41 protein-coding genes, 4 pseudogenes and 1 riboswitch are annotated in these 53,439 nt (G+C 41.9%); of the genes and pseudogenes, 42 read left to right on the forward strand and 3 right to left on the reverse strand.

What is annotated here, in order from left to right; translation table 11 throughout:
- The first annotated feature begins 783 nt into the window (after nucleotides 1–783).
- From FU659_RS23095 to FU659_RS23140, 9 genes and pseudogenes are all read left to right on the forward strand, one after another.
- Nucleotides 784–1,116 carry a hypothetical protein gene (locus FU659_RS23095; protein WP_147949711.1) on the forward strand — a complete coding sequence of 111 codons (333 nt, stop codon included), beginning with the start codon at nucleotides 784–786 and terminating at the stop codon, nucleotides 1,114–1,116.
- A gap of 55 nt (nucleotides 1,117–1,171) precedes the next feature.
- Entirely contained in the window at nucleotides 1,172–1,627 is a 456-nt protein-coding gene (locus tag FU659_RS23100) for a DinB family protein (RefSeq protein ID WP_147949712.1), read from the forward strand.
- A 468-nt stretch (nucleotides 1,628–2,095) separates the two neighbouring features.
- Nucleotides 2,096–2,665: an SF0329 family protein gene (locus FU659_RS23105; RefSeq protein ID WP_147949713.1), complete on the forward strand. Its 570-nt coding sequence runs from the start codon at nucleotides 2,096–2,098 to the stop codon at nucleotides 2,663–2,665.
- 177 nt (nucleotides 2,666–2,842) lie between these two features.
- Nucleotides 2,843–4,495, forward strand: a complete 1,653-nt coding sequence (locus tag FU659_RS23110) for a hypothetical protein (protein WP_147949714.1) — start codon at nucleotides 2,843–2,845, stop codon at nucleotides 4,493–4,495.
- Between the two features lie 372 nt (nucleotides 4,496–4,867).
- The gene (locus FU659_RS23115; protein WP_147949715.1) at nucleotides 4,868–6,346 is read left to right on the forward strand and encodes a spore germination protein; all 1,479 of its coding nucleotides are present in this window, start codon (nucleotides 4,868–4,870) and stop codon (nucleotides 6,344–6,346) included.
- Nucleotides 6,347–6,432: 86 nt separating this feature from the next.
- Nucleotides 6,433–7,469 (forward strand): annotated as a pseudogene (locus FU659_RS37475) (GerAB/ArcD/ProY family transporter).
- Complete coding sequence (locus tag FU659_RS23130; RefSeq protein WP_147949718.1) at nucleotides 7,456–8,658, forward strand: Ger(x)C family spore germination protein; 1,203 nt, start codon at nucleotides 7,456–7,458, stop codon at nucleotides 8,656–8,658. Before FU659_RS37475 ends, FU659_RS23130 begins: the two are co-directional and overlap by 14 nt.
- A 272-nt stretch (nucleotides 8,659–8,930) precedes the next feature.
- Nucleotides 8,931–9,104: riboswitch (M-box (ykoK) riboswitch) on the forward strand.
- Between the two features lie 343 nt (nucleotides 9,105–9,447).
- A pseudogene (gene mgtA, locus FU659_RS23135) lies at nucleotides 9,448–12,088 on the forward strand (magnesium-translocating P-type ATPase).
- 34 nt (nucleotides 12,089–12,122) lie between these two features.
- Nucleotides 12,123–12,779 (forward strand): MgtC/SapB family protein, encoded by a 657-nt coding sequence (locus FU659_RS23140; protein WP_147949745.1) that lies wholly within the window; start codon nucleotides 12,123–12,125, stop codon nucleotides 12,777–12,779.
- A 50-nt stretch (nucleotides 12,780–12,829) separates the two neighbouring features.
- Here FU659_RS23140 and FU659_RS23145 read toward each other — a convergent pair whose 3' ends face one another.
- Entirely contained in the window at nucleotides 12,830–13,486 is a 657-nt protein-coding gene (locus FU659_RS23145) for a DUF1232 domain-containing protein (protein ID WP_147949719.1), read from the reverse strand.
- Nucleotides 13,487–13,607: 121 nt separating this feature from the next.
- Between FU659_RS23145 and ytaF the strand changes: the two genes are divergently transcribed.
- The 16 genes from ytaF (at nucleotide 13,608) to FU659_RS23215 (ending at nucleotide 32,607) form a co-directional block, all read left to right on the forward strand.
- Nucleotides 13,608–14,249, forward strand: a complete 642-nt coding sequence (gene ytaF / locus FU659_RS23150) for a sporulation membrane protein YtaF (protein WP_147949720.1) — start codon at nucleotides 13,608–13,610, stop codon at nucleotides 14,247–14,249.
- A 220-nt stretch (nucleotides 14,250–14,469) separates the two neighbouring features.
- Nucleotides 14,470–15,174 (forward strand): response regulator transcription factor, encoded by a 705-nt coding sequence (locus FU659_RS23155; RefSeq protein WP_147949721.1) that lies wholly within the window; start codon nucleotides 14,470–14,472, stop codon nucleotides 15,172–15,174.
- Nucleotides 15,175–15,258: 84 nt separating this feature from the next.
- Nucleotides 15,259–16,578, forward strand: a complete 1,320-nt coding sequence (locus FU659_RS23160) for a sensor histidine kinase (RefSeq protein WP_261807986.1) — start codon at nucleotides 15,259–15,261, stop codon at nucleotides 16,576–16,578.
- Between the two features lie 73 nt (nucleotides 16,579–16,651).
- Nucleotides 16,652–17,203, forward strand: coding sequence for a hypothetical protein (locus FU659_RS23165; RefSeq protein ID WP_147949722.1), 552 nt, complete (start codon nucleotides 16,652–16,654; stop codon nucleotides 17,201–17,203).
- 135 nt (nucleotides 17,204–17,338) lie between these two features.
- A complete protein-coding gene (ftsW, locus tag FU659_RS23170; RefSeq protein ID WP_147949723.1) occupies nucleotides 17,339–18,463 on the forward strand; it encodes a putative lipid II flippase FtsW in 1,125 nt (374 codons plus the stop codon).
- 65 nt (nucleotides 18,464–18,528) lie between these two features.
- Entirely contained in the window at nucleotides 18,529–19,866 is a 1,338-nt protein-coding gene (mgtE, locus tag FU659_RS23175; protein ID WP_147949724.1) for a magnesium transporter, read from the forward strand.
- Nucleotides 19,867–19,880: 14 nt separating this feature from the next.
- Entirely contained in the window at nucleotides 19,881–20,702 is an 822-nt protein-coding gene (locus tag FU659_RS23180; protein WP_147949725.1) for an undecaprenyl-diphosphate phosphatase, read from the forward strand.
- Between the two features lie 220 nt (nucleotides 20,703–20,922).
- Nucleotides 20,923–22,641: a sensor histidine kinase gene (locus FU659_RS23185; protein ID WP_147949726.1), complete on the forward strand. Its 1,719-nt coding sequence runs from the start codon at nucleotides 20,923–20,925 to the stop codon at nucleotides 22,639–22,641.
- Nucleotides 22,638–24,233 carry a response regulator transcription factor gene (locus tag FU659_RS23190; RefSeq protein ID WP_147949727.1) on the forward strand — a complete coding sequence of 532 codons (1,596 nt, stop codon included), beginning with the start codon at nucleotides 22,638–22,640 and terminating at the stop codon, nucleotides 24,231–24,233. The genes FU659_RS23185 and FU659_RS23190 overlap by 4 nt, the downstream gene beginning before the upstream one ends.
- Before the next feature lie 116 nt (nucleotides 24,234–24,349).
- A complete protein-coding gene (locus FU659_RS23195) occupies nucleotides 24,350–25,699 on the forward strand; it encodes an ABC transporter substrate-binding protein (RefSeq protein WP_147949728.1) in 1,350 nt (449 codons plus the stop codon).
- Between the two features lie 282 nt (nucleotides 25,700–25,981).
- Nucleotides 25,982–26,872 (forward strand): carbohydrate ABC transporter permease, encoded by an 891-nt coding sequence (locus FU659_RS23200; protein ID WP_261807987.1) that lies wholly within the window; start codon nucleotides 25,982–25,984, stop codon nucleotides 26,870–26,872.
- A gap of 18 nt (nucleotides 26,873–26,890) precedes the next feature.
- Nucleotides 26,891–27,712: a carbohydrate ABC transporter permease gene (locus tag FU659_RS23205; protein ID WP_261807988.1), complete on the forward strand. Its 822-nt coding sequence runs from the start codon at nucleotides 26,891–26,893 to the stop codon at nucleotides 27,710–27,712.
- A gap of 41 nt (nucleotides 27,713–27,753) precedes the next feature.
- A complete protein-coding gene (locus tag FU659_RS23210) occupies nucleotides 27,754–29,094 on the forward strand; it encodes an FAD-dependent oxidoreductase (protein WP_147949730.1) in 1,341 nt (446 codons plus the stop codon).
- A 348-nt stretch (nucleotides 29,095–29,442) separates the two neighbouring features.
- Nucleotides 29,443–29,574 (forward strand): hypothetical protein, encoded by a 132-nt coding sequence (locus FU659_RS37480; protein ID WP_261807989.1) that lies wholly within the window; start codon nucleotides 29,443–29,445, stop codon nucleotides 29,572–29,574.
- Entirely contained in the window at nucleotides 29,540–31,246 is a 1,707-nt protein-coding gene (locus FU659_RS35740) for a glycoside hydrolase family protein (protein WP_187274334.1), read from the forward strand. Before FU659_RS37480 ends, FU659_RS35740 begins: the two co-directional genes overlap by 35 nt.
- On the forward strand, nucleotides 31,129–32,607 hold the full coding sequence (locus tag FU659_RS23215; protein WP_187274335.1) for an OmpL47-type beta-barrel domain-containing protein: 1,479 nt from the start codon (nucleotides 31,129–31,131) through the stop codon (nucleotides 32,605–32,607). Before FU659_RS35740 ends, FU659_RS23215 begins: the two co-directional genes overlap by 118 nt.
- 176 nt (nucleotides 32,608–32,783) lie before the next feature.
- Here the strand turns inward: FU659_RS23215 and FU659_RS35745 are convergent, their stop codons facing one another.
- Complete coding sequence (locus FU659_RS35745) at nucleotides 32,784–32,999, reverse strand: hypothetical protein (RefSeq protein WP_187274336.1); 216 nt, start codon at nucleotides 32,997–32,999, stop codon at nucleotides 32,784–32,786.
- Nucleotides 33,000–33,048: 49 nt separating this feature from the next.
- On the opposite strand from FU659_RS35745, the gene FU659_RS23220 reads away from it, so the two are divergent.
- The 10 genes and pseudogenes from FU659_RS23220 (at nucleotide 33,049) to FU659_RS23265 (ending at nucleotide 44,821) form a co-directional block, all read left to right on the forward strand.
- Complete coding sequence (locus FU659_RS23220) at nucleotides 33,049–34,524, forward strand: extracellular solute-binding protein (protein ID WP_222708611.1); 1,476 nt, start codon at nucleotides 33,049–33,051, stop codon at nucleotides 34,522–34,524.
- Nucleotides 34,525–34,651: 127 nt separating this feature from the next.
- Nucleotides 34,652–35,535: pseudogene (locus tag FU659_RS23225) on the forward strand (ABC transporter permease).
- An 18-nt stretch (nucleotides 35,536–35,553) separates the two neighbouring features.
- Nucleotides 35,554–36,435, forward strand: a complete 882-nt coding sequence (locus tag FU659_RS23230; RefSeq protein WP_147949733.1) for a carbohydrate ABC transporter permease — start codon at nucleotides 35,554–35,556, stop codon at nucleotides 36,433–36,435.
- A gap of 103 nt (nucleotides 36,436–36,538) precedes the next feature.
- Entirely contained in the window at nucleotides 36,539–37,555 is a 1,017-nt protein-coding gene (locus FU659_RS23235) for a Gfo/Idh/MocA family protein (protein ID WP_187274338.1), read from the forward strand.
- Between the two features lie 38 nt (nucleotides 37,556–37,593).
- A complete protein-coding gene (locus tag FU659_RS23240; protein WP_147949735.1) occupies nucleotides 37,594–38,373 on the forward strand; it encodes a sugar phosphate isomerase/epimerase family protein in 780 nt (259 codons plus the stop codon).
- Nucleotides 38,374–38,396: 23 nt separating this feature from the next.
- Nucleotides 38,397–39,707: an FAD-dependent oxidoreductase gene (locus FU659_RS23245; RefSeq protein WP_222708612.1), complete on the forward strand. Its 1,311-nt coding sequence runs from the start codon at nucleotides 38,397–38,399 to the stop codon at nucleotides 39,705–39,707.
- A gap of 26 nt (nucleotides 39,708–39,733) precedes the next feature.
- Nucleotides 39,734–40,687 carry a hypothetical protein gene (locus FU659_RS23250; protein WP_187274339.1) on the forward strand — a complete coding sequence of 318 codons (954 nt, stop codon included), beginning with the start codon at nucleotides 39,734–39,736 and terminating at the stop codon, nucleotides 40,685–40,687.
- Nucleotides 40,688–40,766: 79 nt separating this feature from the next.
- On the forward strand, nucleotides 40,767–41,579 hold the full coding sequence (locus tag FU659_RS23255) for a sensor histidine kinase (protein ID WP_397356354.1): 813 nt from the start codon (nucleotides 40,767–40,769) through the stop codon (nucleotides 41,577–41,579).
- On the forward strand, nucleotides 41,554–43,218 hold the full coding sequence (locus FU659_RS23260) for a response regulator transcription factor (RefSeq protein ID WP_147949738.1): 1,665 nt from the start codon (nucleotides 41,554–41,556) through the stop codon (nucleotides 43,216–43,218). Before FU659_RS23255 ends, FU659_RS23260 begins: the two co-directional genes overlap by 26 nt.
- A gap of 94 nt (nucleotides 43,219–43,312) precedes the next feature.
- The gene (locus FU659_RS23265; RefSeq protein ID WP_261807990.1) at nucleotides 43,313–44,821 is read left to right on the forward strand and encodes an FAD-dependent oxidoreductase; all 1,509 of its coding nucleotides are present in this window, start codon (nucleotides 43,313–43,315) and stop codon (nucleotides 44,819–44,821) included.
- Here the strand turns inward: FU659_RS23265 and FU659_RS23270 are convergent.
- The gene (locus FU659_RS23270) at nucleotides 44,814–45,674 is read right to left on the reverse strand and encodes a DUF2334 domain-containing protein (protein WP_187274342.1); all 861 of its coding nucleotides are present in this window, start codon (nucleotides 45,672–45,674) and stop codon (nucleotides 44,814–44,816) included. The genes FU659_RS23265 and FU659_RS23270 overlap by 8 nt on opposite strands.
- A 599-nt stretch (nucleotides 45,675–46,273) precedes the next feature.
- Here FU659_RS23270 and thrS point away from each other — a divergent pair.
- The 7 genes and pseudogenes from thrS to FU659_RS23300 all read left to right on the forward strand — a co-directional run bounded on the left by thrS (nucleotide 46,274) and on the right by FU659_RS23300 (nucleotide 53,398).
- On the forward strand, nucleotides 46,274–48,187 hold the full coding sequence (gene thrS, locus FU659_RS23275) for a threonine--tRNA ligase (protein WP_147949741.1): 1,914 nt from the start codon (nucleotides 46,274–46,276) through the stop codon (nucleotides 48,185–48,187).
- Between the two features lie 69 nt (nucleotides 48,188–48,256).
- Nucleotides 48,257–48,856 carry a MerR family transcriptional regulator gene (locus FU659_RS37485; protein ID WP_261807991.1) on the forward strand — a complete coding sequence of 200 codons (600 nt, stop codon included), beginning with the start codon at nucleotides 48,257–48,259 and terminating at the stop codon, nucleotides 48,854–48,856.
- On the forward strand, nucleotides 48,823–49,455 hold the full coding sequence (locus FU659_RS37490; RefSeq protein WP_261807992.1) for a class I SAM-dependent methyltransferase: 633 nt from the start codon (nucleotides 48,823–48,825) through the stop codon (nucleotides 49,453–49,455). Before FU659_RS37485 ends, FU659_RS37490 begins: the two co-directional genes overlap by 34 nt.
- Nucleotides 49,456–49,535: 80 nt before the next feature.
- Complete coding sequence (nudK, locus tag FU659_RS23285) at nucleotides 49,536–50,483, forward strand: GDP-mannose pyrophosphatase NudK (protein WP_147949742.1); 948 nt, start codon at nucleotides 49,536–49,538, stop codon at nucleotides 50,481–50,483.
- Between the two features lie 127 nt (nucleotides 50,484–50,610).
- A pseudogene (locus FU659_RS23290) lies at nucleotides 50,611–50,951 on the forward strand (zinc ribbon domain-containing protein YjdM).
- A 374-nt stretch (nucleotides 50,952–51,325) separates the two neighbouring features.
- Nucleotides 51,326–52,417 (forward strand): MGDG synthase family glycosyltransferase, encoded by a 1,092-nt coding sequence (locus FU659_RS23295; protein WP_147949743.1) that lies wholly within the window; start codon nucleotides 51,326–51,328, stop codon nucleotides 52,415–52,417.
- A 63-nt stretch (nucleotides 52,418–52,480) separates the two neighbouring features.
- Nucleotides 52,481–53,398 (forward strand): polysaccharide deacetylase family protein, encoded by a 918-nt coding sequence (locus tag FU659_RS23300; protein ID WP_147949744.1) that lies wholly within the window; start codon nucleotides 52,481–52,483, stop codon nucleotides 53,396–53,398.
- Nucleotides 53,399–53,439 lie beyond the last annotated feature (41 nt).

A 53,439-nucleotide genomic window follows, 5' to 3' on the forward strand; every position in this document is an offset into this window, starting at 1 on the left:
TGTAGCTCTGCATTTGGTTTTAAGTAGAATCCACTACTCATTCTAACCAAAAGCAACCTACGTTAGGCGAATGAGGGCCGCCTCGTTCATTATGACTAAAGGGGAACTATAGTTCATAAAGACATGAATGCAGCCGTCCAGATGGAGCGGCTGCTTTTTCGTTGACGAACGGGCAGGATAGCTTGGTTATTTAACGAATATTAATTCAAGTAAACGGATAGTTTACGGAGTTCGTTTATAAGAAGTTTAATGAAAGAGCGGCATGAGCAAATAATTTCAAAGAAAGGTGTTCAATGAAAGTATTTTTAAGTATCACTCAAACCATATATTTGATTTCATTACCGTTTTGGTTTTTAGTTTGGGGATTATCATTCATGGCGTTTGATAATGGGATCTCTCTATGGGGAATTATTTGTGTGGTTGTAATAAGTCTGTACCCTGTTGCTGTAATAGTTTGTTCAATTTTATCTTGGATATTTAAATCAAAGAATAAATCGCGATTAGCAGTTATCTTATGCTTGATTCCTTCGTTATGGATTTTTAGTGGTATTCTATTAGTATTGATTTATTGAAATTACCCTAATGGAGTATGGATAGCTGAATCTTGGTTACCAATCTGCACCCGTTTGGGTTCACTCCGCTAACGGTGAACGAGAGTTCAATAGCAACATGAAGAGGCAGCCAGCCCGTGGATTGGTTGCCTTTTCTCAAGTAACGGGCAGGATAGTTCGAAATCAATGTTGAACTATTGAAGAATGAAGTGCATGAATAAGAGGTGTGAATATGAGGTTTGAACTTATTGATTTAAACGGTGTAACCGTTATATCTTTGCCCGCAGGTTCCGATTTGTTAGAAGCTTTTATTGGGACAAATCTTCAAGATAAAGATGAAAATGGTGTCTGGCTAATCGACTCAATAAACGAAGTATTAAATGGGAAAGTAGAAAATTCAACTCTCGGCGATGTAAAATACTTTGTAATCCAGCTTAATAATACATCTGTGAAGATTATCGACTCATATTCTGATAATGAAGCCTATTGCGAGTTGCCAACAATAACATTTAAAAACATCATTGTAAATTGGCTTAAACAAAAGGATAATTACTACATTGATTAAGCTAACGATAACAGTAGGTTCAAGTAATCGATGAGACGAAGAGGGGGAAACCGAAATGAAGACGATCAAGCGCATGATGGACCACCTGTACTGGGCAGACGGACGCATATTGGACGCGCTCGAGGAGAGTGAGACGAAGAACAAGGACCTTCTGAAGCTGGTTCGGCACGTCGCGGTCGCGGAACGAGTCTGGCTGTCCCGATTGCAGGGCAAGGGCAGCGCGCAATATTCGTTGTGGGAGGAAGCGGAAGACCTGACGGCGCTCCGGACGATGTTCGAAGAGAACGCCGAGCAATATCGCGTCTATATCGAAGAGCTCGAGGAATCCGAGTTGGACGAGATGGTCGACTATGCGAACCAGAGCGGGGTTCCGTTCCGAACGTCCGTACGGGACATCCTGTCGCAGGTCCTCTTACATGGGCAATATCACCGAGGACAGATCAACCGGGTACTTCGGATCGAATCGGCAGAGCCCGTCCAAGTCGATTACATCACGTTCGCGAGGCTCTAACGGGGCCTCATAATCACCATCACTCGGAATGGGATTGGCATTGACCTAACGGCGAACGATAGTTCAATAAACAGCGGCAGTCTAGGACTTTATTTTCAGTCCATGGCTGCCGCTGTTTATTTTATTAGGGTCAGTCTAATACTAATGTAATTCGTAAGGACGCGTGTGATCAACTCATCCAGTCAAATACTTTATTTTCTTTCAACACCAACTTAGGCAGTTTCGATGCACCCCATAAAGGGTTTTATGGAATAGACGTGGCAAACCCGCTACTATAGGAGTAGGATGTTGATGGTAAGAGCCCCGACCTCAACTTGTGCTAGCAAGTAAGTGGGGGAGGTTCACTATGATCGAAGTGTTGGTTATTGTATTATGGATAATAGAACGACTTGCCTCAATAGGATATAGAAGCCTTTATGGGATTCAAGGTGTTAGATGGCAAGTTCACTCGTTAAATAGGAGGATTACATGGCCTGGAGCAAATTGAAGCAACTTTTGGAGAGCTTTCTCTGTCCTGCGCTATATGGAAGGTTAGAATACCGCGCAACTAGCTACCGTTATTTACCTGATAAAGCAGGACTTTGTTATATTGCGGTAGATAAAAAGAACATACTCAGTATGAGTGATATAACTACCTTAATCAGATGGTATCATACGGAGCTGGAAATAAAGAATGATCCAGATATCCAAATTCCTATCAACAATGAAGAAATTGAAGCTGTCAGAAAAGATACCAAGGGGATAGTTCCGGAGGATCGTCTCAAAGTAATTGCAAGAAATAGAAAAATATCAGAATATGCAAAGGAGCTTTTATCAGAACAGTCAGCATTAAGTAAATCCAATTTTATTGTTGTAGCAAATAAGTTTTTATCTATTTCTATAGAGGAAAGCCTAGAGAGCAATGATATCTTATTGAATATTTTAGCTTTGGTTGACAGAAGAGTTGGAAAAAAGCGAATTTTAAACATGACCGAGAAGATGAAGTTAAAGCATCCAATTGTGCAGTATTTTTATGAGCTACGGCTTAGCACGTTATGAAAGTTAATAAACCCTTAAAATAGTCCCATACAATAAACTACTGTCCCTACTACATAGAAACGAGTGAATAAAAAAACAAAAAAATCCGGATATGATAAATGAAGATACAGAAAATGGGAAAACAAAGGAACTTTTTGCTCCAGCATATCGTCTAAATGAGCAGAAAGGAGTGGGCAGATGAAAAGAAAATGGAAGCTCGTTTTAACAGGATGCTCTGCAGCAGCAAGTCTAATGATCGCATGTAGCTCTTCTGCAGCTAAGCCAGACCAATCCAATCCTACACTTATAACTGTTGTGAAGGATACCCCATTTTATGCCCATGCGGCGGAAGAAGCACCAACAGGTGTATTGGGTTATTTTCAAACACTAAAGGTCAAGGAAATATTAGTTGATAGTACGACGATTTGGTACAAAGTGGATACATGGTTAGGTGAACAATGGATTCCCAAAATCGCAGGTACAGTCATAGAAGGGGAAATTGATTCTGTAGATGTCACCATGCACACGCTAAGAATTGAAGCGATTCGCGACACTCCTTTGTTGGATGGATGGCAAACGCCGTTTATTTCTCCCCAGGAGATCTATATTACTGGGCGATATCATGATTGGTACCGTATTCAATCCGCAGACGGGATGCCGAAGTGGCTTGATGCGCCTTTATTGCTGGAAGAAATTCACGAGGAACCTGCCGACTTCGATATGCTGTTGACCCGGAAGGAACAGTTGTATGAAACCCCTTATCTTAAAAAAGCGCCGATTGCTCTTGCTCCGCAAACCGTACATGTCCTAGCCACGTGGGATACCGGAAAAGACGGGTATCGCTTCCATGAAATTGTTTGGTACAAAATCCAAACCGATCAAGGACCAAGATGGGTGCTGCCAACGGACGAACGGGTCGACGTCAAGCCAGTCCAAGAATCCATAACGCTCCCTACAGGTGGCTACTCTTCATCCGCGCCAGAGACGGAAAATGATTTGAATTGGCTCGATCCGGGTACGGTTCTGACAGCTTCGGCGCGCTGGAATGACTGGTTTCAAGTGCAGATCGGCTCTACCGGTATGGCTTGGGTCAACCCAGGGCTGTCACTGAAGAAGCGGCCGCTTGGAACTGTGGCTTCAAACGAACTACTGCATCTGACAGAGGATACAGCTGTCTATAGGTATCCAAGTCCTGATGCCATCGCTCATCCGAAAGGCTACTATTCCCCGCAACAGGTAAAGAGCATCGCTATGTGGTCGGGGGACGACATGCTCAATTGGTATTTATTCCACGGCTTTGACGGAGACCTATGGGTTCCGCAGCCTCGGAATGCTTCCAACCGATCGTTAATTGGCAGCTGGAGCCTCTTTCGGTCAGACCCTCCCGCGAAGGGGACCCATGGAGTGTCCTTTGATGTAAATCTGTCGAAATATTCCCAGCGTCATGGTTACGAGCCCGAGGAAGGAGTGTTGTTCAATTTGCGTGTCCGAAGCACCTCGGTAACTCTCACGCATCCGTTTGAGTTTGATATGCAAATCTTTAGGCTCAAGGATGATTCGGAAGAAGCCTTGAAGCATCCGGAACAGAAAGAGATCATGTGGACTCGAAAGCTGCCGTCTCTCTCAGTCGCGTCTCTTGAACGTACGAATCTCCAGTCCTTATTTATTGAATGGGATCAGAAAGACGCTGAGGGGAAGCCCGCTCCTTCGGGTGAGTATGCCGCGCGAATCATTCCGACTCCCGTTCATTACATACTAGGTGGAGAGAGCGAAGAAAGAACCATGACAAAAGAAGAAATGCAGGCAGCAGTCAGCGATCCAGAGATTTTTGCAATTTTGCCGAAGGAATGATGTACACAACGCACATCGTCCCATCTTTCCGGTCGAGAACCTTGTCGAAGCAACAACAGCTATCCGAGATACGATAGACGCAGTAATTATATAAAAGGTTGTGGTGCCTCAATGGGTGCCATAACCTTTTTATATTTAGCAGATATTCTGCAGATCGGAAATCTTGGTTAATAACTTTTGGCTATTTTGGAATAATAATCATTAGAACATCTTGTTAGGCTGAAAGGAATTTGGATGTGTGGCACAAAGTAATGATTTATTTTCCGAGATTAGATATATGGATTGGAGCCTTATGTTCCTTTGCAATTCCTTTTGGTATTTCTAAGATTAATAATTGGCTGCAGGGTAGTGGGAGGAGGGGGAAGTAAAGCGATGGCGGCTAATTGGAGTGAAAATCTGGAAGATAATCTGCAATTGATGCGAGAGATGTTAGGGCACAGTCCCGATGTTATTTTCCGAACTTTCAGAATAACTAGCTATCAGTGGAAGGTAGCCGTTGTGTGTTTGGATGGTTTAGTCGATAAAGCGGCTCTTAACGAACAAGTGATTAAACCACTCATGTTGGCCAAAGACTTTCCCGATCCGAATTCGGAGGTTACAGAGGAACAAATAAAAAATGCCATCGCAGATTCGGTTATTTGGATTGCCGAAATAAATGAGGTTCCATGCTTGAATGATTGCGTTCTTCAGATCATGGAGGGGAATACCGCATTATTTATAGATGGCGTTACGGATGTCATCATCCTTGGTACGGCTGAATGGAATGGCCGCGCAATCGAAGAGCCTCTATCCGAAGCTACGGTACGGGGATCTAGGGAAGGGTTTGTCGAGAACATCCGCAACAATACGGCACTTATTCGCCGCCGCATCAAAGACCCGAATTTTTCGATGATCAATTATAAGATCGGTCGACGATCAAAAACAAATGTATCCCTTATGTACATTAAGGGACTGACTAACGAAGAATTGCTACTGAAGGTGAAAAGCAGAATCGAGCGGATCGATATCGATGAGATTCCTGAATCAGGATATATCGAACAATTGATCGAAGATAGTTATCTATCGCCATTTCCGCAGATGCAAAATACAGAGCGTCCTGACCGGGTAGCAAGCGCTCTGCTGGAAGGACGAGTAGCTTTATTAATCGACGGTACTCCTTTTGCATTGATTATTCCCGTTACGTTTTCTATGCTGTTGACTTCGTCGGAGGATTACTATGAAAGATGGCTGCCCTCTTCATTAATTCGGATTTTGCGGTATGGGGCGGCGTTTATCGCGTTATTTCTTCCCGCTCTTTATATTGCTTTAATTTCCTACAATCATGGATTAATTCCGACGAAATTCGTGATATCCATCGCAGCAGGACGAGAGGGAGTTCCCTTTCCATCTATTATTGAAGCGTTGATTATGGAAATTACACTTGAAATTCTAAGGGAAGCTGGACTTCGTCTCCCGAAACCTATTGGACAAACCGTTGGTATAGTTGGTGGTTTGGTCATTGGGCAGGCTGCCGTTCAAGCAGCAATCGTAAGCCCGATCATGGTCATTGTAGTCGCTCTAACGGCGATATCCTCCTTTGCTCTTCCACAATATGCAGGAGGGATTGCGATAAGGATGCTCCGATTTGCGATGATGTTAGCGGCAGCTGTACTTGGACTCTACGGAATGATGCTGCTGCTTATTGTCATGACGGTCCATTTAGTAAAGTTGAAAAGCTTTGGGGTTGATTACATGGAACCTATAGTTCCTATAAAAATAAATAATTGGAAAGATTTACTCATGAGAATGCCGCTCAACATGATGAAACGACGCCCTGAGATGAACAAACCCCAAGACCGTACACGACAGTAGAGAGCAAATGGGAGAAAAGCATCATGAAGATAAATCCTAGAGACAAACTTACATCCACACAAACATTCATGATTGTATCCAAAAGTATGATAGGATCAGGAATCCTCATTCTTCCGCAAGGGGTAGCCAAAGACGTTGGAACTCCTGATGGCTGGATCTCCGTTATCATTAGCGGCGTTATCGCCTTACTCATCGGGTATGTAATCATTAAATTAAGTCAACGCTTTCCCAAATTGACCTTTTTTCAATTTAGTCAATTAATAGCAGGGAAATATGTAGGTATTCTCCATGGAATCATCTTTGTGCTTTATGTCACGCTCTCTTCCGGGTACCTTCTGCGTGTGATGGGAGAAGTTATCCGTATGTATTTGTTGGATAGCACCCCTATAGAAGTGATCATGATTGCTTTCCTGAGTGTTGCAGCCTATCTGACATTGGCAGGAATAAACCCTATAGCTCGTCTGAATGAACTTTTTTTTCCTGTTTTCATTATATCTTGGTAGCGCTTATTGTGCTCAGTTTAAAAGACTTTGAATTTGATAATATAAGACCGGTGCTGGGAGATGGCGTTGTACCGGTACTGAAAGGGATCAAGACCTCTTTTATAGCGTATAGTGGTTTTGAAATCATGCTCATTTTTACGGCCTTTATGAAAGAACCGCAGAAGGCTGTAAAATCGATGATGTTAGGAATCAGTGTGGTCATTATTTTATATACGTTGGTCGTCCTGATTTCATTTGGCACGCTGACCGTTGAAGAAGTGAAGACGGTGACATGGCCGACGATGACAGTAGCCAAAAACATAGAATTACCTGGAGAGTTTTTCGAACGGTTCGAGTCCCTGTTTTCTGTTCTGTGGGTATTGTCGATGTATACGGCTTTTGTGCCTTTTCAATATGTGGCCAGTTTCGGGCTAGGTCAAGTGTTGAAAAAGGATTATCGAATCTTTGTTTATGCGACGCTTCCCGTTATTTATATAGTTGCCATCTATCCGAGAGATTTGAATAGTGTGTTTAAACTAGGGGATTTCATCGGGTATTTAGCCCTTTTTACCATCATCATCATGCCATTAATTTTTTGGGTGATCCTTATGCTAAGGGGGAAGAGTGTTGAAAGCAGCTAGAGGGATCTGCATGTTGTCCTGTATGATTCTCCTTTTTCCTATCACGGGATGTTGGGATCGAGTTGAAATTGAGGATGTAGGGATTGTCCTTGGAATTGGATTCGACAAGCCTTCTGAGGATATGAAAGAGCCAAGTCAAACAATGGCAGTCCAACCGATTCAAGGAAAGAACAAGCGGATTTCTATGATGCATCACTTTGCTATTCCCAAGCACTTCGCTGCAAAGGAAGGTGGACTTGCTTTAAATAATTATATCAATATTGTCAGTGAGGGAGATGCTGTTTTTGATAACATAAATCGATTGTCATCGAGGCTATCGCGTATTCCTAGCTATGAGCATCTAAGAATTATTGTGATTAGCGGTGAGCTGGCCAAGACATTTGATTTGCAAAATATGATTAATTTCTTATTGCGTAATACAGAAACGAGAAGAACCATTCGAGTCATGATTTCGGAGGGTAAAACCAGCGATATTTTTCAAAAGAAAGGAATTGACTCTAATCCCGCCTTGAAATTAAGAGGGATGGCTGAAGAATTTCATAAGACTTTACTTATACCGCCTCTTTTAGAATTAGGGGATATGTCAGAAAATCTGACTGGTAAAAAGAGTTTTATCATTCAACGTGTAGTCACTTTTGGAAAGGAAAACAAACTTGCCGGAGCCGCCGTCATAAAAGGAGATCAAGGAAGAATGATAGGTTGGATCGGAGAGAAGGAGGTTGTTGGTTTGAACTGGCTGAAGGGAGGAAACAAACAAACAGGTATCACGAAAGGTGTGGATCCAAAAAGCGGTGAGAGGATCGTCTATGAAGTTAGAACGATAAAAAGTACCATCGTGCCAAAAGTCGAGGCAGAGCAAATTTCTTTTGAAGTCAACATTCAAACAGAAGGAAGACTAAGGGAAGATTGGGCATATCCCGGAAATGCTCTAGAAGAAAGCTTTGTAAAAAGAGCGGAGCAAGCAACTGAAGTATCTATTAAGAAATCAGTTGAAACAGCTCTTGCTAAAACACAAAAAGAATATAAAGTAGATGTCATTAATTTTGGGAAGAAACTGGAAATTAAGTATCCGAAAGTTTGGAAACAAATAAAGGACGATTGGGATACGACATTTAGCATGCTGCCTATAAAAGTAAATGTAAAGGTGAAAATTATTGAGTTCGGAATTCGAGGAACCAAAAAGGGGTAATGGCAGTGAAGTGGCGGAATTGACGGGTATCCTCGACAGCTTCGGGGATGTGCTCCAGATAGGTTCGGGAACACACAGGTTCACTTATTAGGTAGAATTAGACGTCAAAAGAATATGGATATTTGTAACCTATATAACAAAAGGGAAGTAGTGTATGCTCGGGAATATGTCAAGGTATCCTTATGTGAAAACATGAAATTACTGCTAAATCAAAATATTTTTTTCTGTCTATTGACAATTTCAAATTGAAGGAGTACTATTCGAAAGTAATCATATGTCCTCGTTAGGTGAGGCTCCTATACAAATACAGGCCACTGCCCGGAAACATCGAAAGATGCCAATGGGTAGAACAGGGATTGCCGGATTAAGGCTTTTCATAAGGTGGCTAAGAGACTATGTAGTCTCTTTACGTTGTATAGTGCCAAAACTCGACTAGGGGGAATATCGAATGTTTTTTTGTGCGCATTCATTCAACCCTCTAGTATCTGTCTAGAGGGTTTTTCATTTTATTTTGAAAAGGGGGAAACATCCACATGGACAGTTGTCCGAGTTGTAAAACTTATCATCATCAACACCATGCAATGAGGGAGAACCGTGTTCTCTTCGCTCTCGAATGTTCCCCATACGTATATGCTAGGCTGTCAGTACCACTTGGGCAGGTCTATTTAAGCATGCGTATTTGATGTGCGAGCGAATGAGATCACGATAAAACGGTCAGCTCTCCCTGATGCTAGGGAGAGCTTTTTTTGTGTGTTATATTGGCTTTATTTTGAATTGGAGGAAATTATTATGAACAAACAAAAAACAAACTTTGAAGTATTAAATAAAGAAATTGCAGAGCGACTCATCCATGCATCCAGATGTCAAGTGGATGATTTGATGGAAGATCTGTCGAGCAACGTTCAAGGACTTACGGAAGCTGAGTCCCTTGTCAGACTAAACCTTTATGGGAAAAATCAAATTGCGCATGAAAAACCTCCTGCATGGTTCATTCAACTGCTCGGATGCTTTAAGAATCCGTTCATCCTTATCCTGCTTGGTTTAGATATTTTTTCGTATTTTACAGATGATATGGAAGCTGTAATGATTATCAGCACGATGGTTTCAATCAGCGTCCTGATTACCTTTACTCAGGAATTTCGTTCCATTCGGACGGCGGAAAAGCTCAAAGCCATGGTTAAAACAACGGTAGCCGTAACTCGTCAATCCGTAAGAAAAGAAATGGATTTGGAGCTGTTAGTACCCGGTGATGTGATCCACCTCTCAGCGGGGGACTTAGTTCCAGCGGATGTAAGATTACTTTCATCCAAAGATCTTTTCGTTGCGGAAGCCTCCTTAACCGGGGAAGCGTTGCCTGTTGAAAAACAGGACACGATGCAGCGAGGTATCGGGAGAATATCGAAAGATAAACAACGTTTATCGATGAACGCCTTGGAACTTAATAATATGTGTTATATGGGAACCAATATTATTAGCGGTACGGCAACGGCAGTTGTCATTTCAACAGGAGTTTCCACGTATTTTGGTTCCATGGCCAAGACGCTGTTAGGCAAGCGGCCGATGACTAGTTTTGATAAAGGAGTTAATAGCGTAACCTTCGTCATCATTCGTTTCATGTTCGTTATGGTTCCGATTATTTTTTTCATAAATGGTTTTACAAAGGGAGATTGGGTAGAAGCCTTTTTCTTCGGTCTATCGGTCGCAGTCGGCTTGACGCCGGAAATGCTGCCAGTCATTGTTACGGCAAACTTAGCTAAAGGTGCGGCTGCAATGGCTCGTAACAAAGTGGTCGTAAAAAAACTCAATGCCATTCAAAACTTTGGTGCAATGGATATTTTATGCACAGACAAAACAGGAACATTGACACAAGATAAAATCATCCTCGAGAAACACTTGGATATATATGGAAACGATGATGAAGAGGTATTGGAATACGCCTATTTGAACAGCTATCATCAAACAGGATTAAAAAATTTGTTGGATGTCGCGGTATTGGAGCGCGCTGAACTAACGGATATGTTGGGAGCTCAAAAAAACTTTACCAAAATAGATGAAATACCTTTTGATTTTAATCGCAGGCGGATGTCAGTCATATTAGAGAAACACACGAAAGAACACATTCTCATTTGTAAAGGTGCAATGGAAGAAATAGTTAGCAATTGTTCGTATGCGCTGGATAACGGAAAAGTTGTCCCTCTTACAACGGACATGATACAAAAAGTGAATCAACTTATCCATGAGTTGAATAACGATGGGTTGCGAGTCATTGCTGTTGCCATTAAAAATTTGGATTCAAAGGATGAGGAGTACGGTGTAAAAGACGAGAGCAATATGATCCTTGTTGGCTACATCGGCTTCCTAGATCCTCCTAAAGAGAGCGCTGCTACTGCCATTAAGGTCTTGAAAGAAAATGGGGTAGCTGTGAAAGTACTAACGGGTGATAATGCAGCAGTTACTCGTAAAGTTTGTAAGGATGTGGGGATTGAAGTGGGTGAAATTGTTCTGGGAGCTGATATTGATCACCTCTCGAATGAACAATTAGCGAATTTAGCTGAACATACGATCGTATTTGCTAAATTAAACCCACTGCAAAAGGCAAGGATCGTTCGAGCACTGCAAAGCAAGGGGCATACCGTAGGATTTATGGGGGATGGGATTAATGATGCAGCTTCTTTGAAAGATGCGGATGTAGGTATTTCTGTGGATACGGCTGTCGATATCGCGAAGGAATCAGCAGATATTATTTTGCTGGAAAAAAGCTTAATGATACTGGAAGAAGGAGTCATTGAAGGGCGTAAAACATTTGGGAACATCATCAAATATATTAAAATGACGGCAAGTTCCAACTTCGGCAACATGTTCAGTGTATTGGGCGCAAGTGCTTTCTTGCCTTTCCTGCCGATGCTTCCTATTCATCTGCTTATCCAAAATCTATTTTATGATATTTCGCAATTTATCGCTTCCTTGGGACAACATGGATAAAGAATTTTTGGCTAAACCGCAAAAATGGGACGCTAAGTCTGTCGGTAGATTTATGATTTTTATTGGTCCCATTAGCTCTATTTTCGATTATGTAACTTATTTTGTGATGTATTATATTTTTTCCGCCAACCATGTGGGGGAACAATCCCTGTTCCAATCTGGGTGGTTTATCGAAGGATTATTATCACAAACGTTAATTGTGCATATGATTCGAACGGAGAAAATCCCGTTTATTCAAAGCAAAGCGAGCTTGCCTGTGATTTTGTTGACGAGCGTCATTATGCTGGCAGGCATCTATATCCCTTTTTCGGCGTTTGGCGAAAGTATTGGTTTACAGCCGCTGCCAATGAGCTATTTCCCTTGGTTGGTAGGTATACTGCTTAGCTATTGCGTATTAACGCAAACGATCAAAAAATGGTATATCCGTAAGTTTAACGAATGGCTGTAGAAATTAAATAAAGCAGGTGATACAGATGACTACTATGGAAATGATAATGAAATTAAGTCTTGCTTTACTATTCGGATTACTGATAGGCATCGATCGACAAATCAAACAAAAGCAGCTCGGGATTAGACCTAGTATGGTCATCTGTATCATTAGTTGTTTGATTACAATCGTTTCTATCGAAGCTTTTGGTAAATTTGCCGGGTCCTCACATCCTAACATGGATCCGATGAGATTAGCCGCACAGATCGTTAGTGGAGTTGGTTTTATAGGGGCAGGAGTGATTCTAAGAAGAAGCAACGAAGTCATATCCGGTCTAACCTCCGCAGCGCTAATATGGTCGGCATCCGGTTTAGGCATTGCGATCGGGGCTGGCTTCTACACGGAAGCTTTTTGCGCAGTCGTGCTGCTTATTCTGGCCGTAAATCTGGTTCCTTATGCCATTAAATCCATTGGGCCTACCACTCTAAATAGATACGATGTTGCAGTGAAAATTGTTTTGGAGCCTAATCTTCGTTTGACTGAACTTATCAAGGCGATAGAGCGGAAGGATCAAGAAGTGGGTGCTAATGAAGGTCCATTCAAAATCCGACATATGAAACTTAAGGATTTGGACAATGACAGACAATTGCTGGATATCACCCTTTCGGTACCAGAAAAACAATATACAACAGAAATTTACTATTATATTTAAAAAATTGACCATGTTTTAACCGTATCGGTTGAACACTTATAAATAAATGATCAAGCCATATCTTCAGACTGCTTTAGACGATCAAGTACCAATTGCACAGCAATGGCATCGTCCAAATAGCCAAGCGGAAAAACGTAATCGGGAATGATATCAGCGGACATAACAAAATAAAGAAGTGCGCTTCCAAGTAGTGCACGTCTTTCTGATGTAATGTCATTTTCGCAAAATTGAAGATACATTTGCTTAAGCCTATCAATGAAAGGTCCGGCTCCATTGACACTTGCAAATTTAGTAGGGAAGTCATCGATAATGATTTGCTTTCCTTCTTCCGTTAAGGCATATTGCTCATATTTGCTCAGTTCTTTCTGAACGAGTTCGGCTGTAAACTGATGATCGATGAAATTGGAAGACTGCAGAATTTTTTGCACACTACTTATGGATGTGTAAATATCCGATTGCCTTTCGTCTTGTGGCACACTGATATCGAATCCTGCTGCTTGAAATAATTGTGCGGTTGGAACTCCGAGGTGAAGGGCAAAGGTCTCCAAATGATGGAGTCTTGCCTTTTGTTTCCCACTGATGATTCGAGAAATGGTAGCCGTATCAATCCCCGTAAGTGAACTTAGTTTCCGCATGGAGAAGGAACGCGACTTTAATAAAGAGGTTAAAGTCACTCCGAGTGTTTCATTAATTTTGGATTCAGACATCCTATGGTTTCACCCCTTTTGGCCTGTGTTGAAATAATCTCAACACTTTTTATTTGGAAAAGCACTTTTTTGCTGCATCATCAATACTCTGACTGTATACAGTATGGAGGAGTGAAACAAAATGACAACATGGCTTTTGATCCTAGGATTTGCGGTATCTTCAAGTTTGGATAATTTAGGTGTAGGTATCTCTTATGGTATTCGTGGTACGCGGATTGGTTTTTCTTCAAATGTCGTTATCGCCATTATTTGTTTTCTTTTCAGCATGATCGGGATTTTCTCCGGAACATGGCTTTCCAAGGTTCTGCCTGGCATTTATCCTGTCTTGGTAGGTGCGTTTCTATTGATTATTATTGGTATTCGCATTATTTTATTAGCAATGCCGCGAAAGAAACAACATGTACCGCCAGAAGCGGATCAGAATCAAACCGATGCGACTGACGTGAAGTCAATTCTCAAGAATCCTGAAATGGCGGATAGGGATAAATCGGGAGATATTGGTTTAGGTGAGGCCTGCATTCTAGGGGTAGCGCTCTCTGCTAATGCAATTACGAATGGCCTAGGTGCAGGCTTACTTGGATTATCGCCTCTAGCTATATCCATAACCGCCGCTGTCGGTAGTTTCATTACGGTATGGCTCGGTGTTGTTCTAGGTGGAAAAGTAGCGGGGATTCGTATTGGTTCTTTCACAGTTGGTCAATTCGGGACCATTCTTAGTGGCATTATGCTGTTGTTAATTGCAAGCAATTCATTGTTCGGTTGATGCTTTGCTGCTCATGCACGTATCCTATATTTTACGTAAGGGGTTGTATTTTATGACATAAATGAAAGTAGTCCATAAGGATTTTGTAGCGATTTACAAGGAAATAGGTTGTGATATTATAAATATACAGAGTTGGATATCTGACTTCCCAAAGCTCTCGTTTTATATAGAGAGTTTTTTTGTTTTAGAATTGAATTTATCTGGTTTCAGGGAGGCACACATGGAAAATTTATTTCGAAACGAAGTACTTATTGTGGAGGACGATGACAATATTAGACGGTTTGTTGCGATTAATTTAGAAAGATCCGGATTCAAAGTTACTGAGGCTGCTTTGGGAGGGCTTGGATTAGAACTTATTTCGATATGTCGGCCTGATGTTGTTGTTCTGGACATTATGCTGCCTGATATGGATGGGTTTGAATTTTGTGAGGAGTTAAGAAAAATCGATCCTGACATTGTGATTGTTTTTCTGACTGCGCGCGCGCAAGATTTGGACAAGATTAGGGGACTTGAGCTTGGTGCTGATGATTATATTGTTAAACCGTTTAATCCGTTAGAACTCGTAGCCAGAATCAGAACGGTATTGCGACGCACCCATAAGGTGACCGATTCACAAAGAAAAACACTTCAATCTGGTTCAATCCGCCTAGATCTAGATGCCAATAAGTTATTTAAATATGATGTCTTTATTGAATTAACGCCTAAGGAATATCAAATGATCAAGACATTTTTGGAAAACCCCGATAAAGCTTTATCCAGGAATGATCTATTGAACCTTATTTGGGGAGAAGATTTTGTAGGGGATACCAAAACTGTAGATGTCCATGTTCGAAAACTTCGGGAAAAGATTGAAGATGATGGATCCAAACCGAAGTTGATCGAGACCGTATGGGGATTGGGATACCGCTGGAGAAAAGAGGTTTGAACGGTTGAGTATTCAAAAAAGATTAGTAGGAAGTTATCTCGTTGTCATTATCATTACGGTTACCATTTGGAGTTTTTCCTGATTATGTTGGTGAACTATTATTATTTTCATAATGTTGAACGCATATTGACGAATCAAGCGGAGCTTTCTGCTTCTTTTTTTCATCAATATGCCACTGACGAAGATATCGAGAAGCAATCAGAACGGCTTCTGAGTGGATTTTCACATAATTCAGCTGCACAGGTCCAGATCATCCATGCATCTGGTCAGCTTCTTCAGGACTCAACCGGACTTCCTGCTGGTGAGAGGATGAACCAATATCCGGATGTACAAGAGGCGTGTATGGGGAAAATAGGCATTTGGAAAGGATATGAACCAAATTCCAAAGAAGCCCTATTAGCGGTAGCTTATCCGTTGCAAACCAAGCAAAATACGGTTGGTGTTGTTAGGTTTGTTACGTCTTTAACGGAAACGGAGAAAACGGTTAATCAAGTTTCCGCCATCTTTATTGCTGTCGGACTTTTGGTTATTGCCATAGTTGCCGTTCTCGGTATCCTCCTATCCAGGACTATCACTAGCTCAATTACTGAACTAAAATTAGCAGCTGAAAAAATGGCTGAAGGGGATTTCTCCGTCAGAGCTAATAAGCACTATCGGGACGAGCTAGGCGCGTTGGCAGATACATTAAATACAATGGCAGCAAAAATACTGAAAAACGAACAGATCAAAAACGATTTTATATCATCGGTTTCTCATGAACTTCGTACGCCGCTAACGTCTATAAAAGGTTGGGTTGTTACCTTAGCTTCGACTGAGGAAAAGGATAAGAACCTGTTAAAGGACGGACTTGAAATTATCGATACTGAAACCGATAGGCTAACCCACATGGTAGATGAACTGCTTGACTTTGCTAAATTGGATAACGGTCGAATAGCCTTATTGCCTACGTCCGTTCATCTTAAAAGCTTGCTTTTACATATTGGCAAACAGCTTGCTCCCAGAGCTGCTCGACAGCAGATTTTATTGGATGTACATGCTGATGATTCACTTCCTGTCATCCAAGCTGATGAAAATCGGCTCAAACAAGTATTCATTAACCTGTTAGACAACTCATTGAAATTTACCGGGCCCAATGGACGCATTAACATGTATGCCCATGCGGAGCAGCATCAGGTCATCATCACCGTTGAGGATACGGGTTCGGGAATCGATGAGCAGGACTTAGCAAATGTATGCCAAAAGTTCTACAAAGGAAACATCCATGCTGCCGGAAGCGGTCTGGGCTTATCGATCTCGGAACAAATCATCAAACTACATCACGGGGAGCTAAAAATACACAGTAAGGTGGGAAGAGGAACGAAAGTGGAAATCTTTCTTCCAATAAAAGGAGATAATTATTTTTAACTATTTCATAACCTTTTATTTTCCTTAAAAATATAAAATAGAACAGTACAAAGACATGCAAGGAGCAAAAAAAATGTTGAACAAATGGATTTGTACAGGGCTCATTGTAACTTCATTATTATGGATCAATGGGTGTGAAATGCCTTCTACCCCGATGGATTTAATTAAATCGCCCTCCTCCGATGTGAATGACAAAGGGGAGGATTTCAACACCGTCCTCCGAGCATTGCTTCCTGACGGGGCCAGGCTATTAGGATCGGACCACGGGAACAAAGGAAAAAGCATATCATTCGGAGATGTGGATGGCGACGGGATCGATGAGGCAATGGTTGTTTATGAAGAGAACCTTACGAAAGACAAGATTCTTAAGGCAGCATTGTTGAAGCAGCATAATGAAGAATGGCAAATTATTTGGGATACGAAGGGCTTCGGTTATGGTTTAGACTACGCAGGCCTTACGGATGTTACGAATGACGGTCGTCCTGAGATCATTCTGGGATGGTCATTGGGCGCGGGAGAAAATGGACTGGATATATATGAATGGCAGAATAATTCATTAAAACTATGGACTAAGAAATGGTATCAAGGACATCTTGATTTGGATAAAATCATCCATACAATGTGAGTGGATATGGAGAGCGAGCCTTCGGGCTAGTCATGCTGATGGTAAGCAAAGGCTCTCTCTTACGAGAGAGCCTATTTGTGCTGGGAACGCAAATATAGATGAACTAGACACTTTGTTATGAAGGAGTTTCATGATTTGACTAGTAAAATTAAGGGCCGTCCAGATTTTCTTCTGCTGTTTGTTGCTGTTTTATTGGTCGGCTTTGGCCTTGTCATGATATTTAGTGCCAGTTCAGCAAAAGCTATTCATTCCCATGAAAGCAGCTGGTTTTACGTGTCCAAACAAGGCCTATTTGCAGGGATTGGACTCATTATAATGCTCACATTTATGAACCTGCCCTTTACAATTTGGAAAAAAACAGGGCCGCTTCTCATGCTCTTCTCGTTGTTATTGCTATTTCTGGTTTTACTTGTAGGTACGAACATTAATGGGGCAAAAAGATGGTTTGTAGTGGGTGGGCTCAACATACAACCGGCTGAATTCACAAAACTATCCATCATCGTGTATTTATCGGCTTTGATCAGCAAAAAAGGAGAGGAGATCCGATCATTCAAAAAAGGATTGTCTCCCTTGCTGGTCATGGTTGGTTTGATTCTTATGCTTGTCATGATGCAGCCAGATTTTGGTACTGTGCTAATCTTAGCATTTATTGCAGGTACGATCATTACAATCGGCGGTGTTGATTTGCGCCATTTGTTAATGCTCGGTGTAGGACTTGTACCGGTTTTTATTTACCTTGCCATAAGTCAAAGCTATCGGCTCAAAAGGATCCATTCTTTTTTAAATCCATTCGATAACGAATCCGATTCAGGGTACCAGCTTATTCAGTCCCTATATGCTTTAGGACACGGTGGCCTCACGGGAACTGGATTAGGACGAAGCGTTCAGAAGCTTTTTTATTTGCCGGAAGCACATACGGATTTTATTTTTGCCGTTATTGGAGAGGAATTAGGACTTCTCGGAACAACTTTGTTTTTCATTGTATTCTTTGTATTTTTCTGGCGAGGATTTACTGCGGCTATGCAATGTGCGGATCCATTTGGCATGCTGCTTGGAATGGGGTTGATATCCATGATCGGCATTCAATTCCTATTAAACTTAGGGGCAGTAACTGGCAGTCTACCCGTCACCGGGGTCCCGCTTCCTTTTACCAGTTACGGCGGATCGTCCTTGATTCTTTGCATGGCAAGCGTTGGAATTTTATTAAGCATTTCTCGGGATAATAATCGAAGGCGTAAGGAAAGCGCAGCTAATCAATAATGATCCCCCAAGTTGCTGCATCCATTATTCCGTTTGCTACATTTTAACCGAAGGAGTATACCTGCATGATTGAGCTCGAAGAATTAAAAAGTAAAATCATCGAATCCGATGAAGACTCCCTCATCGCGTATGTAGAATTGTTCAGACCCTTTGATTTGGCGAAATGCGTTGAAAAACTCGACAAGACGGAACAATTCAAACTGATGGGGGTATTGCCTCCTGATTTATCTGCTGAGATATTGGAGTATCTAGAGCCTTTAATGCAATACCGCATTCTTTATCATTTAGAAGAGACCATGACTTCACAGGTTCTAAACAAGATGTCAAGTGACGTAGTAGCTGATATGATGCTGGCTATACATCGTTATCAAGCTGAAAAGCTCCTTAATCATCTTCCTTCGGATTATCGACAAAAGGTTCAAACGTTAATGACCTTTCCCGAGCACACCGCGGGCAGTTTAGCCACGGTCGATTATATTGCAGCTCGCAGCGCCTGGACCATTGAGCAGACCCTACAACATATCCGTAAAATCGGACATGATGCAGAAATCACTTCCTATGTGTATGTGACTGGCAATAAAGGGGAGCTTCTGGGTGTAGTCTCATTGAAGGAACTCATTCTAAATGATCCTAAAACGGAGATATCCAAAATTGTAACGAAAGATGTTATTTATGTACTTGCTACAATGGAACAAGAAGAAGCCGCGGAGCTGCTATCTCGATACGATTTGGTTGCACTTCCCGTTATCGATGCTCAAAACCGATTAATCGGCGTTATCATGGTCGATGACTTGATCGATGTCATTCATGAAGAAGCAACGGAAGATATTCAGAAGTTAGGCGGAAGCCAACCACTAACAGATACGTATTTCAAATCGTCTGTATTTCAGCTTTATAGAAAACGAATCATTTGGTTATTGGTGTTATTTGTGGCAGAAGCCTATACGGGTACGGTTCTAAGACACTACGAGGAAACACTGTCAGAAGTCATTGCTCTGGCATTCTTTATACCATTACTGATTGGAACAGGAGGGAACACAGGGACACAAACAGTATCTACGCTTGTACGGGCACTGGCAGTTGGTGAAGTACAATTCCGCGACATTCTAAAAGTAGTAAGAAAAGAAGTAACGACAGGTCTCATGACAGGTGCTTCCATTTCATTAATCGCATGTGCACGAGCTTGGTTTCTTGGTGTTGATTGGAACATAGGGCTTGTTGTTGGCATCACGTCAATGACTATTGTTATTTGGGCATCCTTTGTTGCAGCCATATTACCATTAATTTTACATAAGTTAAAAGCAGACCCTGCCGTCATTTCAGGTCCATTTATTACCACATTAGTAGATGGTACAGGGCTCATCATCTATTTCACGATTGCCAAAATCATACTTCATTTATAGGAGAGTAACCGATCATGGATTTTATTCAAACCGTCATTTTCGCCATTATTCAAGGAATTACTGAACTGTTTCCCGTAAGTAGTGTAGCGCATGGTGTATTAACACCCTATGTCTTTCATTGGAACTTAGATCCAGAATTCCTCAAGGAGCATTTTTTGCCTTATGTGGTCATGCTGCATCTAGGTACGGCTATAGCACTGCTGCTTTTTTTCAGCAAGGATTGGGTGAATATGTTGCGTTCCCTCTTCTCTGGAGGACCTTCACAGTCCAAAAAAATTCTTATACTTGTTATTGCAGGAACTATACCTGCAGGATTGATAGGTGTACTATTCGAAAAAACACTTAGGCATCTTTTCAGCAGTGTGACCAGTGCCGCTATTTTTCTTGTCGTCAATGGACTCCTGTTGTACTTTGGAGAAAAAGCTACTGGTAAGGGGAATAAAGAGGTTGAAGATTTAAAAATCGGACAAGCGTTAGTTATCGGCTTGTTTCAATCGTTAGCCTTGGTTCCTGGTTTTTCAAGATCGGGGGCCAGTATGATTGCCGGTTTTTGGATGGGACTCAAACATGAAGCTGCTGCTCGTTTTTCCATGCTTTTAGCTACACCGGTTATTGTAGGTGCTAGTATCTTGGAAGTTCCCAAATTGCGCACGGGTATGAATGGGCTATTGAGTATGTCCTTAATTGGTGGTGTATTGTCAGGCATATTTGCTTTGATTGCCGTATGGGCACTTATGAAATGGTTCAAAAAGCATGACTTTCAGGCTATGAAGCCTTTTGCTTATTATTGTTGGATCGTCGGCGCAATCATTCTCTTTTCCATCTATGTGTTATAATTGAACTTAAAGTATATATGGAAAGCCGACATCATGAGATGTCGGCTTTCTGTTTGAATCCATACCTTTAAATTAAATATAACCATGCTTAAACATGAAACAGCACCTAGTTATTTAAGTAATGTGGGAGTTATAATAGTAAATATAAAAAATAAACAAGGCAACCGTACAGTGGACGGTTGCTATTGTACATGGATTCCGAAGAAGAGAGAGTGTGACAATGAACAAGAGGCAAATATTTTTCTCTTTGCGCCTGAAATTTTTACTTGTATTTACGTTGTTTATTGTAGCTCCCATTTTATTTATGATGTATCTTTACTTCGTTCAATCTGACAAAATTATTATGAAAGAAATGAGCGATACACAAACTCAGGTTCTAAAGCGGGTTACGGATCGAGCCGACGATATGTTGAATCGGACTTTAAATGTATCGAATTTACTTACTAATGACTATGATGTTTTGCAATTGCTAAGAAATTCGGGGCAATCGGATTTAGATGATTATCCCACCTACCAGAAGGTAGTAGGACTACAGAGCAAAATGGACAACCTGATCGCATATATTTTGGACAACCATGCAATTGTTGCGGTTTATGGATTTAATGGCAGCATCTTTGCAACAAATCAAGATGAAGTGATTCTTAAAATGATACCGGATTACGTGAAACAAGCTAAAGAAAAAAACGGTGCTCCGGCTTGGGGAGTGACTCCTTCTTTGCAAGTCAAAGGCCTTGAAGGGAACCAAGAAGGGGGCTTTATTACCATGGTCCGATTAATTAAAGGTGAGAGTACAAAGGGGTATGGCTTAGTCTTTATCGCATTTCCAATCAAGGAAATGTTTCTCGTTTCCAATGGCTTACAGGAGGATTCCCCTGCTCAATTCCTGATATCCGATAATAACCGTTTGCTCTGGGGACGAAATGATTTGTGGAACAGGACTGAATCGGCAGTGGAACAATCTGCGTTTACACAAACCTTAAAAGCAACAGGTTGGCAGCTGCGCTGGATTCCCATGCAGGAACAATGGATTCAGCAGTTGAAAAACGTACGTTCCGCAACGACATGGAGTGTCATTGTTTTATTCCTATGCTTTCTGTTCATATATGTCTATTTTACCCTACGTTTGATGAAACCTATTCGCTCGCTCGTGCAGGCAATGGGGAAAGCATCATCCGGAAATTTCGATAAGCCCGCATTGTTGGGAGGAAACGATGAAATCGGACTGCTGAGCCATCATTTCAACCGTATGCTGTCGAGCTTGAAGGAAATGGTTGCGACGCTTCGTGAAGAGCAGCAGCTTAAAGAGGAAGCAAGATTTCATGCCCTGCAAGCCCAGATTTCTCCCCACTTCTTGTTTAATGCACTCAATTCCATTAAGTGGCTGGCTTTATTCTCAGGGGCTAAAAACGTTGGGGATATGATTACTTCCCTTGGTATCATGTTAAGCTACAGTATGAAGCAAGACAGTGAAGTTGTCTCACTGAGAGATGAACTTGATTTTATACAACATTATTTTTCGCTACAAAAAATTCGATTTAACGATAATATCGATTTGTCAATCGATGTCGACGAAAAACTGTTGTCTGCTCGCATTCTTAAATTCACCCTTCAACCTATTGTGGAAAACAGTATCATCCATGGGAATCGAATGCCTCTAATAATCCTCATCGCGGCTTATCACGAAGATGAATTGTTGTTTATCACCATTAAAGATAATGGGCAAGGACTGTCCGAGAGAAAGCTTGAAGATGAAGCTCGCGAAAGATCCAATCCCATAAGGCAAGGGAAATACAGTGGAATCGGACTTGAGAATGTTCAAAGTCGGATCCGTATGCATTTCGGGGAACCATATGGGCTATTTATGCAAAATGGTAATGATGCCGGCGTTGAGACGGTTGTAAGGCTGCCTTGGAAAAGGATGGAGGATGATCCAGCATGACAAAGCTTTTATTAGTGGAAGATGAATTTTTGGTAAGGCTTGGACTCAAAACTTTTATTCCTTGGGAGGAATTCGGCTTCGAATTGATCGGCGAGGCGGTGGATGGATTGGATGCACTTACCATTCTTTCTGAAATGTCATGCGATCTCTTGATTACTGACATTTCCATGCCAAATATGGATGGAATCTCGTTGATGGAACGGGTGAAGGAACTATATCCGCACATCAAAATTTTAATCTTGTCGAATTATAATGATTTCCAATATGTTAAGCGTGCCTTGCAGCTTGGAGCTTCCGACTATATATTGAAGCTGACCATGCAGCCAGAGGATCTTCAAACCAAGCTGCAACAGATCCGAATGGAAATCGAGGACGAGCGTAAAAAGCAGGAGGAAACGATACAACTTAGCCGGAATGCGTTTCAATATCGTCAGGAAATAACGATGGAAAAGCATTTGCGTGATCTCATGACTATGCAATACTCTGAGAGGGAAGCGGGTGAACTTTCACAGGAATATGAAGATCTTCTTCCCTCGTTTCCATGGACTGTTTCATTGTTGAAAATTGACCGTTACGAGTCTGTTGTAGATGAAAATCGCTTCAAGAGTGAGAAGTTGTTGCGTTTTTCTGTGATGAATGTACTTCGGGAAATTATGCGCAAATATAGAGAAGGGCACATTGTGGAAATGGATGGAGGGCATTTCGCTATGATTTCAGGGATGGGGGCGGAGCCGATGCTTCAGGAGATGGCGGAATGTATGCACCGTTATCTCAAATTGCCCGTCTATTTCGGTATGTACTCCCCTATTGAACGAGCATACGACCTGCATGAAGCATTTGGGTTTGCCGAAGAAGCGCTATTGGAGAGATTTTACAACGATTCGAATCGTGTCATTCACTATAGAGAGCAAATGTTTACATACAATGCTTTACCCATATCATCACGGGACGAATTTCTGGATTCGATGGCACGTCATGACAAAGAAGCTCTTCAGAAAGCCATAAGAAATATGGCTGATGCCTATTTGGAAGAGGGGATACGAAGACCTTATCCGGATCTGGTCAGAGAACGATGGCTGCAGATCGTGCACCTCTTCGAGGTGTTCCTTCAAGATAGAGGAGGAAACCTTTACTCTATCATGCCTTACGAAGGGAAGTATCCTCATCATGTCGTGAGGCTATCTGAGTCCATACAAGAAATAAGCGAGTGGTTGATTGGTTGGATTTCAGTCTTCTTCGAGCATTTGCGCGCAAGCACGGTTCATCAACCTCGCCCCGAAATCCAAGCAGTTAAAAAAATAATCGAAGAAAAGTACAGCACATCCTTAAAAATGTCCGACTTAGCAAAGGAAGTCAATTTTACGGAACCTTATTTAAGCTCCTTATTCAAGAAGGAAACCGGTGAAACGATGATCGACTACATGATCCGTATGCGAATGCAGAAAGCTAGGGAACTTCTCAAGCTACCCCATATAAAAATTTATGAGGTTGCGGATTCGATCGGCTATTCGGACCCTAATTACTTTGCCAAGCTGTTCAAAAAAATCGAAGGGATTTATCCACAAGAATATCGTAAGCGCTACATTCACTAAATGGATAAAACAAGACGGGTAAGATCTTAAATGATTTCATTCCGCAGGAAGGATCCCTTTGCTATGCTAATGATGTTTCAACTAAATAAAAATAAGAAAGAGAAGGGGTTACCAGTATGAAGAAATCGATTTATTCCGCACTATCACTCACAATGGCATTTAGTTTGATTATTTCCGGCTGTTCCAAAGGCGACAACCAAAACGGTTCATCTCCCTCCGCAGCGACCACGGCAAGTTCAGCGGCACCGAAGAAAGCGGTCAAACTTAAGATTTGGGGCAGTATTCCTGAAGAGAACGGACCCAAGGATGTAGTCACGAAGTGGAACAGCACGCATCCTGATATCCAAATGGAGTATTACCGTTACGCGAACGACGATAGCGGCAATACGAAGCTTGATACGGCTCTTATCAGTAACTCCGACGCCCCGGACATCTTCTTCAGCTATGGAGAAACGAACTATAATCGCCGAGTGAACGCGGGTGTTACCTTTCCGTTGGATGATTTGATTAGCAAATACAAGTTTAATGTGGATGATATCATCGGCAAAGATAATGTCGTCCTGTTTAAAGGGAAGAAGCATTATTTACCGGCCATAAAGCTGTTATCCTCTGTTCTGATTAATCAAACGGCCTTGGAGAAAGCGGGAGAGAAGATTCCGGTTCAAGGATGGACATGGGATGACTACATGGCTCTTGCAGAGAAGCTGAATACACCGGATCAGAAGGGCAGTTTTATCCTGGCTCCAGGGGATAATATGGTACGTTTTTCCATTATTGAGAATAAGCCGATAGATTCCTATTATACAGCTGATGGAATGTCCACCTTCGACAGCCCTGCCGTCAAGAAAGGGTTGGAGTATCAAAAAGCACTGCAGGATAAAGGATTATCGGTCAAGTGGCCGGATATTATTGCTAACAAACTGGTTCCTCAAAGCGAGCTTCTGACCGGTAAAGCGGCCATGGTCTTCGGAGGTACACATTTGCTAAGGAGTGTGAAGGACACCAAAAGTTTCCCGCATGACTTCAAAACGATATTTGCGCCGGTTCCCCAGTTGGAGAAGGGCGGCAAAGTGAATACGGCAGGATTCAACGACTTAATGTCCATTAACAATACTTCTCCAAACAAAGACGAAGCTTTTCAATTTATTTCGTGGTACCTAACAGAAGGGGATCTTCTGATGATTCCCGGCGGACGCTTGCCGTCTTCCAAGAAGATCGATGTGGATAAAGTGGCGGATCTCATGGTTGGAGATGCAGCAAACCTGATTAATGTAGACTCTCTGAAAGCTCTGATCAAGGGTGATTACACGTTCCCGGTTCAAACGATTTCCACCGCTTTACCGGAAATGACCAAAATTATAAACGAGGAAACCGAGAAATATGTAATGGGCGTACAGCCCTTGGAAAAAACGATTCAGAGCATGAAGACAAGAGCGGATCAAGCGATTAAGGCTGAGAAAAAATAGTTATTGTTTGTAAGATAAACCGTCAGGGAAATTGCATCCTGACGGTTCTTTTACGTGTAAACCCATACGTATAGAGCACGGGGAGGTAAATGGATATTGGGTTCCAACCGTTCTTGAAATCATATTTCACTATTCTACTTTTCCCAGTTTTCTGGCTTAGTTCCACACATCTTAAAAACAACGCTGTAACAACCTAAATCACGCCATTCCTCACGAATTCGTATCTGCTTATAATACAGGTATGGTTATAATATAGCTAAATGAGGTGGCATCATGCGACGAATGTCCAAGCATAACAGGAAGGAACAAGTGGCGGGTTATTTGTTTATATTGCCGAACTTTCTCGGCGTTTTATTCTTCGTCATTCTACCTTTGCTTTTCAGTTTCATGCTGATTTTTGCTGATTGGGATTACTTAAAGGGCTTGGCTGGGCTTAGCTTTGCTGGATTCGGTAATCTAAAGAAATTAGCAAATGACGACTATTTATGGCACGCACTAAGAAACAATTTTATTTTAACAGGAGTAACGGTGCCGAGCGCAATGGCAATCGGTTTGGTTCTGGCTGTGTTGCTTAATCGGCATGTCTATGCCAAGGGGGTATTACGAACTTTGTTTTTCCTTCCTTATGTAAGCAGTTTGGTTGCCGTTTCTGTGGTGTGGAGCGTGCTGTACAATGCCCAGAATGGTCCGATCAATGCATTCCTGAAATCACTGGGGGTTGATAATCCCCCTGGGTGGTTGGGGAGCGCCTCATGGGCGCTGCCGGCCGTCATCATTATGATCGTATGGACTTACATCGGATATACCATGGTACTGTACATGGCGGGACTGCAAGGAATTCCGAAAGATTTATATGAAGCGGCTTCGATTGACGGAGCCACAGGGATGCGGCAATTTTTCAATATCACTATCCCGATGCTGAAGCCAACTACCTTTTTGATAGCCGTCACACTTATTATTTCCACCTTTCAGGTTTTTGCCGTCGTAAGTGTGATGACCCAAGGCGGACCCGTTAATTCGACGATGGTTATTGCGTATCATATTTATATCACGGCCTTCCAAAACTTCAAAATGGGTTATGCGGCAGCGATGTCGTGGGTCTTGTTCGTTATCATATTTTCAATTACTTTGATTCAGTGGCGCAGCCAGAAGAAGTGGCAGCAGCATTTTTAATGGAGGAGTGTGTTGGCTTTGGTATCCTTGCGAAAATTAAGCGTTACGCTTGTCATGTTGGCTCTGTGTGTGATGGTCATGATTCCGTTTATTTGGATGATCTCTTCGTCTTTCAAAATCCAAGCTGATTTATTCAAATACCCGATTAATTGGATTCCTAAAAACCCGATCCTCTCGAATTACGAAGAGGTTTGGGGGGGCAAATATAAATTTTCCTTGTTTTATTGGAACTCGGCCAAAATTACCTTTTTTACGGTTGTTGGTTCCATCATCACCAGCTCGTTGGCTGGGTTCGCATTTGCCAAACTGAACTTTAAGGGAAGGGACTTTTTCTTCCTCATGTACTTGGCTACAATGATCATCCCATCTCAAGTGCTGCTTGTTCCAAGGTTTATCCTGTTTGATCGGATTGGTTTGGTGAACACCCATTTAGCGGTCATTTTACCCGGGATTTTTACCGTATTCGGCACCTTCCTGATGCGGCAATTTTTCAGTACGATTCCGAACGAGCTGCTTGAAGCGGCAAAAGTGGATGGGGCGGGATTCTGGCGGCTTTATTGGCAAATTTGTTTGCCATTAACGAAGCCTGCCATCGTGACACTCCTCATACTTAGCTTCACCGGGCACTGGAACGAATATGAGAATCCGTTGATCTTCCTGCGTTCGAGAGACTTGTTTACACTACCGATTGGTCTTTCCAGCTTTGTAGATGAATACGGTGCGAATTATTCGTTGATTATGGCAGCTTCTGTTTCGGCGCTGCTGCCTCTTATTATCATTGTTGCCATCTTCCAAAGATTCTTTGTTGAAGGGATTGCCAGTAGCGGTCTGAAGGGGTAACCGCAGCAAAACATATATTGATCTTACGAGGAGTGATACCCATGAATGATTCTAAAAACGATTTTGATATTGTGATTGTTGGGGCAGGTGTAGGCGGTATTTGCGCTGCTTTAGCAGCTTCTAGATTAAACTGTAAGGTGCTGCTCATTGAAAAGATGAGTGAAATTGGCGGGACAGGGGTACATGCAGCTGTTGCCTTAGTTTGTAAATTTCGTGACCATAATGGACGGTGTGTGAACACCGGTATTCATAAGGAACTATTCCCGCTAGCCTATCAAAATACAGGTTTAACCTTTGACGAGGAAACGGTATCAAGCTATGACGAACAGGAATTAAAAGAAACCTATCATCGATTAATTCAAAAAGAGAAAAATCTGACCGTGTGGACAGATTGCGAAGTGGATGCCGTGCAGGTGGAAGACGGGAATATTCGTTCGTTGACGATCACTGGATCTAAGCAAACTCGTGTGTATGGTCGCGTGTTCCTTGACGGGACGGCAGACGGAAATTTGTCTGCATTGGCAGGAGCCGGGTTTCAAAAGGGGCGAGAGAAAGACGGGAAGATGCAGATGGCAACAGTTACTTTCAAACTCACCGGGTTCGATCCTTCTTTGTTTAAAGTGAAGGATGTCACAAGCTGGGGCTGCTATTTTTGGCTGCAAGAGACGCTGAAACCATATTATCTTGCTATGAAGCAGAGAACGAACAGCACCAATAAGCGTCAAGGCGTGTTAGCATTCCCTTACCCGGATGGAAAGGCGTTCTTATTTAATTCGACTGCTGTTAGCGATGTTGATCCTACAATTCCGGGATCTGTTGAACGTGCGTTTGAAATCGGAAAAGTGCAAGTATATGAATTGGTTGAAGCGATCAAGGAGCATCCTGCTTTTCGGGATGCCAAGATCGAGACTATTTTTACGAAGCTAGGAGTTCGTGAAGGCCGAAGAGTTGTCGGCGACTATATGTTAACAGGAGAAGACTGCTTGCGTGTACGCAAGTTTGATGATATGGTGGCTGCTTGTGCTTATGATGTGGATGTACATGATCCTGATGGAAATAAAAATCAACAAGAGTATATGACTATTTTGCCAAGCCCGGGGTATTATCATATTCCTTATCGCTGTCTCATCGCTAAAGGATTAGACAACCTTCTATTAAGCTCGCGTTGCATTAGCGGTACATTTGAGGCCCACGCGTCTTATCGCGTAATGTCAGGAATTAGTGCCATCGGCGAAGCAGCAGGAACCGCAGCAGCTTTAACCGTCAAATCTGGCTTCAGCGATGTCCGTATGATTTCTGCCGAAGAGATACGATATATTCTGCAAAGCCGAGGGCAATTTGTAGAAGGTCCTGTTAAGGAAACACATGTGTTGTGTAAGTAATAAGAATACTTCATTCATTTAAGGAACAATGATAAAAAATAGCACTCCCTAGAATAGACATTGGAAAACCCCTGGTTAATCCGATGAATGCTAAGGGGTGCATTTTTATGTTGATAAAGGGTCATGGACTTCCTCCAGAGTTGAGCCTCTATTAGTCATCGTCGAAGAAATTAAAAATGTCCCTAAACAAGTTAAATGAGTCCGTATACAATAATTTTCCAGTTGAGTAAAGTTTAAATGTAATCGCTCACGATAATTGATTTTGTAATGGGGGTGACATCATAAGTATAGAACATGTTTCAAATGATTTTAAATTCATGATTTACATCTGAAGGGAGAAGTAATGCTATGAAGCAAAAACTTGGTCGTTTATGTTCTTCATTTCTTGTGTTATCTCTGCTAGTAGCTAGCGGGTTCACCTTGATTTCAGGAAAGCAAGTGGCTTATGCGGCAACACTTACCATCGAGCAAACACAATAGGAACATTTTCTATGAAAATGACACCAAGAGCTTCAAAATCAATACGGATGGGGACTCGATTGATTGGGCTTATTCCGATTATTGGGATAACACCGTAAAGTCCGGAAGTCAAGCGGTAAGCGGTGGAACCGTCCTGCTAACCGTTAATCCCGGTAAAAAGGGATGGTTCAAATTGGTTATTACGGCCAAGCAGAACGGGAACGTTATTGCCTCTCAAGAAACCTCGTTCGCCGTCGTTTCGAATTTCGATCTGAGTCAGGTGGCGGATTCGCATTTTTCTGTGCAAACGCATGCCGCTCGAACCGACTTAATTGCTCAAGATCCGGCAGCGCTGCTCCCCATTGCCAAGAAAATGGGAGTTAAGTATGTCAGGGATGCCTTGAGATGGGAGTACATTGAGGATACGACGAAGGGGGTTTATAACTTTAAAGATAAACCTTTCCTCGAAAATTTCATGTCGGGTGTGAAGGCGAATGATCTCAAGCCCTATATCACTCTAGCGTTATATAATAATTTATATGATGAGGGAAATGCACCGACGAGTGTGGAGGCAAGGACGGCTTTTGCTAACTATGGCAAGCAAGTATTGGCCCAATATCCGCAGATCGGTCAGGTGGAGATTTGGAACGAACCAGACATTCCTACGTTTGGAAAGGGACTTACCACGGAGGCGGAGAAAGCGGATTTTTATTTCAATTTGTTAAAAGCATCATACGAACAAATTCATCCCGATTATCCCAACGTAAAAATTACCGGCTTCGTATTCGGCGATCAGGGTTCGGACTCCTTCTTAGAATCGCTTTATCAAAAAGGTGCGCTGAATTATCTGAGTGAATATTCCTTTCATGCGTACCCGAAAAATCCTGAGGATATCGTTACTGATATCAATAGGCACAGAAATATAATGAAAAAATATAACAACAATCAAACCATTCCCATGAATCTTTCGGAGACAGGATTTACTAACTATAATTTCACTGAGCATGTTCAAGCCAACTATGTGGCCAGAAGAATTGTCACTGCTTTGGCGAATGGCATCCAAAAAATCAGTATCTATAATTTACAAAATAAATCCACCGATCCCAAAGATTTTGAGGGAACGTACGGATTGATTCGGAATCCCGGCGATGCAAAAGGAGCCTATGTACCTAAGCCGGCTTTTTCAGCTTACGCAACTATGACACGGGAATTAACGGGGGCGGATTTCCAAACCACGGAGAATGTTGCGTCTGGTATTTATGTTCACAAGTTTCATAAAGAAATGGAAGATATTCGGGTTATGTACGCTCCTACAGGAGCGACGTCAAGCTATATACCCATGGCAGCCTTGATGTCACGGATATCATGGGGAATACGCAAACGTATTCGCCGACGAATGGTTATGTGCGACTGCGGTTGGATGAGAACCCGATTTATGTCAAGGGTGGGTTGGAAGCTCCCTATATCGAAGAGATTCCAGCGGCCGTTACCTATCCGATCACTTTATACTATGGTTACAACAAGGGAGGCTATACGGAAGTCAACGGAACTAGTGGAGAGGCTACCAATAAATGGGTGGCGTCTTCCGTACTCAAAAGCTATGACGGCGGCATATCGAGAGCTATTACGAATCCGACGGGCGCATCCGCCAAATGGACGCCGACTATCGTCCAGCCCGGACGTTATCGAGTAACAGCGTATCTTCCCGGAACACCCGCCACTCCGGTGAATACCACAAATGCGGCTGAGTATTCGTTCTATATCAACGGAGTGGAACAGACACCGCATGTTGTTATAGATCAATCCAAGCTGCAAGGATCTTGGCAGGTACTGGGTACTTACGAGTTTCCAAAGGGAACAGGCAGTTATATCCTGCTCAAAGACGCGAACCCCGCTCATAATCATCCACTTCGGGCGGATGTTATTAAGCTGGAGTCCATCCTTCCGACAGGGATTTCTCTGGATTCCGATTCACTGGATTTAAGAGTAGGAGATACGCATGCATTCACAGCTGTGTTTACTCCCGCTGAGGCAACCGAGCAGACGCTCGTTTGGAGCAGCTCAAACAGTCAAGTCGTGACTGTCGATGCTGGGGGGCATGTGAATGCGACGGGGGCAGGAGAAGCGGTGATTCGTGCCACGAATTCACTGAGTGCCCTTTATGCCGAAGCGAAAGTGAAAGTGACTCAGGTTGATACAACAGCACCAACGACAACAGATAACGCTCCGACAAGTTGGGTAAACCATGATGTAACCGTAAGCCTGAATGCAAGTGATAGCGAATCAGGTGTTGCAGCTACATATTACACAGTAGATGGTGGCATGCAACGAACGGGTACGGATATTGCTTTCATAATGGAAGGCGAACATACTCTAACTTATTGGAGCGTAGACAACGCAGGCAATATAGAAGCGAAACGCACGGCAACCATTAAAATTGACAAGACAGCGCCTGTAAGCGTTTCATCAGTAAGTCCGGCTGCGCCAAACGGCAGCAACGGATGGTATACGTCGGATGTAACGGTAAGCTTAGCTGTATATGACAATTTATCTGGCGTGGCGAAAACCGAATACCAAGTGAATGACGGGGCCTGGATCGCCTATAAGGGTTCCACTCCTGCCTTCGGTGAAGGGGTTTATAAGATCAATTATCGCAGTACGGATCAAGCAGGCAATGTAGAACAGACCCAAACCATCGAATTGAAGGTTGACAAAACGGCGCCAATATTAAACGTTCAATTGGATAATTCGTCGATATGGCCGCCGAACCATAAAATGGTGACCATCCATGCCCTACTAAATTCGAGTGATGCTGAATCAGGCGTTGCGTCTGTGGAGTTAACCTCCATTACTAGCAATGAACCCGATAGCGGTCAAGGCGACGTTCAAGCTAATTTCGGAACAGCGGCTACATCATTTAGTTTACGCGCTGAAAGATTATACAGCGGAACGGGACGTATATATACGATTACGTATACGATCACCGATAATGCAGGCAACAAAAAGATTACTCCTGTAACTGTTACAGTGCCTCATGATCAATCAAGGAAATAGCAATCATAACAAGAATCAATGGGGATTTTTGTAGGTAGGCTAAACAACAAAAACGGAGTTATGCGATCTTGTAGCTCCGTTTTTCTAATCAATTACGGCATAAAGAGAGTCTTTTGCCATCAGAAGTAGATATATGATAGTAGATGTAAATAGATGAAAGTATCTAACGAAATCCCCTATTTCTTATAATAAATACATGCAAAGTGATTTGCATAAATAACAATCGGGGGTAATGAAATGAGGAAAAGAAACACAAAAGCTATTGTTCTGATATCCATCGCAAGCTTCACGTTATTGACGTCTGCTTGCAGCACAACTACAGAGCCAAGCAAATCATCAATGGCTCCATCGGAATCACCAATAACGATTAAAAAAGATGATCCATTCGGCAAGTATGATCCACCAATTGAGGTGACTGCGGTTCGGAGTATTGGCGCTTCGGTGAAATATAATCCGGGTGAAGATCTTGACAATAACGTTTGGACAAAGGAATTTCTGAATACTCTGGGTATCAAAATAAAATATACTTGGACTGCTCCTGATGCACAATATCAGCAAAAACTGAACCTTTCGATTGCCTCTGGTGAAATAGCGGATATTACCGCCGTAAACACGACGCAGTTGAAACAAATGGAGGAATCTGGTCAATTAGAAGATTTAACTGGGCTATACGAGAAATATGCGGCTCCATTCACGAAGGAAATTATTAATCAAGATGGCGGGCTCGCACTTAAATCAGCAACATTCAAGGGTAAACTGCTGGCAATTCCTTATACAGCTGGGAGTTTGGGAGATGTAATGTGGATTCGTATGGATTGGCTGAAAAAACTCAATCTACCTGAACCCAAAACAATGGATGACGTACTTAAAATTTCTGAAGCGTTTTTCACCAAAGATCCGGATGGGAATGGCAAGAATGATACACTTGGCATTGCAGCAAATAAACAAATATTTGAAGACATGGGCAGCTTGAGAGGTTTCTTTAATGGTTATCATGCCTATCCTGGGGCTTGGATTAAAGATGCTTCTGGTAAAGTAGTATCTGGCAGTATTCAACCAGAAATAAAAACCGTTTTAGCAAAATTGCGTGACTTGTACAAAGCAGGGCAAATCGACAAGGAGTTTCCGGTAAAAGATGGCGGTAAAGCTGTTGAATCCGTTATTGCAGGTAAATATGGCATTGTGTTTGGTTCGGATTGGTTTCCTTATTATCCTTTTGTGGATGGGAAAACAAAGGATCCGAATATGGAGTGGAAGGCATTCGCAATCCCTTCCATTGATGATAAGCCTGCTAAAGTTACGGTAGCATTTCCTGTCTCTAAATATTTTGTTGTGAAAAAAGGTTCGAAGCATCCAGAAGCGGCGATTAAATTACTCAATCTCTTCTGTGAAAAAGAATGGGGTAAAACGGCAGATATAGAGAAATACTCTGTAGCAAAAGATGGAATAGAGCTATTCAAGTACCCATTGGTTCAAACATGGCCAGCTCTTAAAGATATTCCCGATACCTATTTGGCCCTAAAAGAGGCATTAGAAACAAAAGATCCAAAGAAGCTAAACGCGGAGCAAAAGGCTGGGTATGATAAAATTCTTGGTTTCATGAATGGTGATTCTGGAATAAATCTGATTAACTGGGCTACTATGCGACAAAAAGCACCAACGGATTCATCGTACGCGGTTGAATATAATTACAGAAAAGAAAATCTACTCCTGGTTAACGCTTTCTATGGTGCACCTACTCCAACTATGAAAGAAAAGGCTTCTACCCTGGATAAGATGACGCTCGAGGAATTCACGAAAATAATTATGGGAGTCGTACCTGTCGACGATTTTGATAATTTCGTTACCCAGTGGAAGAAACTGGGTGGAGATGACATGACCAATGAAGTAAACGTTTGGGCGGAAACTCAGAAATAGGTAGCTGTTAAGGTGGGGAAGAAGCGTAGAGTTTAAGGGAATCTTCCCCTTTTTTCCTGAATGGCACAGAATTCAAAAGGAAAGGATCGGAACTATGCCATCAAGATCAATTAAGTTGTATACCCGTATGCTTCGTGAATTGCCGCTACATCTAATGCTTTTGCCAGGTTTGGTATTAGTATTGATTTTCAGTTATTTTCCGATGGTCGGTATTGTGATTGCATTTCAAAATTTTAATTCGGCTAACGGATTATTTGGTTCAAATGGATTGGGTTTGCTAATTTTTCGTATATTTTAAACCTTCCAGATTTCTTTCAGGTGCTTTGGAACACGGTTTTTATTGCAGTAATGAAAATTGGTGCGGGACTGATTGTGCCGATTACGGTTGCTCTTTTATTGAATGAGGTAAATAAGGGATTTATTAAAAAGGGCGTTCAAACGCTGATTTACTTACCTCATTTTTTATCGTGGATTATTCTCAGTGGGATTTTGATCGATATTCTCTCCCCGTCATCGGGCATCGTCAATCAATTTTTAAAACTATTCGGATTAGATCCTATATTTTTTCTAGGAAGCATCAAATGGTTTCCATTTGTTATGGTTATTTCTGATGTTTGGAAGGAGTTCGGATTTAGCACCATCGTCTATTTAGCAGCATTAGCCGGCATAAATCCCTCACTTTATGAAGCGGCGTTTATGGATGGTGCGAATCGTTGGAAGCAGACGTTGCATATCACACTACCGGGGATTAGTCCGATCATTATTTTATTAACCACTTTGAGCTTAGGAAATGTATTGAATGCTGGTTTTGATCAAGTGTTCAATTTGTATAGTCCGGCCGTATATCAGAGCGGGGATATTATTGACACATTCGTGTATCGGATGGGAATGATAGATGCTCATTATGGGATTGCGACAGCAATTGGCTTATTTAAATCTGTCGTATCTTTTATATTGATCTCGGTTTCCTATTGGTTGGCTTCGCGGTTTGCCAATTATCGGATTTTCTAAGAAAGAAGGTCATTTGTTATGCAAACTGTTTCTTTAGGACGGAGAATGTTTCTTGTTCTTACTTATACTTTTTTATGTTTTCTGGCTCTATTATGTTTGTTTCCACTCATTCATGTTCTTGCTATTTCGTTCAGTTCATCCCACGAAGCTGCAGCTGGTACGGTTAAGTTCTGGCCTGTAGACTTCACAATTCAATCGTATACATATATTTTGCGTAAACCCGAGTTTCTTCGATCTTTTGTTGTAACGATTGAACGAGTGATTCTCGGTACATCGCTCAGTATGATATTAACTCTTTTAATGGCCTATCCTCTATCAAAGGAAACAAAAGTATTTAAACTTCGCACGTATTACGTTTGGTATTTTGTTTTCACGATCTTGTTTGGCGGTGGATTGATTCCTTGGTACATGACGATCAAATTTACGGGGTTGCTTAATACAATTTGGGCATTGGTTTTGCCAGGTGGTGTCGCTGTATTTCATATCATTCTATTATTGAACTTTTTTCGCGGATTACCTAAGGAACTTGAAGAAGCTGTTTTTATAGATGGTTCAGGACATTGGGGTGCTTTATGGAAGATTTATGTCCCGCTTTCTATGCCTGCTCTAGCGACGATCGCTCTTTTTACGATTGTGCATCATTGGAATTCATGGTTTGATGGTTTGCTTCTCATGAATTCACCGGAAAAATATCCGTTATCCAGCTATTTACAAACGATAATTATTGACAATAATCTCGCTAATGTACGGGATGAGGATATAAGCTCTTTGGCTGAGGTATCAGATCGAACTGCCAAAGCGGCTCAAATATTCCTGGGTGCTCTACCGATTCTCTTGATTTATCCTTTCTTGCAAAGATTCTTTGTTAAAGGAATTATTTTAGGGAGTGTAAAAGAGTAAGGCATTAAACGAACGTATCGAACGCTTGTTCGATAATAAGAAAAAACGAAAATATTCGCAAAAATTAGGAAAGAAAAGAAAATGAAGTCATATGGAGGAAATTATGATGCCAATAAACAACACACCAATGATCCGAGGAGCAGTGGTCGGATACAGTAGAGCGTTTAAAATGGGACAGCTGCATGGCGAACAGATGAATCAAGCAGGGTTGGAGTTTGCCGCTGTTTGTGAGATTGACGAAGCTTGCCTGAATCAGGCGAAAATCGATTTTCCAAATATCCGAACATTTCAAACGATTGAGGAATTGCTGGCCCAACCGGATATCAATCTCATTACGATCATAACGCCGCATCATACACATGCAGAACTTGCAATGAAAGTGCTGGAAAGCGGCAAACACTGTATATTGGAAAAACCGATGTGCATTGATACGGATGATGCTGAAGCACTTGTGCGAAAAGCGAAAGAAAAAGGTGTCATGCTATCCGTTTATCATAATCGTCGGTGGGATGGATGGTATTTGACTTTACAGGATTTGATCCAAAAAGATTTGCTCGGCGAACTATTTTCGGTGGAAATGTCCATCGGTGGTCACGGACACCCCGGATATTGGTGGCGATCCGACAAGGTTGTCTCTGGGGGTGCTTTCTACGATTGGGGCGCACATTATATCGACTGGCTGCTGGGTATCGTGCCCGGAAAAATGAAGTCCATTCGCGGTTTTGTGCAAAAACGGCTGTGGCATGATGTAACAAATGAAGATCATATGGAAAGTACCATTGTGTTTGAAGGCGGTGCGGTCGCCAATGTGCAAGTATCTTCCATCGCCCGCGCTGGTAAAGCGAACAGACGCATCTTGGGCACAAAAGGCGCGGTCATAAGCAATCACAACGAGAATTATTTGATGCTATATACGGAATTAAACGGTTTAAAGGTCGAGAGCAAAGTTCCTCTTATGAAGGATGAATGGCATAACTATTATCAAAACATTGCGGATCACCTGTTAAAGGGTGCGGAGCTCATTGTGAAACCCGAGGAGGCCCGACGTATTATCGCTGTGCTAGATACGACAGCCAAATCTGCGGCAGCAGACCGGGAACTGCCAGTGCCTTATGAATAATAATTCATTTCGAACGAAACGTAGGGAGATGAGTGGAAATGACTAAAATTCCAGTAGGATTGCAGCTGTATACGCTGCGTGAAGAAACGAAGGAGGATTTTTTGGGAACGTTGCATAAAGTAGCCGCGATGGGATATAAAGCGGTGGAGTTTGCCGGATATGGCGACGTTCCAGCCAAAGAAATGAAGAAGGTACTGGACGACCTCGATTTAACGGCATCCTCTAGCCACACCATAGGGCTGAAGTTTGATATGGATATGAAAGAGATATTTGCGCTGCTTGACAAGCAAATGGAATATAATCTGACAATTGGAAGCCATTACCTGATTTCCTCGTGGTCAAAGATAGCAATGATGAATTCGAAGGAAGAGATCGGCGTTTTTGCGGCGAAGCTGCGGGCCGTTGGCGAACGCTGCAAGCAAATTGGGCTGCAATATTGCTATCACAACCACGATTTTGAATTCGTCAAAGTAGATGACCAGTATAAACTGGATGTCCTATATAACGCCGTCGAAGCCGACCTGTTGCAAGCGGAATTGGATTTATACTGGGTGCAAAAAGGCGGTCTCGATCCGAAAACGTACTTACAGTCCTTCAAAGGCCGTTGTCCACTTGTTCACGTGAAGGATATGGCCGATGATGCGGAGCAGTCGTTTGCCGAAGTCGGCCACGGAATTATCGATTATCCATCGATTTTTGCGGTTGCTGCTGAGGTGGGCGTGAAGTATTACATCATCGAACAGGATATCTGCAAGAGACCACCATTGGAAAGCGTCAAGATGAGCATCGACTATTTGAAATCGCTTGGCATTGCTTAATTAACGATAAGGAAGTGTATAAGATGGTTCGATCCATGTATGAGTACGATGTAATTGTGGCAGGCGGTGGGCCGAGCGGAATTGCAGCGGCGGTGGCTGCCGCACGAGAAGGCGCGAAAACGCTCCTGATTGAACGGTACGGATTCCTCGGCGGAGCGGGTACGGCCATGATGGTCAACCCCTGGATGTCTTATTGGGCCGGAGACAACAAACAAGTGCAAATCATTTTCGGCGTCTTGCAAGAACTGATTGACGGCATGACAAGAATGGGGATGTACGGACATCCGATGCAGAAGACTGCGTTTGATCCGGAAGCGCTGAAGGTGGTAGCGGAACGACTCTGTCTGGATGCCGGAGTAACGCTGCTGTATCATACTTTTCTTGGTGATGCTCGAATGGATGGGAGCGGGTCGGTCATCCAGGGAATCACAGTTGCAAACAAGTCGGGGCTCGTCGACCTCAAAGCGCGGATTTATGTAGACGCGACGGGAGATGCCGATCTGGCGGCATTCGCCGGTGCGCAAGTGGAAAAAGGCCGAGAAGTCGACAGCTTGAGCCAGCCCATGACGCTTAGCTTCCGCATGGCCAACATCGATGTGGATCGAATGCCGGAGAGAAGCGAAATCACGCGGCGATATCGTGAAGCAAAAGCCCGCGGTGAGATCGATTGTCCTCGGGAAGATGTGTTATGGTTTTACGCTAATCAGGCGGGTGTTATTCATTTCAACTCGACCCGCATCATTCTGAAGGATGCCACGAATCCTTGGGAGCTTACGGAGGCGGAAATCGAGGGCCGCCGGCAGGTTCAGGAGTTTGTCCGGTTCTTGACTACAAAGATTGAAGGATTTGAACATGCGTATCTTCAAACAACTGCTCCTCAAATTGGCGTAAGGGAATCGCGTAGAGTTGTTGGCGAATATGTGTTGACGGCCGAAGAACTTCTTCATGCTTGTAAATTTGACGATGTTATCGCACGTGGTGCTTATCCTGTCGATATTCACAATCCGAACGGGGAAGGTACTGTCATTAAGGAGCTGAATCCCGGTGAGTGGTATGAAATTCCGTTCCGCTGTCTCCTACCGAAGAAAATAGAAAATTTGTTGATTGGGGGACGGCCGATCTCTGCCACACACGAAGCGCATTCGGCTATCCGCGTCCAACCGATCGCAATAGCCATCGGGCAAGCGGCCGGAGCCGCAGCTGCATTGTGCGTACGCGATAATAAGAGACCGCGGGAACTGGATGTCGGAAAAGTGCAGGAAGCGTTGACACGACAAGGCGCGAAACTCGGGGTTGAAGTGAGCAAAAATGAGTTGACAAACCGAACAACTTAAGGATTCATTCATACGAAAGAAACAACATGGTGGATTCTGTTCCTGTTGTTTCTTTTGGTGTTCAATATAGATTTGACGGGGATGAAGGGGTGGCAACCATAAGAATCGAGTGGCGCATTCGACAATTTTCCATATTCCCGAAAATTATTGTTGCATTTCTAATGATTATTGTACCTATTTACGTTCTTAGCTTGGTAATGAACATTTCTGGTGAGGCAAGTGTAAGAGAAGAGATCTCTATGTCGATGAAGTCACGGGTCCATTTCTATCTGAATTCTTTTGAGTCAGAAATGACCCGTCTGATAAAGTTAAATAGAGAGTATTCTTTTGATGAGGATTTAAGAAACTTGAGTACAATAGCACCAGGGATGAATGAATTTGATCGCGTGAAAGCGATCCTTAGTTTGCAAAATAAATTATTGCTCATGAAAAACTCCAGCCTTTATGTGGCAGACGTAAAGGTTTATATTCCGCTTTTGGAGAGGACGATACACGCGAATTATTATGGTGATGAATTACCTTTAGAAGAATTACATGCACTAGAAGATTTTTCCGACAGTCACAAGTACCCGTTCATATTTTGGCATACCCGCTTGCTAATAAGTGAGCTGTATCCCAAGCCTATTACTCCAAATAAAATGCCGATTTTTGCTAGCGAGGTGGAATTATCGGAAAATGAAATTAAGCAATCGCTTCTGCAAGCTTCCCATACAAGTCAAGGTGGAGCTGTTTTGTTGGATTCAAGTCAAAACTGGTTCATTGCGAATGATCAAGACATGAAAATGGTTCCCAAATTGAAAGAATTCATGATGCGAAAGCCGTTTCAAGAGGAACTTATGGGACAAGGCTATATTGAAATGGAGCGAAAAAACTATTTAATAACCTATGAACGTTCGCATTTGCTTAATACGATTTTTATGGTATATGTACCGGAATCTCAGATTCTTGGACCCTTGAATAAATATCGCAATTGGTTTTGACTTTATCCATTTCATCTTTTATATTTATTATTTTATTTTCAGCTTGGATTTATCGGCAGATCCACCAACCTTGCGTAACATGGTGATTGCATTCCGAAAGGTTGAAGCTGGGAACCTTGGAATCACCATAAAGCATAAACATAACGATGAATTCGATTACTTATATAAACAGTTTAATGAAATGGTGAACAGGCTTCAATCGATGATTCATGAGGTGTATGAACAGAAAATAAGGTCGCAACGGGCGGAGTTAAAGCAGCTGCAGTCGCAAATCAATCCGCATTTCTTATACAATAGTTATTTTGTCCTCTATCGAATGGCGAAGAGCCATGATATCGAGAATGTGATTCGGTTTACGAAGCATTTGGGCGACTATTTTCAATTTATTACGCGTAATGCTCCAGACGAAGTAACTTTGGAGTTGGAAATAAAGCTTGCCAATGCATATGTTGAGATTCAAATGATTCGTTTTTCCAATCGTATGGAAACCAAATGGGATGATCTACCCGAAGATTGTAAGGACTTAAAGCTTCCGCGTTTGATCCTGCAGCCGATTATTGAAAATGCGTATAACCATGGTTTGGAAGACAAATTGAATGGCGGTAAAGTGGAAATTAAGATAATGAAGCATGCCGGCTATCTTTGTATCAGCATTGAAGATAATGGGGAAGGACTCAGTGACGAAGCATTGGAAAAAATATACGTGAGTTTACTGTCTTCCTATAACATTGGGGAAACGACCGGCTTGCAAAACGTTCATGCCCGACTTCAATTGAAGTTCGGATCCGACTCCGGACTTTTTCTTTCAAGAGGACAAATGGGCGGATTACGGGTTGAAATGAAATTCCCAATCCAAAAGGGTGAAAATGATGTACCGATTATTGATTGTTGACGACGAACCTATTATTGTGAACGGCTTAGTGGAGCTTTTTAGTGAGCCAAATGATTTGAATTTAGAAATTTATTGGGCATACTCGTCATTCGAGGCAACCGAGACTTTAACCAAAACAAAGATCGATATCGTATTATCGGATATCCGAATGCCACTTAAAAGCGGACTTGAATTACAGAAGGAAATTATGCTGCAATGGCCTCGTTGCAAGGTGATTTTTCTTACCGGTTACAATGATTTTGCATTTGTTCAAGAAGCAATGCGTAACGGTAGCGTTGATTATGTGCTCAAGACCGAAGGGGATGAAAAACTATTAGAAATCGTTGAAAAGGCAATCGTAAGCTTGAAGAAAGAGGTCGAAGTCGACCATTTGATTCAGGAGGCCAAAAGACAGATTTTTAGGGCGTTGCCTTCTTTGCAGAAAGAATTTCTCTGGGATTTGTTGCAAGGAGATCCTTATTCGTTACAAACCATGCCAAAGCAGTTTAATGATTTACAGATTAGACTCGATGCCGATGCTTCCGTTTTATTGGTCCTCGGACGAGTCGATAACTGGAAGCAGGACATCAGTCCTTCCGATCGCTTGCGATTGCTATATGCCATTCAGAACATTGCTGAAGAGTATATGTCTGTATCGTCGTCCGTTTTTTCCATTGTGTACGATCGAAGTAAATTGGTTTGGTTGATCCAACCTCAAATTCAAGACAAATTAAGTGAGGAATATATCGCAGATTCGTGGAAACGTACCATTCTGTTTGTTCATGGCACGTTGGAGTTGCTTCAGTCTACTTGTAAAGATTTGCTTAGTTTGCCTATCTCATTTGTTGCGGCAAGTGAGCCTATAGCCTGGAGGGGCACTGCTGAAAAATTTGAAGCTTTAAAGTCCGTATTTAGCCAAGGCTTTGGGATGAGTGCCGAACTGTTACTGATTGAAAATGACTTGCATCATCACGATCCCCTAAATACGATCGTATCCAATGGCCAAGTACGTCTTCATCTTAAAAAAATTGAGTTCTTGAAGAGTTATTTGGAAAATGGTCGAAAGATTGAATTCTTTGAACTTTATCTGGACTTCATGAACACAATAAATGTTTACCCTTCCCATGCAGACAGCTTGAAAATAGAAATCTATTATTCACTGTTTGCCATGTTTCTCTCTCAATTAAATCGTCAAGGTCTACAAAAAGAAATGAACGATAAAGTGGACATCAATAAGCCTACTCAGATAGAACACAATTCATGGGGTGAGGTCATTGATTATTTTTCGAATTTAGCAGAATTTCTTTTTGAACATCAAGTGAATGAACTGACGGTCAAAGGAAATGAGTATATCACTAAAGTGGAAGGGTACATCAAACAGAATGTGTCTGGAGACCTATCGTTGGCATGTATCGGAGAAGCGGTTGGTTTGAATCCATCTTACCTTTCTCGGCTCTATAAACAGGTTACGGGCCAAGGGTTATCCAGTTTAATTACTGAAGTTCGAGTGATGAAAGCCAAAGCCATGTTACAAGACAATAAATATAAAGTTCATGAAATTTCGAAGCATGTAGGCTTTGTTTCCGATCATCATTTTTATCGATTTTTCAAGAAAGCAATGAATATGACCCCTCAGGAATACCGCGAATCTGTAAATTGAAAACCGATTGAACCCAAAGTGAAAAATAATTGAAACTTAATAGCGCTAATGCCGTCTATTAAATGATATCCATAATTTTCAAATGGGGGAAACAATGAAAAGGCACTCGATGTTCGTATCTGTTGTACTAGTTGCTACTGTATTAGTAGCAGCTGCCTGTGAAGATCAAAAAGCTCCTATGAGTAAGGGAAAGAATACTTCTACTCAGACAAGTGTTGTTGTCATCGGTTCGGAAATAGAGGGCGTTTATTTGGCCAGGGCTGCCGTAGACGAAGGACTGTCCGTCACTATTTTAGATCCCAGAGATGCGCCGGGCGGCCAACTCATTCAGGGTCAGATGCAATTTCTGGACGAACCTGTGGATGGTCAACATCATTCTTTACTGCAAGGACGAGTGAAAGATCTTTTTGTCAAATATAAAAAGGGTGAAATACGAAAGGCGAGTGAATTTGAACAAAACTATAATTCGCTTATAAAAGGAATAGCCTTGGAATCTGGGATTACGATAGTTAATGTGGAGAGAGTAAAGGATGCAGGAACGTCTAGTCAGAAAATAAAGTCAATTACGTATCGCACGCGAGATGGGGTAGAGAAGACCATTACCGCTAACTACTGGGTAGAGAACACAGATTTTTCTGCATTGGCCTCTCAATTAGAATTGGAACGCATACCAGGCATCGAGACCGTTTTTGGCGGAACCAAAGATTACATGGCTGCTTCGATGATGATGAAATTTCGCCAGGTAGATTGGGAGAAGTTTCAAGCGGAAACGAATCGTTTAACCAAAAAGGAAATAGAGGATAAATTTGGTTCGACGTCGACCGTTACGGATACATTTACATGGGGGTTTGGAAAAGTAGGGTCCACTTATAAGCCAAGCAGCAAGGATGTATTTCTTCGCGGTTTGAATACGATCAATCAACGAGACGGTGAGGTGCTGATTAACGCCCTTTTGCTATTTAATGTCGACCCTTCTGATAAGGGAAGCATTCAAAGAGCATTAGATTTGGGGAAATCCGAAACCAAACAGATTCTTCCGCATCTTCGCAAAGAATTGCCAGGTTGGGAACAGGCCGAAATTAACGGATTCCCAGACTATTTATATATACGTGATTATAATCGTTACCAAACGGAATATGTGCTGCAAGCTTCTGATCTCATGAGCGGAAAGATGTTTTGGGATAATGTAAGTATTGGAGGGTATCCCATTGATCTGCAAGGAACCGCAGGTCACACGTGGGGGCAGCACACGGGCACTCCTGACAAATATGGAATGCCGCTGCGTTCTTTTATTCCGAAAGGTTACGCGAATGTCATTCTTGCAGGTAAAAATGTAGGCGCTTCAGCAGTTGCTTACGGGAGTGCTAGGATTCAACCTAATACTTCTTTGGCAGCAGAGGTCATTGGAATCTTACTTGGAAAGCTTAAAGGAGATCAGGATTTAACTAGGTTATCAGAAGCAGAAATGAAAGATATCCATGTGTATCTAAAGAAAAAATATATGATCAATCTAAGTGATGTCAGTGGGGAAAATAAGCTTAAAAATCTGTCGGAAGATGAGATAAAAAGCTTGATATGGGGAAATTGGTACTCCCTTAGCTAATGACGTTCTGGATAGATACAAAGCGTCGGCCATTTGATGTCATGTGTTGAATGAGCCTTTTGAGGGGAGTATGATCTTCATAATAGGGATGTGCATGCTTACGAAAATGAATATAGGGAAATTCGAGATACGGATGATAGAAAAAGGAAGCTAAATCATTCTTGCCATAATCGATTGCTTCGTTTATTATCCTATTCACATCTTGTTCTACGGCTGAACCGTTTACATATCCTAAGGACGTCGGCACATAATAGGTCTTCCCCAAAATCGACTTTGAACTCCGCGAAGTCACTTGTCGGTTGTCAGGGTCTTCTGGATTGCTTTCATACATTAACCAATTACATGCCTCTAAAATCTTGCGCTGAACATCAGATGCCATATAATGCGGGGTTTCAAACCATTCAGGCTGCAAGCCAGCAGCTTGAAACTCGGAATATGCCAAATAGAATCGTGTGTAAGCGTATGACTGCCTAAATTGTATCATCGTTGATAACGACTCTTGCGAATCTTCTGGTGGGCAGTCTTGCTTACATCCCGCAAAAGCAAATTCAAAACCCTCGCCGCTGATTGACTGTCCGTATTGGTGCGTATATCCGTGCATGCCCAGTGAAGCTCCGCGTACACAAAAGGTACGCAACATTTGAAGGAATCTAACCGAAATGGCATTATAAGGATTTCCCATGGCGTTGTCGATACCACGCTCCGGATCAACAAATCGAGGAATGACCGCAACATGAAAGGGTACACTGTGCAAATATAAGTAATCTGCAATGGCAAGTAATTTCATTTGACTTTCCGCAGATTCATAATAGCCACCAGGTCCAACATCCTCAAGTCGAATTAATGCTTTCAATATGGAACCTCCCAATCCGTGCGCTGTCTCATTAAACAATTTATGTTGTTCACGGGTGTTTCATCCGTATGAATTCTCTCCTAACAACCAGCATACAAAAAACCGCCCGGGACAGCTAATCCCGAGGCGGTTACTTACGGTTACTTTAATCCCCACAAGGCTGGAACGTTCGCTGGCTCCCAACAATGAAAAATGTTTAATGAAAAAAACTGTTCTTGACTTTTACGAAAGTAATTCTGTACTATAATAGCAAGTCATACAAAAAGGCACTGACCAAAGACAAGATTTCCTAAACGAACTGTCCAGAGAGAGAAGTTAAGGCTGAAAGCTTCTCCAGTAACCGGTTGAGAAATTACCCCTTTGTAGCCGTGGCGTTGAACCCGTCGAGCTCTTTATCGCGGCAGTAAGCGGCACCGTCTTATCCCCGATACCGGATACTAATAAGGACCCTACATGATGCATACTTTGGTGAATAGCCATAGAATGATATTTGTAGGTCGAATTAGGGTGGAACCACGAGCTGAACGCACTCGTCCCTTTCTGGGACAGATGCGTTTTTTTACGTTCAAACATATAAAAAAAGAAATGGAGGCTAAATCATGGAGATCAAAGTAACTTTGCCGGATGGAACAATTAGGAGGTACCAACAAGGCACCACCATCGAACAAGTGGCGGAATCTATCAGTTCTGGCTTGAAAAAAAGTGCTGTTGCTGGAAAGATCAACGGAAAACTCGTGGATCTTAACCACCCGATCGAGCGTGATAGCCTCATTGAAATTGTTACGCTTGAAAGCAAAGACGGATTGGAGATATATCGACACAGTACGGCGCATTTAATGGCTCAAGCCATTAAACGTATCTATGGAGTTAAATCCGTCAAGCTCGGAATTGGTCCGGTCATAGAAGACGGGTTCTACTATGACATCGATATAGAAAAACCGCTTTCTATTGATGATCTTTTCCGTATTGAAAAAGAAATGGAAAAAATTATACAAGAAAACGCTCCTATTGTTCGCCGGGTCGTCAGCCGGTCAGATGCGATTCAAACGTTTGAGGAACTTGAAGAACCGCTAAAGTTGGAACTAATTCACGACCTGCCGGAGGACACTGAGCTTACGATTTATGATCAAGGTGAATTTTTCGACCTATGTCGAGGACCACACCTTCCCTCTACGGGGCGAGTTAAGGCATTTAAACTGTTGAATGTGGCGGGGGCTTACTGGCGGGGAGACTCTAATAATAAAATGCTGCAGCGTATTTATGGGACTTCCTTTCCGAAGAAATCCCAACTGGAAGAACATTTACATGTTCTCGAGGAAGCAAAAAAGCGTGATCACCGCAAGCTTGGCAAAGAACTTGAATTGTTTATGTTCTCTGAAGAAGCACCTGGGATGCCTTTTTATCTTCCTAAAGGTATGACTATTCGCACAGAGCTTGAAAACTTCGCGCGAGAAATTCAAAGACAGCGGGATTACGATGAAGTGCGCACACCTCTGATGATGAACAATCGAATTTGGGAGGAATCCGGGCACTGGGATCATTACAAAGATAACATGTACTTCACCCAAGTTGATGAAACGCAGTTTGCACTTAAGCCTATGAATTGTCCAGGCCACATGCTCATTTTCAAAAATAGCTTACACTCCTATCGAGAATTGCCTATACGCCTTTCGGAATTTGGCCAAGTACACCGCCATGAATTTTCCGGAGCACTGAACGGGATGATGCGTGTTCGTACATTCTGTCAAGACGATGCTCATCTTTTCGTTTTACCTGAGCAAATCGAGGTTGAAATAAGCCGAGTCATTGACTTGATTGGCTATGTTTATCAAGTTTTTGGTTTTGAATACAAGATCGAGCTCTCTACACGTCCGGACGATTATATGGGTTCGGAAGAACTATGGGATCAGGCCGAAAAATCGTTGCAGAATGTCTTGGATAACCGCGGCATTGCGTATCGTGTGAATGAAGGCGATGGAGCCTTCTATGGTCCAAAGATCGATTTTCATATCCTAGATGCGCTCAAGCGGAGCTGGCAATGTGGGACGATTCAACTAGATTTCCAGATGCCTGAAAAATTTGACCTTACTTACATCGGCGAGGATAACCAAAAGCATCGGCCTGTCGTTATTCACCGAGCAGTTTATGGATCGATTGATCGATTTATCGGTATTTTAACCGAACATTTTGCTGGTGCTTTCCCACTGTGGCTTGCTCCTGTCCAAGCAAAGCTATTGCCTGTCTCAGAGAACTATATCGATTACGCTTTTCAAGTGAAGAAATCATTAGAAGAGGCTGGTATACGTGTTGAAATAGATGCAAGAAACGAAAAACTTGGATACAAAATCCGAGAAGCACAGCTAAAAAAGATGCCGTATATGCTGGTACTCGGTGAAAATGAGAAAATTTCCGGCAGTGTGTCTGTGAGAAAACATGGTGGAGATGACCTTGGTTCAATAAGTATCCAAGCGATTATTAACCAAATGAATGAAGAAATTCATAGCAAAAGATAATACCATCGTCCAATTCATATCCGTCTATGTGGCGGATATGAATTGGATTTTGGAATAGGGGGAATGGCATTGAAGCCGGATAAGAAAGACTGTTTAACCACGGGGCAAATGGCTAAGCAAACAGGCTTAACTTTAAGAACTTTAAGATATTACGATCAGATCGGCTTGCTGAGCCCTTCACAACATGATCATCGATCTAAACGCTTGTATGAAAAGAAAGATATGATGAAGCTGCAAAAAATTCAGACATTAAAATATATCGGCTTATCCCTGGATATTATCAAAAACATGATGAATGATGATTCTTTACCTGAGCAGGACTTACGACGTTCTTTGACTATGCAAAAAGAAATTTTGTTGCAAAAGACAGCCCATATGCAATATGTAGTTAGAGCAATTAATGAAGCCATGGACATCCTTGTTGAGAAGAATGAAGAGATAGACTGGAAAAGCTTGGCTGGTCTTATCCAAGCCGTAAATATAGAGCAAGATTGGGTTGAACAGTACCAAACAGCCTCTAGGCTGCAAGCAAGAATCGACTTCTACGATAAGTTCAGTATGAATAACGTCGGATGGCATCGTTGGTTTTTTGAACATTTAAAGGACAAGCCTGGACTCAGGATATTAGAGATTGGTTGCGGGATGGTACATTATGGAGCAGAAATATAGATCAAATTCCTGCATCCTGGCATATTACTCTGACTGATCTGTCTAGCGGAATGTTGGATGATGTTCGTAGAAATATCCGTGAAGCTGACCATCGTTTTAAATTCCTTGTAGCAGATGCCCAAGCCATTCCGTTTCATAATAGTGAATTCGATGTCGTGATAGCCAACAATATGCTCTATCATGTTCCTGATATTCCAAAAGCTATATCTGAAATCTACAGGGTTATGAAGCCAGACGCGAACTTTTATGCATCGACTATGAGTAAGAAGCACTTGCAGGAAATCGAGCAAATAGTTACCTCTTTCGATCCTAGTATTAAGGTTTTAGATCCCATTATGGAGCGATTTGAATTTGGCAATGGTGATGATATTTTGTCAGCCTGCTTCTCAGAAATAAAACTTATTCGGTATGAGGATCATATGATTGTAAATGACATTCAACCATTACTGAATTACATGACTTCAACACCAATGAATGCTAGAAGCATCCTGATTGGATCCAAATTGGATAAATTCAGAACATTTTTACATCAAATCCTTGAGCGTGATGGCGTTATTCACATAACCAAGGATTCGGGCTTTTTCAATGCAAAGAAATAATCTTTTTAGATTAAAAATAATGCTTGAAAGTGACGTAACGTAACCTTATATAATCAGAGAAAGTTAAGGGAGGTTATGTTGTGAATACAAATATTCGTATAGTCAAAGAAGAAGTTTTATCTAACAACTGGTATCAGCTAAAGAAGATTACTTTTATGCAGTTAAAAAAAGATGGTTCATGGGAGACTCAAGCTAGAGAATCCTATGATCGCGGGAATGGTGCCACCATTCTACTATTTAATCGAGAAAAACAAACGGTCGTTCTAACCCAACAATTTCGAATGCCAACCTATGTGAATGGGAATGAGAGTGGTTTGCTGATCGAGACGTGTGCGGGTTTGTTGGACAAAGAAAACGCTGAACAATGTATTTTACGAGAAACGGAAGAAGAGACAGGTTACCGCGTAAGCCACATTGAAAAAATTGGGGAAGCCTACATGTCGCCAGGTTCAGTGACCGAGATTTTGCATTTTTTTATAGCCGAATATTCTTCCAACATGCAAGTTGGCAAAGGTGGCGGAATAGAGGAAGAGCAAGAAAATATCGAAGTATTGGAATATTCGTTTGAGAAGGCAATCAGTATGGTACGCAATGGTGAAATCAAGGACGCAAAAACGATCATGTTATTGCAATATGCGCAGATCAATAGACTTCTTGAGCCCAAAAGAGCTCTGCATATTTTAATTGCGGGTCCTTATCGCTCTGGAACGGGTGACGATCCGCAGCGGATTCAGACTAATATCAATGAGATGAACAAGATAGCCCTACAAGTTTATGAAGCGGGACATTTACCGGTATTAGGAGAATGGTATGCGCTACCTTTGATCGAGCGAGCAGGATCACAGCATATAGGAGACGATATATTCAATCGACTTTTTCATCCCTCATCGATGCGGTTATTGGAATTCTGTGATGCAGTTCTACGTATCGGAGGTCCTTCACAAGGAGCCGATGAAATGGTAAGAATAGCCTTAGAAAAAGGCAAGATCATATTCCAAGATATATCAGAAATTCACACCATACATTAATTCGTTCTTTTGTATTTAACGGATCTATAGGCGTACGGAGGCTTATGTTGCTTGGGGGAAGGTTGTCAATATGAGATAACTATGGCAGTATATAAGCATATAAGTACGACTGGAGGATACGAAATTAATGTTAGAATTGCCCAATTGCCCAAAATGTCATTCCGCATACACCTATGAAGATGGTGGGCTTTTTATTTGTCCAGAATGCGCTCATGAGTGGACTCTAGAAGCGGAAGCTGAAAATATAGAAGGTATGAGGACCATCAGGGATGCGAATGGAAATGTTTTAAATGATGGAGATACGGTAACTGTAATCAAAGATCTTAAAGTAAAAGGAAGTTCATTAGTCATAAAAATAGGTACTAAAGTAAAAATATACGTTTGATTGATGGAGACCATGATATTGACTGTAAAATTGACGATTTCGGAGCTATGAAACTAAAATCTGAATTTGTTAAAAAGGCATAAATGTCGGTTTACTCCAATATGCAGCAAAAAGAAATCCGCGCCTAGCGCGGGTTTTTTTTCTTTATAATTAAGGAAAATCCCAATCCACGGCCATGGAAGGATGTTGAAATATACAAATATATGCTGCGTGTTTTACGCATGGCTTTGATGATTTGTCATAAATTGAGAGCATCGAAGAAAAAAGGACAGACAGTTCGAATGTTGAGAATCAAAAATCAGAATCTTGATGCCTTACATCAAACCCGTTTAAATACTGTCGATTTAAGAAATACTTAATAAACGCTTCACAGAACCTTAATTATTAATGCCTATTATGAAATAGCATAAACTCTATATAATGGTTATGATTATACCTGCTATTGGGAGGTTTTAAGTTGACTCACTATCCTCGAATCTTAATTCTTACCGCTGGTTATGGAGAAGGGCATCTACTTGCATCCATGGCTTTAAAAGAACATTTTTTAAAACTTGGCGTTTCATACATACAAATTTTAGATTTGATGAAAGAAGCACATCCTGTGATCAATAAAGTCTCAAGCAGTGTATATCAGGGAAGCTTTAAAGCAGCTGCATACGGTTTCAATTATTATGGGTGGAGTTATTATATGACTCAGGAAGCTAAGTCCCATAACCCTTTACTTACTGTTTTGAATCGATTAGGTTATAGGCATCTTAAAGAACTCGTATCCAGCTTTAAACCTGATGTTATCATCAACACATTTCCTTATGGTGCTGCCCCGGCAATTGGTCGTGCTTTTGGCATTCCAACATACACCATTATCACTGATTATGTTATGCATGCAAGATGGCTCCATCCTCATATAAATAAGTACTATGTGGCGACCAACGAATTGAAGCGAGATATGTTAAACGCGGGTATATACGAATCCCATATTGAGGTTACAGGGATTCCGGTTCGAGCAGCTTTTGAAAATCATACAGGGAACCACGAGAATCAGAAATTGGTCCTATTCTTCGCTACCTCCTCGCATACGATAGAATTAATAGAAGAGCTGGTAAACAAGCTTCAAATTATTGGTGGGTGTCAACTTGCCGTTATTTGCGGTAGAAATAAAAAATTGGAACAAATGCTAAACAGCCAATTTCAACATCTCTCTGGAGTCACCATTTATGGATTTGTTGAAAATATCAATGTATTAATGGCACAAGCTTCATGTATTATAAGTAAAGCAGGGGGTCTTACATTGGCTGAATCACTTATTCTGCAAGTTCCGGTTTTCATCTATCGGCCATTCCCTGGTCAAGAAAAAGATAACGCCAATTATTTTTCCCGTAAAGGAGCTGCCGCTATTTCTCATGATATTACTCATTTAACGGAACAAATTGAACATTTTTTGACCAACTCTTCTTATGCAAAGCGAATGAAATCACAAATGTCATCTTTACACCAATCAAAAGCTGCCGATACAATTGTGAAAGATATTCTTAAAAACATGTATGGATAGGTCAAAGGCCAACTACTCTTTAGGAATTCGCGAGAGTACTTCTTTGGGAAGAGAGTGATAGGGTTGAGTACATTAATTTGGTTCCTTTTCATATTTTTATCGGTATACACCATAATACCTACGCTTATCGTTCGTTTAGGCGGATTTGGCGTTTACACCAAGGGGAAGAAAGCGAATGGAATCGCTTTAACATTCGACGATGGTCCTGACCCCCAATATACGCCGCATTTACTTGATTTATTGGCAAGATATAAGGTCCAAGCTACATTTTTTGTACTCGGATCCAAGGCAGAGAAATACCCGGAATTGATTTTGCGCATACATAAAGAAGGTCATTTGATAGGGATTCACAATTATGTACACTGGGCCAACGCGTTAATGACACCCAAAAAGGTCAAAAAGCAATTAAACGACTCTGTAAAAGCCATTGCAAACATTATTGGCGAAAACCCTATTTATTATCGACCGCCTTGGGGGATCATAAATATATTCGATCTATTCTTACTGAGGCAATTCCATATGGTTTTATGGTCGCTTATGGTTGGTGACTGGAGAAGCAGCGGTGGAAAGGACCGAATTAGAAAAAAACTGTTTTCTAAACTGAATAGCAACGAAATCATTTTGCTTCACGATAGCGGTCTGACTTTTGGCGCCGATCAAAATGCTCCGACATATATGCTTGAAGCTTTAAGTGAATTTCTGGAAGAGTGTAAACGCCGTGAATATATCTTTTTGCGAATTGATAACAAGATGAAATTAGATGGGCTGCGTAAACAAGAACCCTTGCATCTGCTCAAAAGAATGCTGGTATATGTATGGTTGAAGTGGGAGATGCTTTTTCATTGGTTATTTAAAGTTCAGCCCATAGATCCCAACTGTCAGATCTTTTATGTCAGACTATGCAAGTATCATGGGATGACGATTTTCTGGAAGAGTGTAAACGCCGTGAATATATCTTTTTGCGAATTGATAACAAGATGAAATTAGATGGGCTGCGTAAACAAGAACCCTTGCATCTGCTC

This window comes from Paenibacillus sp. N3.4 (genome assembly GCF_008017805.1).
Classification (GTDB): domain Bacteria; phylum Bacillota; class Bacilli; order Paenibacillales; family NBRC-103111; genus Paenibacillus_E.

Coding starts and splice junctions, on each gene's coding strand:
- FU659_RS23180 (WP_147949725.1), top strand. CDS start 19,881: ATGGATTTTATTCAAACCGTCATTTTCGCCATTATTCAAGGAATTACT.
- FU659_RS37480 (WP_261807989.1), top strand. CDS start 29,443: ATGAAGCAAAAACTTGGTCGTTTATGTTCTTCATTTCTTGTGTTATCT.
- FU659_RS23265 (WP_261807990.1), top strand. CDS start 43,313: ATGAAAAGGCACTCGATGTTCGTATCTGTTGTACTAGTTGCTACTGTA.
- FU659_RS23190 (WP_147949727.1), top strand. CDS start 22,638: ATGACAAAGCTTTTATTAGTGGAAGATGAATTTTTGGTAAGGCTTGGA.
- FU659_RS23200 (WP_261807987.1), top strand. CDS start 25,982: ATGTCCAAGCATAACAGGAAGGAACAAGTGGCGGGTTATTTGTTTATA.
- FU659_RS23260 (WP_147949738.1), top strand. CDS start 41,554: ATGATGTACCGATTATTGATTGTTGACGACGAACCTATTATTGTGAAC.
- FU659_RS23160 (WP_261807986.1), top strand. CDS start 15,259: ATGTTGGTGAACTATTATTATTTTCATAATGTTGAACGCATATTGACG.
- FU659_RS23145 (WP_147949719.1), bottom strand. CDS start 13,486: ATGTCTGAATCCAAAATTAATGAAACACTCGGAGTGACTTTAACCTCT.
- FU659_RS23165 (WP_147949722.1), top strand. CDS start 16,652: ATGTTGAACAAATGGATTTGTACAGGGCTCATTGTAACTTCATTATTA.
- FU659_RS23195 (WP_147949728.1), top strand. CDS start 24,350: ATGAAGAAATCGATTTATTCCGCACTATCACTCACAATGGCATTTAGT.
- FU659_RS23105 (WP_147949713.1), top strand. CDS start 2,096: ATGGCCTGGAGCAAATTGAAGCAACTTTTGGAGAGCTTTCTCTGTCCT.
- FU659_RS23210 (WP_147949730.1), top strand. CDS start 27,754: ATGAATGATTCTAAAAACGATTTTGATATTGTGATTGTTGGGGCAGGT.
- FU659_RS23095 (WP_147949711.1), top strand. CDS start 784: ATGAGGTTTGAACTTATTGATTTAAACGGTGTAACCGTTATATCTTTG.
- FU659_RS23250 (WP_187274339.1), top strand. CDS start 39,734: ATGGTGGATTCTGTTCCTGTTGTTTCTTTTGGTGTTCAATATAGATTT.
- FU659_RS23240 (WP_147949735.1), top strand. CDS start 37,594: ATGACTAAAATTCCAGTAGGATTGCAGCTGTATACGCTGCGTGAAGAA.
- FU659_RS23245 (WP_222708612.1), top strand. CDS start 38,397: ATGGTTCGATCCATGTATGAGTACGATGTAATTGTGGCAGGCGGTGGG.
- FU659_RS23255 (WP_397356354.1), top strand. CDS start 40,767: ATGGTGATTGCATTCCGAAAGGTTGAAGCTGGGAACCTTGGAATCACC.
- ytaF (WP_147949720.1), top strand. CDS start 13,608: ATGACAACATGGCTTTTGATCCTAGGATTTGCGGTATCTTCAAGTTTG.
- FU659_RS23235 (WP_187274338.1), top strand. CDS start 36,539: ATGATGCCAATAAACAACACACCAATGATCCGAGGAGCAGTGGTCGGA.
- FU659_RS23110 (WP_147949714.1), top strand. CDS start 2,843: ATGAAAAGAAAATGGAAGCTCGTTTTAACAGGATGCTCTGCAGCAGCA.
- mgtE (WP_147949724.1), top strand. CDS start 18,529: ATGATTGAGCTCGAAGAATTAAAAAGTAAAATCATCGAATCCGATGAA.
- thrS (WP_147949741.1), top strand. CDS start 46,274: ATGGAGATCAAAGTAACTTTGCCGGATGGAACAATTAGGAGGTACCAA.
- FU659_RS23185 (WP_147949726.1), top strand. CDS start 20,923: ATGAACAAGAGGCAAATATTTTTCTCTTTGCGCCTGAAATTTTTACTT.
- FU659_RS23140 (WP_147949745.1), top strand. CDS start 12,123: ATGGAAATGATAATGAAATTAAGTCTTGCTTTACTATTCGGATTACTG.
- FU659_RS23230 (WP_147949733.1), top strand. CDS start 35,554: ATGCAAACTGTTTCTTTAGGACGGAGAATGTTTCTTGTTCTTACTTAT.
- FU659_RS23115 (WP_147949715.1), top strand. CDS start 4,868: ATGGCGGCTAATTGGAGTGAAAATCTGGAAGATAATCTGCAATTGATG.
- FU659_RS35740 (WP_187274334.1), top strand. CDS start 29,540: ATGCGGCAACACTTACCATCGAGCAAACACAATAGGAACATTTTCTAT.
- FU659_RS23155 (WP_147949721.1), top strand. CDS start 14,470: ATGGAAAATTTATTTCGAAACGAAGTACTTATTGTGGAGGACGATGAC.
- FU659_RS23100 (WP_147949712.1), top strand. CDS start 1,172: ATGAAGACGATCAAGCGCATGATGGACCACCTGTACTGGGCAGACGGA.